This window comes from Pseudomonas salicis, assembly GCF_057128705.1.
On record NZ_JBSKHU010000002.1, the window covers coordinates 907,610 to 962,584 of the forward strand.

Annotated in this window: 60 protein-coding genes and 2 tRNA genes (2 of these 62 only partly in view); 40 read left to right on the forward strand and 22 right to left on the reverse strand. The window is 60.0% G+C overall.

Annotation, left to right across the window (positions count from 1 at the left end; all coding sequences use genetic code 11):
• Together ACWKWE_RS10345 and ACWKWE_RS10350 are read right to left on the reverse strand one after the other, a co-directional pair.
• Positions 1-216 carry the 5' portion of a putative signal transducing protein gene (locus ACWKWE_RS10345; protein WP_166597228.1) on the reverse strand. 45 nt of this gene lie to the left of the window's left edge, so 216 of the gene's 261 nt are visible here — the first part of the coding sequence; the start codon lies at positions 214-216; its stop codon lies beyond the left edge, outside the window.
• Positions 216-407, reverse strand: coding sequence for a CPXCG motif-containing cysteine-rich protein (locus ACWKWE_RS10350; protein WP_166597229.1), 192 nt, complete (start codon positions 405-407; stop codon positions 216-218). The genes ACWKWE_RS10345 and ACWKWE_RS10350 overlap by 1 nt, the downstream gene beginning before the upstream one ends.
• A 116-nt stretch (positions 408-523) precedes the next feature.
• Here ACWKWE_RS10350 and ACWKWE_RS10355 point away from each other — a divergent pair, with 116 nt between their 5' ends.
• Positions 524-1,687, forward strand: coding sequence for a 1-acyl-sn-glycerol-3-phosphate acyltransferase (locus ACWKWE_RS10355; RefSeq protein ID WP_483850427.1), 1,164 nt, complete (start codon positions 524-526; stop codon positions 1,685-1,687).
• Between the two features lie 142 nt (positions 1,688-1,829).
• Here ACWKWE_RS10355 and ACWKWE_RS10360 read toward each other — a convergent pair whose 3' ends face one another.
• Complete coding sequence (locus ACWKWE_RS10360) at positions 1,830-2,099, reverse strand: hypothetical protein (RefSeq protein ID WP_483850428.1); 270 nt, start codon at positions 2,097-2,099, stop codon at positions 1,830-1,832.
• A 142-nt stretch (positions 2,100-2,241) separates the two neighbouring features.
• Between ACWKWE_RS10360 and ACWKWE_RS10365 the strand changes: the two genes are divergently transcribed.
• Positions 2,242-2,445 carry a hypothetical protein gene (locus ACWKWE_RS10365; protein WP_341962076.1) on the forward strand — a complete coding sequence of 68 codons (204 nt, stop codon included), beginning with the start codon at positions 2,242-2,244 and terminating at the stop codon, positions 2,443-2,445.
• A gap of 212 nt (positions 2,446-2,657) precedes the next feature.
• Here ACWKWE_RS10365 and ACWKWE_RS10370 read toward each other — a convergent pair whose 3' ends face one another.
• Entirely contained in the window at positions 2,658-3,239 is a 582-nt protein-coding gene (locus tag ACWKWE_RS10370; RefSeq protein WP_166597233.1) for a YajG family lipoprotein, read from the reverse strand.
• A gap of 227 nt (positions 3,240-3,466) precedes the next feature.
• On the opposite strand from ACWKWE_RS10370, the gene ACWKWE_RS10375 reads away from it, so the two are divergent.
• The 3 genes from ACWKWE_RS10375 (at position 3,467) to mqo (ending at position 7,493) form a co-directional block, all read left to right on the forward strand.
• Complete coding sequence (locus ACWKWE_RS10375; RefSeq protein WP_166597234.1) at positions 3,467-3,700, forward strand: hypothetical protein; 234 nt, start codon at positions 3,467-3,469, stop codon at positions 3,698-3,700.
• Between the two features lie 224 nt (positions 3,701-3,924).
• Positions 3,925-5,169, forward strand: coding sequence for a DNA methyltransferase (locus ACWKWE_RS10380; protein ID WP_483850429.1), 1,245 nt, complete (start codon positions 3,925-3,927; stop codon positions 5,167-5,169).
• A gap of 815 nt (positions 5,170-5,984) precedes the next feature.
• On the forward strand, positions 5,985-7,493 hold the full coding sequence (gene mqo, locus ACWKWE_RS10385) for a malate dehydrogenase (quinone) (RefSeq protein WP_166597236.1): 1,509 nt from the start codon (positions 5,985-5,987) through the stop codon (positions 7,491-7,493).
• Positions 7,494-7,620: 127 nt separating this feature from the next.
• Here the strand turns inward: mqo and ACWKWE_RS10390 are convergent, their stop codons facing one another.
• The 3 genes from ACWKWE_RS10390 to ACWKWE_RS10400 form a co-directional block, all read right to left on the reverse strand.
• Positions 7,621-7,908: a PA4642 family protein gene (locus ACWKWE_RS10390; protein ID WP_166597237.1), complete on the reverse strand. Its 288-nt coding sequence runs from the start codon at positions 7,906-7,908 to the stop codon at positions 7,621-7,623.
• Positions 7,909-7,975: 67 nt separating this feature from the next.
• Positions 7,976-8,461 (reverse strand): hypothetical protein, encoded by a 486-nt coding sequence (locus ACWKWE_RS10395; protein WP_166597238.1) that lies wholly within the window; start codon positions 8,459-8,461, stop codon positions 7,976-7,978.
• Between the two features lie 254 nt (positions 8,462-8,715).
• The gene (locus tag ACWKWE_RS10400) at positions 8,716-9,273 is read right to left on the reverse strand and encodes a hypoxanthine-guanine phosphoribosyltransferase (protein WP_166597239.1); all 558 of its coding nucleotides are present in this window, start codon (positions 9,271-9,273) and stop codon (positions 8,716-8,718) included.
• Between the two features lie 198 nt (positions 9,274-9,471).
• On the opposite strand from ACWKWE_RS10400, the gene upp reads away from it, so the two are divergent.
• Both upp and ACWKWE_RS10410 read left to right on the forward strand, forming a co-directional pair.
• Entirely contained in the window at positions 9,472-10,110 is a 639-nt protein-coding gene (upp, locus tag ACWKWE_RS10405; RefSeq protein WP_166597240.1) for a uracil phosphoribosyltransferase, read from the forward strand.
• Complete coding sequence (locus tag ACWKWE_RS10410) at positions 10,110-11,390, forward strand: uracil-xanthine permease family protein (protein ID WP_401149882.1); 1,281 nt, start codon at positions 10,110-10,112, stop codon at positions 11,388-11,390. The genes upp and ACWKWE_RS10410 overlap by 1 nt, the downstream gene beginning before the upstream one ends.
• 166 nt (positions 11,391-11,556) lie before the next feature.
• On the opposite strand, the gene hemH is transcribed toward ACWKWE_RS10410, so the two are convergent.
• Entirely contained in the window at positions 11,557-12,582 is a 1,026-nt protein-coding gene (gene hemH / locus ACWKWE_RS10415; protein WP_483850430.1) for a ferrochelatase, read from the reverse strand.
• 14 nt (positions 12,583-12,596) lie between these two features.
• Positions 12,597-13,499 (reverse strand): TIGR01777 family oxidoreductase, encoded by a 903-nt coding sequence (locus tag ACWKWE_RS10420; RefSeq protein ID WP_483850431.1) that lies wholly within the window; start codon positions 13,497-13,499, stop codon positions 12,597-12,599.
• Between the two features lie 301 nt (positions 13,500-13,800).
• Here ACWKWE_RS10420 and ACWKWE_RS10425 point away from each other — a divergent pair, with 301 nt between their 5' ends.
• The 12 genes from ACWKWE_RS10425 (at position 13,801) to ACWKWE_RS10480 (ending at position 23,982) form a co-directional block, all read left to right on the forward strand.
• Positions 13,801-14,787: an NAD(P)/FAD-dependent oxidoreductase gene (locus ACWKWE_RS10425; protein WP_483850432.1), complete on the forward strand. Its 987-nt coding sequence runs from the start codon at positions 13,801-13,803 to the stop codon at positions 14,785-14,787.
• Positions 14,784-14,999 (forward strand): TIGR02450 family Trp-rich protein, encoded by a 216-nt coding sequence (locus ACWKWE_RS10430; protein WP_166597245.1) that lies wholly within the window; start codon positions 14,784-14,786, stop codon positions 14,997-14,999. The genes ACWKWE_RS10425 and ACWKWE_RS10430 overlap by 4 nt, the downstream gene beginning before the upstream one ends.
• 216 nt (positions 15,000-15,215) lie before the next feature.
• Positions 15,216-16,196: a YbgA family protein gene (locus ACWKWE_RS10435; RefSeq protein WP_166597246.1), complete on the forward strand. Its 981-nt coding sequence runs from the start codon at positions 15,216-15,218 to the stop codon at positions 16,194-16,196.
• Between the two features lie 3 nt (positions 16,197-16,199).
• On the forward strand, positions 16,200-17,129 hold the full coding sequence (locus ACWKWE_RS10440) for a MerR family transcriptional regulator (RefSeq protein WP_483850433.1): 930 nt from the start codon (positions 16,200-16,202) through the stop codon (positions 17,127-17,129).
• 12 nt (positions 17,130-17,141) lie between these two features.
• Complete coding sequence (gene phrB / locus ACWKWE_RS10445) at positions 17,142-18,587, forward strand: deoxyribodipyrimidine photo-lyase (RefSeq protein ID WP_483850434.1); 1,446 nt, start codon at positions 17,142-17,144, stop codon at positions 18,585-18,587.
• Positions 18,580-19,005 (forward strand): nuclear transport factor 2 family protein, encoded by a 426-nt coding sequence (locus tag ACWKWE_RS10450; RefSeq protein ID WP_166597249.1) that lies wholly within the window; start codon positions 18,580-18,582, stop codon positions 19,003-19,005. The genes phrB and ACWKWE_RS10450 overlap by 8 nt, the downstream gene beginning before the upstream one ends.
• Positions 19,002-19,790 (forward strand): SDR family NAD(P)-dependent oxidoreductase, encoded by a 789-nt coding sequence (locus tag ACWKWE_RS10455; RefSeq protein ID WP_483850435.1) that lies wholly within the window; start codon positions 19,002-19,004, stop codon positions 19,788-19,790. The genes ACWKWE_RS10450 and ACWKWE_RS10455 overlap by 4 nt, the downstream gene beginning before the upstream one ends.
• The gene (locus ACWKWE_RS10460; protein ID WP_483850436.1) at positions 19,787-21,034 is read left to right on the forward strand and encodes an NAD(P)/FAD-dependent oxidoreductase; all 1,248 of its coding nucleotides are present in this window, start codon (positions 19,787-19,789) and stop codon (positions 21,032-21,034) included. Before ACWKWE_RS10455 ends, ACWKWE_RS10460 begins: the two co-directional genes overlap by 4 nt.
• A gap of 11 nt (positions 21,035-21,045) precedes the next feature.
• Complete coding sequence (locus ACWKWE_RS10465) at positions 21,046-21,849, forward strand: DUF1365 domain-containing protein (protein WP_483850483.1); 804 nt, start codon at positions 21,046-21,048, stop codon at positions 21,847-21,849.
• Positions 21,836-23,098: a class I SAM-dependent methyltransferase gene (locus tag ACWKWE_RS10470; RefSeq protein ID WP_483850437.1), complete on the forward strand. Its 1,263-nt coding sequence runs from the start codon at positions 21,836-21,838 to the stop codon at positions 23,096-23,098. Before ACWKWE_RS10465 ends, ACWKWE_RS10470 begins: the two co-directional genes overlap by 14 nt.
• Positions 23,091-23,606, forward strand: coding sequence for a DUF2878 domain-containing protein (locus ACWKWE_RS10475; RefSeq protein ID WP_166597253.1), 516 nt, complete (start codon positions 23,091-23,093; stop codon positions 23,604-23,606). Before ACWKWE_RS10470 ends, ACWKWE_RS10475 begins: the two co-directional genes overlap by 8 nt.
• Positions 23,607-23,664: 58 nt before the next feature.
• Positions 23,665-23,982 carry a YkgJ family cysteine cluster protein gene (locus tag ACWKWE_RS10480; RefSeq protein WP_483850438.1) on the forward strand — a complete coding sequence of 106 codons (318 nt, stop codon included), beginning with the start codon at positions 23,665-23,667 and terminating at the stop codon, positions 23,980-23,982.
• A 184-nt stretch (positions 23,983-24,166) separates the two neighbouring features.
• On the opposite strand, the gene ACWKWE_RS10485 is transcribed toward ACWKWE_RS10480, so the two are convergent.
• The 6 genes from ACWKWE_RS10485 to hemA all read right to left on the reverse strand — a co-directional run bounded on the left by ACWKWE_RS10485 (position 24,167) and on the right by hemA (position 29,549).
• The gene (locus ACWKWE_RS10485) at positions 24,167-24,685 is read right to left on the reverse strand and encodes an acyloxyacyl hydrolase (RefSeq protein WP_166597255.1); all 519 of its coding nucleotides are present in this window, start codon (positions 24,683-24,685) and stop codon (positions 24,167-24,169) included.
• Positions 24,686-24,797: 112 nt separating this feature from the next.
• On the reverse strand, positions 24,798-25,598 hold the full coding sequence (gene murI / locus ACWKWE_RS10490) for a glutamate racemase (protein ID WP_483850439.1): 801 nt from the start codon (positions 25,596-25,598) through the stop codon (positions 24,798-24,800).
• An 11-nt stretch (positions 25,599-25,609) separates the two neighbouring features.
• Positions 25,610-26,365, reverse strand: coding sequence for a molybdopterin-synthase adenylyltransferase MoeB (locus ACWKWE_RS10495; protein WP_483850440.1), 756 nt, complete (start codon positions 26,363-26,365; stop codon positions 25,610-25,612).
• Positions 26,359-27,192 carry a peptide chain release factor N(5)-glutamine methyltransferase gene (gene prmC, locus ACWKWE_RS10500; RefSeq protein ID WP_483850441.1) on the reverse strand — a complete coding sequence of 278 codons (834 nt, stop codon included), beginning with the start codon at positions 27,190-27,192 and terminating at the stop codon, positions 26,359-26,361. Before prmC ends, ACWKWE_RS10495 begins: the two co-directional genes overlap by 7 nt.
• Positions 27,193-28,275: a peptide chain release factor 1 gene (prfA, locus tag ACWKWE_RS10505; protein WP_483850442.1), complete on the reverse strand. Its 1,083-nt coding sequence runs from the start codon at positions 28,273-28,275 to the stop codon at positions 27,193-27,195.
• On the reverse strand, positions 28,272-29,549 hold the full coding sequence (gene hemA, locus ACWKWE_RS10510; protein WP_166597260.1) for a glutamyl-tRNA reductase: 1,278 nt from the start codon (positions 29,547-29,549) through the stop codon (positions 28,272-28,274). The genes prfA and hemA overlap by 4 nt, the downstream gene beginning before the upstream one ends.
• Positions 29,550-29,806: 257 nt before the next feature.
• Between hemA and ACWKWE_RS10515 the strand changes: the two genes are divergently transcribed.
• The 9 genes from ACWKWE_RS10515 (at position 29,807) to ACWKWE_RS10555 (ending at position 37,762) form a co-directional block, all read left to right on the forward strand.
• Positions 29,807-31,534: a tetratricopeptide repeat protein gene (locus ACWKWE_RS10515; RefSeq protein WP_166597261.1), complete on the forward strand. Its 1,728-nt coding sequence runs from the start codon at positions 29,807-29,809 to the stop codon at positions 31,532-31,534.
• A 3-nt stretch (positions 31,535-31,537) separates the two neighbouring features.
• Positions 31,538-32,155 (forward strand): lipoprotein insertase outer membrane protein LolB, encoded by a 618-nt coding sequence (gene lolB / locus ACWKWE_RS10520; RefSeq protein ID WP_483850443.1) that lies wholly within the window; start codon positions 31,538-31,540, stop codon positions 32,153-32,155.
• 2 nt (positions 32,156-32,157) lie between these two features.
• Positions 32,158-33,009, forward strand: coding sequence for a 4-(cytidine 5'-diphospho)-2-C-methyl-D-erythritol kinase (ispE, locus tag ACWKWE_RS10525; protein WP_166597263.1), 852 nt, complete (start codon positions 32,158-32,160; stop codon positions 33,007-33,009).
• A gap of 35 nt (positions 33,010-33,044) precedes the next feature.
• A tRNA-Gln gene (locus ACWKWE_RS10530) sits at positions 33,045-33,119 on the forward strand.
• 47 nt (positions 33,120-33,166) lie between these two features.
• Positions 33,167-34,108: a ribose-phosphate pyrophosphokinase gene (locus ACWKWE_RS10535; RefSeq protein ID WP_037018241.1), complete on the forward strand. Its 942-nt coding sequence runs from the start codon at positions 33,167-33,169 to the stop codon at positions 34,106-34,108.
• Positions 34,109-34,247: 139 nt separating this feature from the next.
• On the forward strand, positions 34,248-34,853 hold the full coding sequence (locus ACWKWE_RS10540) for a 50S ribosomal protein L25/general stress protein Ctc (protein WP_166597264.1): 606 nt from the start codon (positions 34,248-34,250) through the stop codon (positions 34,851-34,853).
• A 75-nt stretch (positions 34,854-34,928) separates the two neighbouring features.
• A complete protein-coding gene (gene pth / locus ACWKWE_RS10545; protein WP_166597265.1) occupies positions 34,929-35,513 on the forward strand; it encodes an aminoacyl-tRNA hydrolase in 585 nt (194 codons plus the stop codon).
• Positions 35,514-35,533: 20 nt separating this feature from the next.
• Positions 35,534-36,634 (forward strand): redox-regulated ATPase YchF, encoded by a 1,101-nt coding sequence (gene ychF / locus ACWKWE_RS10550; protein ID WP_483850444.1) that lies wholly within the window; start codon positions 35,534-35,536, stop codon positions 36,632-36,634.
• Between the two features lie 207 nt (positions 36,635-36,841).
• Positions 36,842-37,762, forward strand: a complete 921-nt coding sequence (locus tag ACWKWE_RS10555; RefSeq protein WP_483850445.1) for an Abi family protein — start codon at positions 36,842-36,844, stop codon at positions 37,760-37,762.
• A gap of 44 nt (positions 37,763-37,806) precedes the next feature.
• Here ACWKWE_RS10555 and ACWKWE_RS10560 read toward each other — a convergent pair whose 3' ends face one another.
• Complete coding sequence (locus tag ACWKWE_RS10560; protein ID WP_166597267.1) at positions 37,807-38,508, reverse strand: glutathione S-transferase family protein; 702 nt, start codon at positions 38,506-38,508, stop codon at positions 37,807-37,809.
• A 125-nt stretch (positions 38,509-38,633) separates the two neighbouring features.
• Here ACWKWE_RS10560 and ACWKWE_RS10565 point away from each other — a divergent pair, with 125 nt between their 5' ends.
• A complete protein-coding gene (locus ACWKWE_RS10565) occupies positions 38,634-39,269 on the forward strand; it encodes a TetR/AcrR family transcriptional regulator (protein ID WP_483850446.1) in 636 nt (211 codons plus the stop codon).
• Between the two features lie 2 nt (positions 39,270-39,271).
• A complete protein-coding gene (locus ACWKWE_RS10570; protein ID WP_166597269.1) occupies positions 39,272-39,982 on the forward strand; it encodes a glutathione binding-like protein in 711 nt (236 codons plus the stop codon).
• 9 nt (positions 39,983-39,991) lie between these two features.
• Here the strand turns inward: ACWKWE_RS10570 and ACWKWE_RS10575 are convergent, their stop codons facing one another.
• From ACWKWE_RS10575 to ACWKWE_RS10585, 3 genes are all read right to left on the reverse strand, one after another.
• The gene (locus ACWKWE_RS10575) at positions 39,992-40,858 is read right to left on the reverse strand and encodes a methylenetetrahydrofolate reductase (protein WP_483850447.1); all 867 of its coding nucleotides are present in this window, start codon (positions 40,856-40,858) and stop codon (positions 39,992-39,994) included.
• A gap of 38 nt (positions 40,859-40,896) precedes the next feature.
• A complete protein-coding gene (locus ACWKWE_RS10580; RefSeq protein ID WP_483850448.1) occupies positions 40,897-41,553 on the reverse strand; it encodes a class I SAM-dependent methyltransferase in 657 nt (218 codons plus the stop codon).
• A 114-nt stretch (positions 41,554-41,667) separates the two neighbouring features.
• Entirely contained in the window at positions 41,668-43,725 is a 2,058-nt protein-coding gene (locus ACWKWE_RS10585) for a methyl-accepting chemotaxis protein (protein ID WP_166597272.1), read from the reverse strand.
• Between the two features lie 443 nt (positions 43,726-44,168).
• Here ACWKWE_RS10585 and ACWKWE_RS10590 point away from each other — a divergent pair.
• The 6 genes from ACWKWE_RS10590 to ACWKWE_RS10615 all read left to right on the forward strand — a co-directional run bounded on the left by ACWKWE_RS10590 (position 44,169) and on the right by ACWKWE_RS10615 (position 50,239).
• Positions 44,169-44,245 (forward strand) — tRNA-Met (locus tag ACWKWE_RS10590).
• Between the two features lie 134 nt (positions 44,246-44,379).
• The gene (locus ACWKWE_RS10595; protein ID WP_341962022.1) at positions 44,380-44,724 is read left to right on the forward strand and encodes a bacteriocin; all 345 of its coding nucleotides are present in this window, start codon (positions 44,380-44,382) and stop codon (positions 44,722-44,724) included.
• A gap of 71 nt (positions 44,725-44,795) precedes the next feature.
• A complete protein-coding gene (locus ACWKWE_RS10600) occupies positions 44,796-45,500 on the forward strand; it encodes a hypothetical protein (RefSeq protein ID WP_483850449.1) in 705 nt (234 codons plus the stop codon).
• A 254-nt stretch (positions 45,501-45,754) separates the two neighbouring features.
• A complete protein-coding gene (locus ACWKWE_RS10605) occupies positions 45,755-46,993 on the forward strand; it encodes an MFS transporter (RefSeq protein WP_483850450.1) in 1,239 nt (412 codons plus the stop codon).
• Positions 46,986-48,644 (forward strand): thiamine pyrophosphate-binding protein, encoded by a 1,659-nt coding sequence (locus tag ACWKWE_RS10610; protein ID WP_483850451.1) that lies wholly within the window; start codon positions 46,986-46,988, stop codon positions 48,642-48,644. The genes ACWKWE_RS10605 and ACWKWE_RS10610 overlap by 8 nt, the downstream gene beginning before the upstream one ends.
• A 14-nt stretch (positions 48,645-48,658) precedes the next feature.
• Entirely contained in the window at positions 48,659-50,239 is a 1,581-nt protein-coding gene (locus ACWKWE_RS10615; RefSeq protein ID WP_483850452.1) for an aldehyde dehydrogenase (NADP(+)), read from the forward strand.
• Here ACWKWE_RS10615 and ACWKWE_RS10620 read toward each other — a convergent pair.
• Positions 50,229-51,161, reverse strand: a complete 933-nt coding sequence (locus ACWKWE_RS10620; RefSeq protein WP_166597278.1) for a LysR family transcriptional regulator — start codon at positions 51,159-51,161, stop codon at positions 50,229-50,231. The two genes, ACWKWE_RS10615 and ACWKWE_RS10620, sit on opposite strands and share 11 nt — an antisense overlap.
• 129 nt (positions 51,162-51,290) lie before the next feature.
• Positions 51,291-51,890 carry a flavin reductase family protein gene (locus ACWKWE_RS10625; RefSeq protein WP_483850453.1) on the reverse strand — a complete coding sequence of 200 codons (600 nt, stop codon included), beginning with the start codon at positions 51,888-51,890 and terminating at the stop codon, positions 51,291-51,293.
• A gap of 184 nt (positions 51,891-52,074) precedes the next feature.
• Between ACWKWE_RS10625 and ACWKWE_RS10630 the strand changes: the two genes are divergently transcribed.
• Genes ACWKWE_RS10630 through ACWKWE_RS10645 form a run of 4 tightly spaced genes read left to right on the forward strand, consistent with a single transcriptional unit; the run spans position 52,075 to position 54,742 of the window.
• Positions 52,075-52,212, forward strand: coding sequence for a hypothetical protein (locus ACWKWE_RS10630; RefSeq protein ID WP_166597280.1), 138 nt, complete (start codon positions 52,075-52,077; stop codon positions 52,210-52,212).
• On the forward strand, positions 52,209-52,961 hold the full coding sequence (gene aztA, locus ACWKWE_RS10635) for a zinc ABC transporter ATP-binding protein AztA (RefSeq protein WP_166597281.1): 753 nt from the start codon (positions 52,209-52,211) through the stop codon (positions 52,959-52,961). Before ACWKWE_RS10630 ends, aztA begins: the two co-directional genes overlap by 4 nt.
• Positions 52,958-53,827 carry a metal ABC transporter permease gene (locus ACWKWE_RS10640; RefSeq protein ID WP_166597282.1) on the forward strand — a complete coding sequence of 290 codons (870 nt, stop codon included), beginning with the start codon at positions 52,958-52,960 and terminating at the stop codon, positions 53,825-53,827. The genes aztA and ACWKWE_RS10640 overlap by 4 nt, the downstream gene beginning before the upstream one ends.
• Before the next feature lie 27 nt (positions 53,828-53,854).
• On the forward strand, positions 53,855-54,742 hold the full coding sequence (locus tag ACWKWE_RS10645) for a metal ABC transporter substrate-binding protein (protein WP_483850454.1): 888 nt from the start codon (positions 53,855-53,857) through the stop codon (positions 54,740-54,742).
• Positions 54,743-54,849: 107 nt separating this feature from the next.
• Here the strand turns inward: ACWKWE_RS10645 and mdeB are convergent, their stop codons facing one another.
• Positions 54,850-54,975: the 3' portion of an alpha-ketoglutarate dehydrogenase gene (mdeB, locus tag ACWKWE_RS10650; protein ID WP_483850455.1), read on the reverse strand. 2,580 nt of this gene lie beyond the right edge of the window; the window shows 126 of its 2,706 coding nt (coding positions 2,581-2,706); the start codon falls outside the window, past its right edge — the gene reads right to left on this strand; its stop codon occupies positions 54,850-54,852.

A 54,975-nucleotide genomic window follows, 5' to 3' on the forward strand; every position in this document is an offset into this window, starting at 1 on the left:
CAACGGAAAAGCGCCATTGTACTCAGTGATCAACTGGCGCGCGCGTTCAGCCTGCTCATCGTCCACCGCGAGGCCCAACAGACCGAACACCGGCAATTCGCCGATCCCTCCCAATAGATGACGCCCGGTGATGTGGGACTCGATGCCTTCACTGGCGAGCATGGACTGCAACAACTCCCCTTCCATCATGTTTTCCGGCTCGTAGATTTTGCGCATTATTCGTTCTCGGCACGGACTTCCAGGTCCCATTGCTCGCCATCGGTTTCCAGATGAAATTCGATCGGGCGACAGCACACGTGACAATCTTCTATGAAATGATGATCCCCCTCGGAGAGATCAAGAAGGGTCTCTCCCGGCTCGCCGCAATAGGGGCACTCGTAAGGCGCTGCTGGTTGTATTTCGTGCATCACAGTCTCCGAGAGCAGTTTTGCGTATAATCGCCGACTCGTTTGCAGGCCGGGTTTCATTCTTCAGTATTCGCCCGACCTACCATTACCCTAGCCGTTTCCAACAAGAGAGCATGATGGGCGAATTTGATGCCATCCGACCGTACGACGACACCGAAGTAAAAGCCGTACTCAATCGGCTGCTGGGTGACAAGGCGTTCCTCGCGATTCTCACGCATTTCCGTTTTCCACGTCTGGCCGGCTCCCTCGGCTGGATCTTGCAGCCCGCCATCGCGCGCAAGCTGCGTCGCCAGTTCGCGGGCATCGACTCGGTCGCGGCTTTGCAGGACAAGGTCGAACATTACGTTGACCATACGATCGAGCGCGCCACCGATGGTGTGACCTATACCGGCGTTGAGCAGTTCAAGTCCGGGATCGCCTATCTGTTTCTCGCCAACCACCGCGATATCGTGATGGACCCGGCCTTCGTCAACTATGCCGTGTACCACGCAGGCTTGCCGACGCCGCGTATCGCCATTGGCGACAACCTGCTGCAGAAGCCCTTCGTCAGCGACCTGATGCGCTTGAACAAGAGCTTCATCGTGCACCGCTCCATCGCCGGGCGTCGCGAGAAAATGGCGGCATACCAGTTGCTGTCGGCGTACATCAACCACTCGATCCGCAACGATTGCGCATCGATCTGGATCGCCCAGGCCGAAGGCCGCGCAAAGGACGGCGACGACCGCACTGAATCGGCGATCCTCAAGATGTTCCACATGAGCCGCAAGGACGAGCCGTTTGGCGAAGTGATCCGGTCGTTGAACCTGACGCCAGTGTCCATCAGCTACGAATACGACCCGTGCGATCACGCCAAGGCCCGCGAGCTGTTCATCCGCGCCACCACCGGCAGCTACACGAAAGCGCCGGGCGAGGACGACGTCAGCATTGCTTTGGGCATCACGGGCTATAAAGGCCGCGTGCACGTCAACTTCGCGCCGCCGATCACCGAAGTGTTCGAAGACACTAAGCAATTGGCGATTGAGATGGACAAGCAGATCCTCGGCGGCTATCGCCTGTTCCCGGTGCATTACCTGGCGTATGCGCAGTGGGCCGATGCCGATCCGAGCCTGAACGTGCCGACGGCCGCCGAGGTGTTTCCGGCGGATGAACTGGAGCGTGCGAAGGAGGAATGGCAGCGTCGTCTGGACGGCTGCCCTGAAACGCACCGGCCTTATCTGGTGCTGCAATACGCGACCCCAGTGCGCAATCAGTATCGGGTCAAGGCGGGATTGCCGCTCTGATGACCGTCCCATGAAAAAACGGCGCCTGATCAGGCGCCGTTTTTATTCCCGGACATACGGCACCCCGGCGATGCAAAACCTGTAGAAGCTCATTTGCGCTGCGAAGCCTGAGTCAGGCGCCTACAGTGGCTACCCATAGCCGTCAGATTTTCGTGCTCACCCACGACAACACCAACGCAAACGCCAGGCACCCGGCGCCGATCCGGTAGCTCTGGCGAATCATGCGCAGCGTTGGCACGTCCATCAGGTGCATCGGCTCATCGATCGGCGCTTGTGCGGTCAGGTTGTTGAGGTGCGCGGTTTCTCGCTGTTCACGGCTGCGCGTGGTGTACAGCAGCCAGATGCCAGGGCCCGCCGCCAGCAGCGCGAACAGATTGATGACCATCCCGGGGGAGTGCTGGATGAGCGACATGGGGCCTCAATGGCACGCGATCGATGGCGCGCCGTGTCTTCGGTGGGATCTGCCGAATACGGTATCGCCTGTCACCTTAACGTCACCTGAACCGGTCACTGTGTAGCGCCTCGAACGCCCCCATTCAGACGCGGAGCCCGTCATGCTGCACGCCCACAACCAGGATCGCCTTTACCTCATTGCCCCCAGTGACGAGCAACAAGCCTTGATCGATGGCCTGGCGTTCAACGTGCAGGACCGTCATTGGCTGGTCTATTGCGCATTGGGCGGGCACCAGCACAACGACCTGCCTGAAGTGGACCTGGTGACCGGATTCAGCTTTCTTGATTTTTATCAGGCGGCGTGAGATTGCCTCACGCCTGAACCACACGTCTGGCGAACGATCCGAAACCTGTGGGAGCGAATTCATTCGCGAAAAGGGGTCAGGCACCAGAGATGTGTCGGATGTACTGCCCTTTTCGCGAATGAATTCGCTCCCACAGATGTAGTCATGCATTCCCCCACAAAAAAGCCCCGGCATCTCACGATACCGGGGCTTTTTCGTATCAACCGAAAGCGTTACTGACCCAGCTGGCGACCGATGGTCTGGTCCTGGAACACGCGGGTCAATGCGTCGCTGAGGACGTCGCCGATCAGCTTGGTGTTGGTCTCTTCATTCGGCGCCATGCCAAAACGCTGATCCAGCGAAGCGGCGTAACGGCCGTTGTAGCTGCGACCGTTGTTCTGCACATCCGCACGGAACGTCGCGCTGATGTTGGCTTCGGTCACGTACAGACCTTCCTTCGGCGACTGATACTTCAGTTCAGCCAAGGTCACGGTCAACTGAGGGCCATTGCCGCCCTGAACCGGCGTGAAGCCCAGCAAACGCACTGCTGCTTCGGCCTGGGCCTGCAGCTGCGGGACCAATTGCTGACCGTTGACGGTGATCGAACTGGTTTCAGGGTACAGGCCGCCACGGGTTCCGAGGGTCTGCGAAGGACGACCATCGACCACGCGAACCGTCACTTGCTGACCGTGACCGACTGGCGCCAGTTGGGCATTCAGTTTCGGTTGCGGGTTAAGTGATTGCGGGCTGTGGGCGCACCCCACCAGCGTCAGACTGCCGACTGCAAGCAAACCGAACAAAACACGACGCAACATGCTCATCTCTCCATGGGCCAAGGCACAAATTGTGCCGCAGTATAACGACCTCCGGAGGTCGCTCACTAGCGTAAAGATACGACAAAGTGCCATCGTCCCGGTTCCCACCCTCCTGTTCGCCGGTCTGCCTCATCGATGACAGACATCATCGAGCAACACCAGCGTCACAGCCGTGTCATCGGCGCACGACATACTTTTCACAACCACCCAAACAAGGAGTCCTCGCGATGGACTTTCTCTGGTCTCTGTTCTCGCTACGCCGCCGTTATCGCCACTACGCTCGCCTGGACCACCTTGGCATCTGCCTGTCGTTCAAGCACTGCGCCGTTGCGCCGGAAGGGCACGGCTGGGTGGAAGTCCATGAACCGAAGCTGTGCTGGCTGCACCATCCATTGCCCGCCAGCGCCCGCGTCAGCCCGCGAGTACGCGCGATGACAGCCCGGCATTTGCTCAGCATCTGAACACGAGTTTCAACACGACATCCATTATCCAAATGAACGTCCTTCGCCCCCGGGGCGCCAGCTTGAAAAAAGTGTTATCCCTTTTTGAAAGTCAGGCCTGACTGCCCTTCTCCCGCGCGAATCCCCACCTACCGCCCCTCGTTCCGCTGCCGCCAGAATGCAAGGCTGAACACGGCCTATGATAGGCTGCCGACATTAACTCGCTACCCCCAAAGACAATGACGATGGGCTATTCAAATCAATTTTTCGAAGCGCTTGGCCTCAGCGGAGAGTTCGCGCAAGAGATCAAGTCAGCTGCCGAAAAAACAGGCATTCCTATCGCACGACTCAACCATTACAACGAATCCAATACCCTGCCTTCCGGTGAGGACCTTAGAAAAATCGAAGAGCATTACGGCCTATCAGAGCTCCAGCTAAAACTGAAGACGGGCCGTATTGATAGAGAAGCGCTTGCCCTCATTCGGGCGCACTCGGAAGATATATTCAACATCATCGCCCCGGCCAAAGAACTTGCGCAACATCCCAATACTCCGGTTGAACCGGTGATGACCTCAGCGCTTGGCAAACTGTATCAACAAGACTGCCTGACGTTCTTACACAGCGTGGAGAGCGACTCTGTCGATCTCGTGTTCGCCGACCCGCCCTTCAATCTTGACAAACTCTACCCATCGAACATGGACGACAATATCAGGGAAGAGGAATACTTGAGCTGGACAGAACACTGGCTAAAGGAGTGCATCCGTGTGCTTGGACACGGCGGTGCGTTGTTCATCTGGAACCTTCCTCTGTGGAACAGCACGATCAGCACCTTCCTGCATGGCCGCCTCACGTTCAAGCACTGGATTTCGGTAGATATTAAATACAGCCTACCGATCAAAGGACGCCTGTACCCTTCTCATTATTCATTGCTCTATTTTGTCAAAGGTGAAAAACCTAACAAGCTGATCGCCGACAGGTTACCCACACAAACATGCCCAAGCTGTTTCGATAACCTCAAAGACTATGGAGGTTATAAACATAAGATGAACCCCCAAGGGATAAGCATGACCGATGTGTGGACCGATATCCCTCCCGTCAGGCACGCGAAGTACAAAAAGCGGGCAGGTGCGAACGAACTGCCGGTTAAACTGCTGGACAGAATTATTGAGATGTCGACAAACCCGGGCGATACCGTCCTCGATCCATTTGGAGGATCAGGCACCACGTTCGTCGTCGCGGAGCTGAAGGGGCGTCGGTGGATGGGATGCGAGATAGGCCCATGCGATGACATCATCAAACGATTTGAAAGCATCGAAGAAGATAAACACAACCTTGAGGGTATCCGCTCGAACCTCAATCACCTGTACACCCCTCTGGTTAAAAAAGAGCGAGAAGCCCGAGGACTCTGGACGGCCGAGTCAGCGGCAACAAAACATAAAGCGAAAACCGATGCCCTCCAGATACCGGACGGGGTCGGCCCGCTTCAGTAAGCCCTGTCGCAACCGTGCGCCTGCGGGCGTCCGCGCATGGCGCCGCTTCGGCCTGCCACACAGTTGAATCAACGGTGTGACAAAGTGCTGGACGTCGATCCGTGCATGGTTATGTGTTGCGGCATCTTGCCCCACCACTCATAATCTCCCCCCGATTATAAGGACGTCTCCTGATCGGGCCTCGCAGCACCGCTGATCCACAAAATCAGCACCTTCGTAACGCCCACAGAGAGCCTTCCACACAGACATGTGCTGCCCGGTATGTCGCCTTGCGAGCGTGAGATGGTCGATGCACTCGAACCTTTCTTGCCCACCATTGCCCACACTGGGTCCGAACCTGATCTGTCGGAGCTGCCATCGCGCAGCCCCTTTTTGAGGTTCGCGTCTCCAAAAGAGCGTGAAAAAAACGGGTTTTCACAACTTCACAAGAGTGTGGCGAGCAAATGAATAGTTACGCGTTTGTACATGCACCATTAGCGTCTGACCCAGCCCCCTTGCACAGGACCGACTGCCGCGCAGCCTCCACAACCGGAGCTTGAAGCCTGTCCGCTACGGATTTGGTTGCATGCCCCGGATGTCTTGACGATGGTCGAATGGCTGTCCAGGCCGAAAAATGAGTTCATGCTTTCCATAAAAGCATCAACCAGGCCCTCTCAAGGCGTGCGCTGACATGCAAAAAATTGCGAAGAATCGGACATGACGCTCCCGGTCGGGTGGTACGAGGCATTGCGCGATAACGCGCCGCCCGCCCCCGGCAACTGACCTCGGGATCTCATGCCGTCAATTTGGTGCAGCAGATTTTTGGAGACGCGTTAATGGCGCAGAACGAAGCAGTCGATGTGGTATTGGTCGGGGCAGGCATCATGAGTGCCACCCTCGCCGTACTGCTAAAGGAGCTCGACCCGAGCCTGAAAGTCGAGGTCGTCGAGCTGATGGATTCCGGTGCCGCCGAGAGTTCCAACCCCTGGAACAACGCCGGTACCGGCCACGCAGGCCTGTGCGAGCTGAACTACACGCCGGAAGCGGCGGACGGCTCCATCGACACCAAGAAAGCGATTCATATCAACACACAGTTTGAAGTCTCGAAGCAGTTCTGGGCCTACCTGGCTCGCAAGGGCACTTTCGGTTCTTCGCGCTCGTTCATCACGCCGGTTCCGCACCTGAGCTACGTCGAGGGCGAAAAAGGTGTGACCTACCTGAAAAAACGCTTCGAGGCGCTGAGCAAGCACCACGCGTTTTCTTCGATGGAATACACCGAAGACAAGGCCAAACTGGCCGAGTGGATGCCGCTGATGATGCCCGGCCGTCCTGCCGACCAGAAAATCGCCGCGACCCGTGTCATGCACGGCACCGACGTCAACTTCGGCAACCTGACCAATCAGTTGCTCAAGCACCTGTCGAGCGCGCCCGATGCGCAGGTCAAATACTGCAAGCGCGTGACCGGCCTGAGCCGTAAAGGCAACGGCTGGAGCGTGACCATCAAGGACGTCAACAGCGGCGGCACCCGCGAAATCGACGCCAAGTTCGTGTTCCTGGGCGCTGGTGGCGCGGCATTGCCGCTGCTGCAAATGTCCGGCATCGAAGAAGGCAAAGGCTTCGGCGGTTTCCCGGTGAGCGGCCAATGGCTGCGTTGTGACAACCCGGAAGTGGTCAAGCGCCACCAGGCCAAGGTGTACAGCCAGGCTGCAGTGGGTTCGCCACCGATGTCCGTGCCGCACCTGGACACCCGCGTTGTCGACGGCAAGACCTCCCTGCTGTTCGGCCCTTACGCCGGCTTCACCACCAAGTTCCTCAAGCACGGCTCGCTGATGGACCTGCCCTTGTCGATTCGCGCTGCCAACATCGCGCCGATGCTGGCCGTGGCCCGCGACAACATGGACCTGACCAAGTACCTGATCAGCGAAGTGCGGCAGTCGATGGAACAGCGTCTGGATGCCTTGCGTCGCTTCTACCCGGAAGCGAAAGCCGAAGACTGGCGCCTGGAAGTGGCCGGTCAGCGGGTGCAGATCATCAAGAAGGACCCGAAGAAAGGCGGCGTTCTGCAATTCGGCACCGAACTGGTCTCGGCCAAAGACGGTACCCTCGCGGCGTTGCTGGGTGCCTCGCCAGGTGCGTCGGTCACCGTTTCGATCATGCTCGACCTGATCGAACGCTGCTTCCCGGAAAAAACCAAAACCGAGTGGGCTGCCAAACTGAATGAAATCTTCCCGGCTCGGGAGAAAGCGCTGGAAACTGACGCGCAGCTGTATCAGCGTGTCAGCGCCGAAAGCGACGCGAGTCTGGATCTGGTTCCAAACAGTCCGGCAGCAACAAGCTTCGCGTGATTCAGAACCCTTTCTGAATCTGTGAACAACCTGAAGCCCCGCCCACGCAGCGGGGCTTTTGGTTTCTGCGTCAGGCCAACACGTCTTTAGAGCAAGTGTCTGTTGCCAGGCACGATAGAGCAGGAAATCAGGCGCGGGCTTTTTCGATCAGGTCAATGTAGTCCTGAGCGTTGCGTTGGTCCTTGATCAAGGCAATGAAGTCGTTGCCGTGCTCATCTTTGCCATCCAGGTCGTAGCCTGCTTCTTTGAAGAACACCAGAAAACGCTCAAAATCATCGACCCGCAGACCGCGGTAGCCTTTGATCAGCTTGTGCAGCGATGGCGACGTGGCATCGACCGGCTCAAAATCCAGGAACAGCTTGATCTGGGCGTCGCCGATTTCATCGCCAATCACCTGCTTCTTATCTTTACGCATTGCTGACTCCAACTGACTTGCGGGACATTTCACGGGCGGGCAGTTTACCCCTCGCCCGGCCACTGGCTCAACGCGCGCGTACGCTGCCGGTGTGCAAGTCAGCCCAGACGTGGCCGTTGGCGTAGCTGAGGAACTGGCAATAGACCTTTTCGTTGCGCAGCAGGTCCACCAGCACCCGGTATTGGCTGGCGGGGTAGAAAAGGGTCAGGGTGCGGCTCGGTTCGTCATAGGCCGGTTTTTTCAGGCTTTTGCTTTCGCCGTCGAAATGAATCACCACCTCCGAAATCGTTGCGCCCTTGTTCATGGGTTTGCCTTTGAGGCGCAAACTCAGGGGCGAAGTGACAGGAATGGGCTGCTGATTCGATTGACGCTGGCTGCCGACAACGATCGTGTAGTCGGTGATCTGCAGCAATTGCTGCTGCTCGGGCTCGCCTTCGCGCACGGACAGTTCGTCAGGCGGGAGGTATTGGGCGTGCATGGGTTCGGCGAGTGCGGGGAGCGGCAGGGTCAACAGCAACATCAACGCAGCTTGACTACGAAACGATAACGTCATGGGTGCCTCCCGGAAAAAGTGGGATGCACTCTAGCATGTGAGCATCGTTCTTCTGCCGAACACTGCATAACCTGTAGGAGCGAATTCGTTCGCGAAGGGCGTGTCAGCCAAAACATTTCTTCGCCTGAAATACCGCTTCGCGAATGAATTCGCTCCTACAGAAACTCATCTGTGCTGCGAAGTCTGAGCCAGGCGCAGGCTCACCTGTGGGAGCGAATTCATTCGCTCCCCACAGGGGTCAAGCGGGGCGTCTGTTACATCCCTTTTACCGCATAGATCCCGGCAGCGTTGCGCCAGTAGCCTTTGTAATCCATGCCATAACCGAAGATGTAGCGGTCGATGCACGGCAGGCCGACAAAATCGGCTTTCAAGTCAGGACGCGCCTTGCGGTTGTGGTCCTTGTCGATCAGCACAGCGGTGTGAACAGCGCTGGCGCCCGCGTGTTTGCAGAAATCGATGATCGCGCCCAGGGTGTGACCTTCGTCAAGGATGTCGTCGATGATCAGCACGTCACGGTCGATGAACGAGACTTCAGGCTTGGCCTTCCAGAACAACTCGCCGCCGCTGGTTTCATTGCGGTAGCGGGTGGCGTGCAGGTAAGACGCTTCCAGCGGGAAGTTCAGGTGGGTCAGCAGCTTGCCCGCGAAGATCAGACCGCCGTTCATCACGCAGAACACGACCGGGTTGCGGTCGGCCAACACGCTGTTGATTTGCTCGCCGACGCGGGCAATGGACGCCTCGACTTCGTCGTTCGTGTACAGGCAGTCAGCCTCGCGCATGACTTGACGGATATGATCGAGATCAGCGGACATGACGCTCTCCAAGGGGGGTGCTTAAGGAAAAGCGGGCAAAGGTACGCATCGGATCAGGTCAGGGCAAGTGTTTCTGGACTAACGTTGCACTGACGTCCCATTAATGTAAGAAACGCGAACCTAACCGGTAAGACAAGTTACAGCGTAATAGATTAATCTAAGCCGTTTTTTTTGCCCGCCCGCTGGAGCCTTCCCCTTATGTCCATTCGTGAGATCCGCCATCCGCTGATCCGTCACAAGCTCGGCCTCATGCGCCGTGCCGATATCAGCACCAAGAATTTTCGTGAACTGGCGCAGGAAGTCGGCTCGCTGCTGACCTATGAAGCGACCAAGGACCTGCCACTGGAAAGCTACGACATTGAAGGTTGGGCAGGCACCGTTCAGGTCGAGAAGATCGCGGGCAAGAAGATTACCGTAGTGCCGATCCTGCGCGCGGGCATTGGCATGCTCGAAGGCGTGCTCAGCCTGATTCCGGGCGCCAAGGTCAGTGCCGTGGGCGTAGCGCGCAACGAGGAAACCCTTGAAGCCCACACCTACCTGGAAAAACTCGCACCGGAAATCGACCAGCGTCTGGCGCTGATCATCGACCCGATGCTGGCCACCGGCGGCTCGATGGTCGCCACCATCGACCTGTTGAAAAAAGCCGGTTGCCGCGACATCCGCGCCATGGTCCTCGTGGCCGCGCCGGAAGGCATCGCCATCGTCGAGAAAGCGCACCCGGACGTGCAGATCTACACCGCGTCCATCGACCAGCGCCTGAACGAACACGGCTACATCATTCCGGGGCTGGGCGACGCCGGTGACAAGATTTTCGGCACCAAGCAAAAGGACGCCTGATGAAACAGGATGAGTTCAACGATCCACTGTGGCGCACCGTCCTCTCGGGCGCCCAGATGCTGTTCGTGGCGTTCGGTGCGCTGGTGCTGATGCCGCTGATTACCGGCCTCGATCCCAACGTCGCGCTGTTCACCGCAGGCTTGGGCACCTTGTGCTTCCAAGTGGTGACCGGGCGTCAGGTGCCGGTTTTCCTGGCCTCCAGCTTCGCGTTCATCACCCCGATCATTCTCGCCAAAGGCCAATTCGGCCTCGCTGCGACCATGGGCGGCGTGATGGCGGCGGGCTTCGTCTACACCTTCCTCGGCTTGGCCGTGAAGATCAAAGGCACGGGGTTCATCGACCGTTTACTGCCTCCGGTGGTGATTGGCCCGGTGATCATTTCCATCGGCCTGGCGATGGCGCCCATTGCCGCCAACATGGCCATGGGCCGTACGGGTGACGGCGCGGCGGAGCTGATTCCGTACCACACGGCCATCACGATTTCGATGGCGGCGCTGCTGACCACGTTGATCGTTGCCGTGTTCGGCAAAGGCATCTTCCGCCTGGTGCCAATCATCTCTGGCGTGCTGGTGGGCTTCGCACTGTCGTTCTACTTCGGCGTGGTCGATGTGGCAAAAATCGCCGCAGCGCCCTGGCTGGACATCCCGCACTTCACAGCGCCGGAATTCAACTGGCAGGCGATCCTGTTCATCGTCCCAGTGGCGCTGGCCCCGGCCATCGAACACATCGGCGGCGTGATCGCGGTCGGCAGCGTGACCGGTCGCGACTACCTGAAGAAGCCGGGCCTGCACCGCACGCTGCTTGGCGACGGCATCGCGACGACAGTCGCAGGCGCCTTTGGTGGCCCGCCCAACACCACCTACGCCGAAGTGACCGGCGCGGTGATGCTGACCAAGAACTACAACCCGAAAATCATGACGTGGGCGGCGATCTTCGCCATTGCCCTGGCGTTCATCGGCAAGTTCGGCGCGCTGTTGCAGAGCATTCCGGTGCCGGTCATGGGCGGGATTTTGTGCTTGCTGTTCGGCTCCATCGCAGCGGTGGGCATGAACACGCTGATTCGCCACAAGGTCGATCTGGCCGAAGCGCGCAACCTGGTGATCGTCTCGGTGACGTTGGTCTTCGGCATCGGCGGCGTGCTGATCGGCACCGGCAACGGGCCTGATGATTTCGGCATGAAAGGCATCGCGCTGTGCGCAGTGACCGCGATCCTGCTGAACCTGATCCTGCCGGGCAATGACAGCTGGAAGAACAAGCATCTGGATGATCAGTTGCCGTAGTTTTTTCCCATGTGATGACTGTAGGAGCGTGGCTTGTCCCGCGACCGGCGACGTAGTCGTCGTAAACCCGGCGTCTGCGGTATGACAGGCATAACGCGTTGGCAGGTTTTACGGCGGGTTCCCCACCGGTCGCGGGACAAGCCACGCTCCTACAGAACTGCCGAGCTCACACCATCGCAGGCGCACGCTCGCACAGCGTATTCAATGCCTTTGCCCAGTTCGGGTCGTCATTCAGGCACGGGATCAGCACCAACTCCTCTCCCCCCGCTTCTTTGAACTGCTCAGCCCCGCGATCGCCGATCTCTTCCAGCGTCTCGATGCAGTCCGCCACAAACGCCGGGCACATGACCAGCAACTTCTTCACGCCCTGCCCCGCCAGTTCGGCCAAGTGCGCTTCGGTGTAGGGTTCGATCCATTTGGCGCGTCCGAGCCGTGACTGAAAGGACACCGACCATTTGCCATCGGGGATGCCCATCAGCTTGGCGAACTCGGCCGATGAGCGCATGCACTGCGCCCGGTAACAGACCGCCAGCACTTCGGGAGACGCCGTTTCGCAGCAGTTGCCGTTCTTGAAGCAGTGATTCCCAGTGGGATCGAGCTTGTTGATGTGGCGCTCGGGTAAACCGTGAAAACTGAGCAGCAGGTGATCGTAATCTTGTTCCAGATGTGGCCTGACGCTCTGCACCAGCGCGTCGAGGTACTCGGGCTGGTTGAAGAACGGCGGCAGCAGCGCCAGCTCGAAACTCAGCTTTTTCTCGTGAATCACACGGCGGGCCTCTTCGACGACGGTGGTCACCGTGCTGTCGGCAAACTGCGGGTACAGCGGCACCAGCGTGACCTTCTTGGTGCCCTGCGCCGCCAGACGGGTCAATACCGTTTCAATCGACGGCTCGCCGTATCGCATCGCCAGCTCGACCGGGCCGTGTTTCCATTCCTTCGTCATCGCCTGTTGCAGACGCTTGCTCAACACAACGAGGGGCGAGCCTTCGTCCCACCAGATCGACGCATAGGCGTGGGCCGATTGCTCCGGGCGTTTGATCAGGATCAGCGACACCAGCAAGCGGCGCACCGGCCACGGCAAATCGATAACGTAAGGGTCCATCAGGAACTGATTGAGGTAGCGGCGAACATCCGCAACGTCGGTGGAGGCTGGCGAACCCAGGTTTACCAGCAGTAACGCGTGATCGGTCATGCAACACCTTGATGTCAGTGGCGGCCCAACAGGTCTTCCAGGGCCGCGTGCAGATCGGTGAATCGGAACGTGAATCCGGCTTCCAGCAATCGGTTCGGGCGAGCGCGCTGGCCGCCCAACAACAGAATCGACAGTTCGCCCATCAGGACCCGCAGCGCAATGGCCGGCATGGGCATGAACGCAGGACGGTGCAGAATCTCGGCGAGTGTCTTGGCGAAATCGCGGTTACGAACCGGTGATGGCGCGCAGGCATTATAGGGGCCCTGTGCGTCCTCTCGGTTCAACAGAAAATCAATCGCGGCGATTTGGTCATCGATATGGACCCACGGCATCCATTGGCGTCCGTTCCCGATCGGTCCGCCCATGCCCATTTTGAACGGCGGCAACAGGCGCTGCATCATGCCGCCGTCGCGGGCCAGCACCAGACCGGTTCGCAGCAACACCACGCGAATGCCAAAGGCCTCGGCGCGCTGGGCCGTTTCTTCCCAGGCGATGCACAGGCGGCTGGCGAAATCTTCGCTGACGGGTTGCGAAGTTTCGTCCAACTCCCGCTCACCACCGTCGCCGTACCACCCCACGGCTGATCCCGAGATCAATACGCCGGGCTTTTGCTCGCGACGTTCAAGCCAGGTGAGGAGTTGTTCGGTGAGGGTGATGCGGCTGTCCCACAGCAGCATTTTGCGCTTGCGGGTCCAGGGACGGTCGGCAATCGGGGCGCCGGCCAGGTTGATGACGGCATCGACCGGTTCGCTGCCAAGGTCATCGGGATGAGCGATGCCGCGCACGCTGGCACCGCACAGTCGCGGCACATCGTCGGGCTTGCGGCTCCAGACTGTCAGTCGATGGCCCTGATCGAGCCAGTGTCGGCACAGGCGACGGCCTATCAAGCCTGTACCGCCGGTCAGCAAGATGTGCATGCGTGTCTTCCTCGCGTGGCGTTCGTCGCAAATCGGTAGTCTATTTCTTCACAAACAACGCGCTTGTGAAGGGAGAGTAGGCCACGCTATAGAGAACGGCTTCTGAACCGTACGTTCGATTAATCCGTTCGCGCAGTTGAACGATTCCGAGCAGGCGTCACACTTAAGAACATCACACTCAAGATGGATCGCGAGGCGATCAACGTCCTGAACGTCGAGGGACGATAAGTTATACCGAAAAACAGCATTGTACAGGTTTTGACGTCGGCGTAGTCTGTGCAGACAAGGTAACGAGGCCCCTATGACTGTACCCATCGCAATCATCGGTACCGGTATCGCCGGACTCTCAGCCGCCCGCGCACTGCAAGCTGCCGGGCATGGCATCCACCTTTTCGACAAGAGCCGTGGCAGCGGCGGACGCATGTCCAGCAAGCGCAGCGATGCGGGTGCCCTGGACATGGGCGCGCAATATTTCACGGCCCGTGATCGTCGCTTCGCCGCTGCGGTTCAACAGTGGCAGGCCGAAGGTCACGTCGCTGAATGGAAACCCAAGCTCTACAACTTTCAGAATGGCGCGCTGAGCCTGTCCCCGGACGAGCAAGTGCGTTGGGTTGGCACGCCGCGCATGAGCGCGATCACCCGGGCGATGCTCAGTGATATGCCCGTCACGTTCTCCTGCCGCATCACCGAGGTCTTCCGGGGCGAAGAGCACTGGCATCTGATCGACGCTGACGGCCGCAATCATGGGCCCTTCAGTCAGGTGGTCATCGCCATTCCCGCCCCTCAGGCGACAACGCTGCTGGCTGCGGCACCGAAGCTGGCAAGCGTCGTGGCCGGAGTGAAAATGGAGCCGACCTGGGCCGTGGCACTGGCGTTCGACACACCGCTGGACACCCCATTGGAGGGCTGCTTCGTGCAGGACAGCCCCATCGACTGGCTCGCCCGCAACCGCAGCAAACCTGGACGCGACAGCACGATGGACACGTGGGTCTTGCATGCGACCAGCGCCTGGAGTCGTCAGCATCTGGACATGCCCCGCGAGCAGGTCATCGATCATCTGCACGGCGCGTTCGCCGAGCTGATCAACTGCGCGATGCCCGCCCCGGCGTTTACCCTCGCCCACCGCTGGCTGTACGCCAGACCGGCAGGCGGACGTGAAGTCGGCGCACTGTCCGATCCGGATCTGGGCCTTTATGTGTGTGGCGACTGGTGCCTGTCCGGGCGAGTCGAAGGGGCCTGGCTGAGCGGTCAAGAAGCTGCGCGCCGTTTGCTCGAACACCTCAAGTGAATCGCCTCAATCCACGCAAACTGCTGCTGTCGAAATGGACAGCAGCCCATCCTCGCCATCGCGAAAAACACTTTCTGGTGACCGAACTCTTCCGCGACGAAGAAGGCACGGTGCTGGAAATCGAACTGCAGGCGGTGCTGACCCAACGCAGCGAGCGTTTCCCCTGGCAAGCGTTGCAGGACGATGAACGCTGGTTGATGGGGTGGAAATAGCCTTGCAGCATTCCCTCTCTGTAGGAGTGAGCTCGCTCGCGAGGCGTCGACATAGTCAGCATCGCAGCGCCTGAAATAACGCATCGCGAGCAAGCTCACTCCTACAAGTCGCCAATAGCTGTACAAATCATTTGACTTGTACAACCTCAAACCTATGATGAACAGAAGTTGTACAGCGCTGTCAGTCTGTACAAGAAAGTTTATCGAGGTTTGTCTATGTCCGTACCCGCCGATCAATCGCCGGAACAGAAATCCAAGCCTAAATTGGGGGTGAGCGCCTGCCTGATGGGCGTTGAGGTTCGGTACAACGGCGGCCATAAAGAATCACACCTGCTGACCCGGGCGTTGCACGAATATTTCGATTTCGTCCCCGCGTGCCCTGAAGTCGCCATCGGCATGGGAATTCCGCGCGAGGCGATTCGGCTGGTGGGCGACCCGGAGCATCCGCAAGCCGTGGGCAGTGTCCACGAAGACATGAACGTGACCCAGCCGCTGGCCGATTATGGCGCGCACATGGCCGAAGAGATGAGCGACATCTGCGGCTACATCTTCATGCAGAAATCGCCGTCCTGCGGGCTGGAGCGGGTCAAGGTGTATCGCGACAACGGTGCGCCGTTCGATGCGGGCGGTCGCGGTATCTACGCCCAGGCATTCTGCGCCCGACACCCCAATCTGCCCGTGGAAGAAGACGGCCGCCTGAACGACCCGGTGCTGCGCGAGAACTTCATCACCCGCGTCTACGCCTACGCCGCCTGGCAACAGTTGCTGAAAGAAGGCGTTACCCGTCGCGCCCTCACCGAATTTCATTCCCGCTACAAATACCAACTGATGGCCAATGACCCGATTCAGTACAAGGCGTTGGGCAACCTGCTGGGCAACATGGGCCGCTGCGATCCCAACGACATCGCGCCGCGCTACTTCAGCGAACTGATGGCGGCCCTGAAAAAACCAGCCACGCGCCGTACCCACACCAACGTGTTGCAGCACATTTGCGGGTACCTGCGCGAAACCATCAGTGCCGCCGACAAGCAGGAAATCCAGACCGTCATCAACCAGTACCACCAGGGCATCGTGCCGCTGGTGGTGCCGCTGACGCTGCTCAAACACCACTTTCGCCAACACCCGGACCCATACATCGCGCTGCAGGTGTACCTGCAACCGCATCCGGAGAACCTCAGCCTGCGCAATGCGATTTAAACCATGAAAGAAACCGAACCGCTGAATGACACGCAGGACTATGCCCATGCTTTGGAAGAAGGCTGGCTGCCGATCCGCGAAGTGGCCCGGCTGACCGGGGTGAACGCCGTGACCCTGCGCGCCTGGGAGCGCCGCTACGGTCTGATCGTTCCCCATCGAACGCCCAAGGGCCACCGTCTCTACAGCACGGCCCATGTGGACCGGGTGCTGACCATCCTCACCTGGCTCAATCGCGGCGTGTCGGTCAGTCAGGTCAAGCAGTTGATCGACGATCAGCAGGCACCGCCGCCGAGCATCGAAAGTGATTGGGATCAGCTCCGGCAGACGCTCTTGCAAGCGATCACGACCCTGTCGGAACGGCGACTGGACGACACGCTTAATCAGGCCATGTCGCTCTACCCGCCGCGCACCCTCTGCGAGCAATTGTTGCTGCCGTTGCTGGCGACGCTGGAACAACGCTGGCAAGGCCAGTTCGGCGCGCAGTTGGAACGGGTGTTTTTCTATTCCTGGCTACGGAGCAAATTCGGGGCACGGCTTTACCACAACAATCGTCAAGTCAGCGGCGCCCCTGTGTTGCTGATCAATCAGTCCGATGTGCCACTCGAACCGCACCTGTGGCTGACGGCCTGGCTGGTGAGCAGCGCCGACTGCCCGGTGGAGGTCTTCGATTGGCCGGTGCCAGCCGCAGAATTGGGCCTGGCGTGCGAGCACCTCAAGCCGCGCGCGGTGCTGTTCTATTCCAGCAAGCCGCTGAACCTGAGCCAGCTCCCCCGCCTGTTGAACGCCATTGACTGCCCGAAATTGATTATTGGTCCGACCGTGCGCATCCATTCGGCCGAGTTATCCGTATCTGTCAGTGAGGTCGCCGGACTCACTCTGGCCGAAGACCCCTTGACCGCCCAGACCGCACTTCAACGTCTGGACATCATTTAAGGATTCAAGAGCATGCAATTGATCTGGCTGCGCACCGACCTGCGCGTACACGACAACACCGCCTTGAGCGCTGCGATGAAGCAGGGACCGACGCTGGCTGTGTACATGATCAGTCCCGCGCAGTGGCAGAGCCATGACGATTCGCCGAACAAAGTCGATTTCTGGCTGCGCAATCTTGAGGCGTTGAAGCACGAACTGAATGCCCTCAATGTGCCGCTGCTGATCGTGCACGCCAACACGTGGGACAAGGCGCCGAAAGCCCTGCTGGACCTGTGCACGGCCCACAACGTCGAGCATGTGCACGTCAACGAAGAATACGGTGTCAACGAAGATAACCGGGACAAGGCCGCCCAAGGGGCGCTTGATGAACACGGCATCGGCTTCACCCGTCACCTCGATCAGCTGTTCTTCCCGCCTGGAAGCGTGCTGACCAAGACCGGCGGTTACTTCAAGGTCTACACCCAATTCCGCAAAGTCTGTTACCAGCGTCTGCATCATTCGATGCCGTCGGTGATTCGCTTGCCAAGTAAACAGTCGAATGTGCATGTGAAAAGCGACGCCGTGCCTGATCACGTCAAAGGCTTCGCGACGCCCTCCGACGCGGTGCGCAAGCTCTGGCCTGCCGGTGAAGATGAAGCGCGCAAACGTCTTGAACACTTCACCGACGACCAGGTGCATTACTACAACGACGAGCGCGATTTCCCCGCCAAGCCTGGCACCAGCCAGCTCTCTGCGTACCTGGCGGCGGGCGTGGTCTCGCCCCGTCAGTGCCTGCATGCGGCCTTGCGCAGCAACAACGGCGAGTTCGAGACCGGCAACGTCGGCTCGGTGACCTGGATCAACGAGCTGCTGTGGCGCGAGTTCTACAAGCACGTGCTGGTCGGCTTCCCGCGTGTCTCCCGCCACCGCGCGTTCCGGCCTGAAACCGAAGCCTTGAAATGGCGTCACGCGCCCAAGGAGCTGGAAGCCTGGCAACAAGGCCGCACCGGGATTCCCATCGTCGATGCAGCGATGCGGCAATTGGTGCACACCGGCTGGATGCACAACCGCCTCCGCATGATCGTGGCGATGTTTCTGACCAAGAACCTGCTGCTCGACTGGCGCGAAGGCGAGCGGTTCTTCATGCAGCATCTGATCGACGGCGACCTGGCAGCGAACAACGGCGGCTGGCAATGGAGTTCGTCCACCGGCACGGATTCCTCGCCGTATTTCCGCATCTTCAACCCGCTGAACCAGTCCGAGCGATTCGACCCGGAAGGCCTGTTCATCAAGTATTGGGTGCCGGAGCTGAAAGACCTGAACAAGCGCGACATTCACGATCCGTCGTCCCTCGGCGGGCTGTTTGGCGTCGAAGGCTACCCCTCGCCTATCGTGAACCTGAAGGCCAGCCGCGAGCGCGCGCTCACGGCGTTCAAATCCCTGCCCCATCGACAAGCAGAGACTCAAGACCATGAGTGAATTCCTGCGCGATTACGCCCGGCGCTTCGCCGAACTCGACAAAGACAATCTGCATCTGCTGGACGAGTTGTACAGCGCGGACATTGACTTCGCCGACCCGTTGCACGAGGTCCACGGCCTGCCCGAGCTGCACCGGTATTTCGCCGAGCTGTACGCCAACGTTCGGGATTTGTCGTTCGAGTTTCACGCCTTCGACCAAGTGCGCGAAGGCAAGGGCTATTTGCGCTGGACCATGACCTACCGCCATCCGCGCCTCAATCAAGGCGAGCCGATTGCCGTGCAAGGTTGCTCGCACCTGCTATGGGCCGAGAACAAGGTGTTTCAACACCGCGACTATTTCGACGCAGGCGCGCTGCTCTATGAGCATCTGCCAGTGATGGGCCGCATGATCGGCTGGCTCAAAAGGAGGCTCGCATGACGCGCCGCATCTGGTTGACCGGCGCCAGCAGCGGGATTGGCCTGGCGCTCGCGGAAGAGCTGCTGAACGCCGGCCACGAGGTCGCGCTGACGGCCCGCAGCGTCGCGCCGCTGGAGGCACTGGAGCAGCGGTTCCCCGATCAGGTACTGCTCGCACCCGGCGACGTCACCGACCTGCAACAGGTGACGGCGATTGGCGAACGCATCGCTCAGGTCTGGGGTGCGCTGGACACCGCGATCCTCAACGCGGGCACCTGTGAATACGTCGACACCCACCACTTCGACGCGCGGCTGGTCGAGCGGGTGGTGAAAACCAACCTCATCGCCACCTCGTATTGCGTTCAGGAAGCGCTGATTCTACTGCGCCTGGGCAAACGCCCTCACCTCGTCGGTGTCGCCAGTTCGGTGGCGTTTCTGCCGCTGACCCGCTCGGAAGCCTATGGCGCGTCGAAAGCCGGTTTGCGCTACCTGTTTCAGTCGCTGCGCATCGACCTGGCCCACGAAAACATCGACGTCACGTTGATCAACCCCGGTTTCGTCGATACGCCGCTCACTGCGAAGAACGATTTCGCGATGCCGTTGCGCTGGTCTGCTCCAAAAGCCGCCCACTTCATTGCGCAGCGTCTGGAGATAACCCGGCGCCCTCTGGAAATTTCCTTCCCGTTCCTGCTGATCCTCACGCTCAAGGCTATGGCCATTCTGCCCGGTCGTCTGCAGCTGGCGCTGAGCAAACGCATGGTGCGCGCTTCTGGTTCGGCTCCCGGCCAACGCGAGGGCGCGCAATGAAGATCGCGATCATCGGCAGCGGCATTTCCGGCCTCACCAGCGCCTGGCTGCTCAACCGCGTGCATGACATTACCGTGTTTGAGGCTGACAGCTGGATCGGCGGGCACACGCACACGGTTAACGTGACGGTGAACGGCAAGACCCACGCGATCGATACCGGTTTCATCGTCTTCAACGACTGGACCTACCCCAACTTCATCAAGCTGCTCGGCAAGCTGGGCGTGGCGTTCAAACCCACCGAGATGAGCTTTTCGGTGTGCGATCCGCACAGCCAGACCGAGTACAACGGCAACAACCTCAACAGCCTCTTCGCCCAGCGCAGCAACCTGCTGTCGCCGACCTTCTGGGGCATGCTGCGGGACATTCTGCGCTTCAATAAACAGGCGTTCGCCGACCTGCAAAGCCAGCGCATCGCCGCCGACACCACCCTCGGCGCCTACTTGAAATCCGAAGGCTATGGCCAGCGCTTCACCGACCATTACATCGTGCCCATGGGCGCGGCGATCTGGTCGATGTCGTTGAAAGACATGCTGGGGTTTCCACTGCAATTCTTCGTGCGTTTCTTCAAGAATCACGGTTTGCTGTCCGTCAGCAACCGGCCGCAATGGTGTGTGATCGAAGGGGGCTCAAGCCGCTACATCGAGCCATTGACGGCCTCGTTCCGGGAACGCATTCGCCTGCAATGCCCGGTCAGCCGCGTCGAGCGCGACAGCGACGGGGTGACGGTGCACAGCGGCAGCGGCAGCGAGCGTTTTGACAAGGTGATTTTCGCCTGTCATAGCGATCAGGCCCTGGCGATGCTGGCCGAACCCAGCGCCAACGAGCGAGACATTCTCGGCGCCCTGCCCTACGCCGACAACGACGTGGTGCTGCACACCGACACCCGCCTGCTGCCCAAACGCCCGCTCGCCTGGGCCAGCTGGAATTACCGGCTAGGCGGCGCGGGCGATCAATCAGCCGCCGTCACCTACGCGATGAACATCCTGCAAGGCATCGACAGCGACACCACGTTTTGCGTCAGCCTCAACCAGACCCCGGCCATCGACCCGAGCAAGATTCTGGCGCGCTACCGCTACGCCCATCCGCAATACAGCCTCAACGGCATTGCCGCCCAAGCCCGCTGGCAAGAACTGTTTGGCGCGCAACACACCTATTACTGCGGCGCGTACTGGGCCAGCGGCTTTCATGAAGACGGCGTCGTCAGCGCGCTGCGCGTGGCGTCCGCCTTCGGAGAATCCCTGTGAGCAGCCTGCCGATGAACAGCGCCCTTTACAGCGGCCTGATCACCCATCGACGTTTCGCGCCGAGGGCCCACGCGTTCACCTACCGCATCGGCATGCTGTACCTCGACCTCGATGAACAGGACGCCGTGATGCGCCTGTCTCCGTTCGCCGGGGTGGGGCGTCTGGCGCCGTTTTCGTTTCGGCCCAATGATTACCTGCGCGAATACACCCGCCGGGGCATTTCACTGACCGGCGCCGTGCGCGAGATCATTCGCCAATCCTTGGGCCGCGCGCCGCTGGGCCGCATCTGCCTGCTGACCCAGGCGCGCAGTTGGGGTCTGTCGTTCAACCCGGTGAGCTTCTTCTATTGCTTCGAACTGGACGGCACGTTGGCCGCGATTGTCTGCGAAGTCACCAACACGCCGTGGCGCGAGCGCTATCACTACGTCCTGCCCGCCAGTACCGCCGAGGGCCATCAGCATTTCGCCGTGGCCAAGGCGTTTCACGTCTCGCCGTTTCTGCCGCGGGATCTGGAATACCGCATGAGCTTCAGCCAGCCCGACGAGCGCCTCGGCGTGCACATGGCCGACTGGCAGGGCAACGAAAAGATGTTCGACGCCACGCTCAATCTGCAACGCCAGCCCATGAGCCGCGCGACGTTGCACCGTCATCTGCTGAGCTTCCCGTGGATGACCGCCAAGACTTGCCTCGCCATTTATTGGCAGGCGCTGCGGCTGTTCGTCAAACGCATACCGATTTTTTCCCATCAGGCCGCCGAAGGCTCGTACCGCATTGCCGCCGCTCAACAGAAGGAACGACGTCATGAAAAGCAGTAGCGTATCTGCCGGGTTCGGCGCTAACAGCCTGACCTCCAACCTGCTGCGACGCGGCGTACTGCGGCAGCTTGAGCACCTGCGCTACGGCCAGTTGGTGGTCTACGAAAACAACAACCGCCACGTGTTCGGCGCGGCGGGCGCGGCGCTGCAAGGTGAAATCCACGTGCAGGACGCGGCCGCGTGGGGGCTGGTCGCCAGCAATGGCTCGATTGGCGCCGGCGAGGGGTTCATTCATGGCTACTGGACCACCCCGGACCTGACCGCCGTGGTCCGCGTGTTCGTCAGCAATCTGGACGTGCTCGATGCAATGGAAGGCGGGCTGGCGCGACTGAGTCGGCCATTTGTGCAAGGCCTGCACTGGCTCAACCGCAACACTCGTAAGGGGTCGCAGAAAAACATTGCCGCCCATTACGACTTGGGGAACGACCTGTTCGAGCAGTTTCTCGACCCGACGATGATGTATTCGGCCGCGCAGTTCCTCAGCCCCGACGACACGCTGGAACAGGCGCAGCTGAACAAGCTGGAGCGCATCTGTCAGAAACTGGCGCTCAAGCCTTCCGATCACCTGCTGGAAATCGGCACCGGCTGGGGCAGCATGGCGATCTACGCTGCGCAGCAGTACGGCTGCAAGGTCACCACCACGACCCTTTCGAAAGAGCAGTTCGCGTACACCGAAAAACGCATCGCCGAACTGGGCCTGGGCGAGCAGATCACGTTGATGCTCAGCGACTACCGCGACCTGACGGGCCAGTTCGACAAACTGGTGTCCATCGAGATGATCGAAGCAGTGGGCCATCGCTTTCTGCCCACATATTTCAAGCAATGCACGCGGTTGCTCAAGGACGACGGCCTGATGCTGCTGCAGGCGATCACCATCCGCGAACAGCGTTATGTGCAGGCCATGCGGAGTGTGGATTTCATCCAGCGCTACATTTTCCCCGGCGGCGCGCTGCCTTCAGTCACCCGGATGTTGGACATCGTCAGCAAGGACACCGACATGAACCTGCTGCACATGGAGGATTTCGGGCTGCATTACGCACGGACCTTGCGCATGTGGCACGACAACTTCCGCCACGCGGCCGGCTACCTGACCGAGCTTGGCTACGACGATTATTTCCTGCGTTTGTGGGAGTTTTACCTGTGCTACTGCGAGGGCGGTTTTCTGGAGCGCACCATTGGCACCGCGCAGTTGCTGCTGGCCAAACCCCGCGCGATCACGGCGCCGCTGTTGGGGCGGTTCGATGCTTAAAAAGCTGGCCAACGCGGCGCTGTTTCAGATCGGCTGGTTCACCTGTGTGTTGGGTGGAAACAGCGGGTGGCTGTTGCTCGTGCTTGCGATTTTGCTGGTCCATTTGTGGCTGATCGGCTCTTGGCAGGCCGAGGGCAAATTGCTGATGACAGTGTTCGCGCTAGGCTGCGTGATCGACAGTGCGTTGATCAAAGTCGGGGTGTTCGATTTTAGCGAAGCCGGTCGCGTCATTCCGTTGTGGCTCGCCTTGTTGTGGCCGTTGCTGGCGACAACGCTGGGGCATTGCCTGGCGTGGACCGCGCGGCCCTGGTGGCTCGGCAGCGCGCTTGGCGCTATTGGCGGCCCGGCGTCCTACATCGCGGGCTCTCACCTGACCTATGTTCATTTGCCATTGGGCGTGTGGCCGAGTGCATTCATCATCGGCGCAATCTGGGCGGTGGTTTTTCCGTTGCTGCATTGGCTCGCGGCGTGGTTCCGTCAAGCGCACCGCCACGAAGCGTCCGCTTGAAAGCCGCGTCCGTCAGACCAGCCCCCGATGCACCAGCCGCTGCTTTACACTGCGGCCCATGACTGCCATCCCCTTGCTTCAACTCCCCGTCACGCCCCCCGAGCCTGCCGTAACGTGCTCAACCTGCGCCGCTTGCTGCTGTCAGCTGGAAGTGATGCTGATCACCGACACGGGCGTGCCCGAACGCTTCATCGACACTGACGATTGGGGCGGTGAGGTGATGCTGCGCCTGGATGACGGCTGGTGCGCGGCACTGGATCGCGACACGATGCGGTGCACGATCTACGACCGAAGGCCGCTGATCTGCAGGGAATTCGAGATGGGTTCGCCGGAGTGCATCACCGAGCGGGAAGGGATTGCGACGGCGTATCTGTGATCGCCGCTCGTCAACTGCGCTTGTCAACTGTAGGAGCGTGGCTTGTCCCGCGATCGGCGGGGAACCCGTCGTGAAACCAAACGATACGGTGTGTCAGACACACTGCGTTAGCCGGTTTGCTGCCGCTTCGCAGCAGATCGCGGGACAAGCCGCGCTCCTACAGTCAGTGACTATCGAACGGTATTCAGAACGGCATCGTGTAATGGATGGCGTAGCTTTCGATCCCGTCGTTGTCGCTGGTCATGCCGCCATTGGAGTAGTGAGTGGCACGCAGGCCCACTTCATGTCCACCGGCGAAACGCAGGCCGAAACCGATACGGTCTTCGAACTGAAAGGCGCTGCCCATTTTGTTGCCTTCGACTTCGGTGCGCTGGAACACAGCACCACCGATACCGGCTTCGATATAGGGTTTGACGCTGTCGCCAGCGAACTCATAAACGAACACCGGAGAGAACGACAGGCTGTTGTTGCTCGCGCTCTTGTCACCTTCCCAATAGGTATAGGCGCCACTCCAGTAACCGGTCAGACGACCGACGCTGGTCTGCCACCAGCTTTTATCCCAATCAAACTGCGCGCCCAGACGATAGGTCATGGTCGACTCGCCAGTGTGCCCCACTGAGAACTCAACCCCATCAGCCTGTGCAATCGCACTTTGCCCCGACAACGCAGCCGCAATCGCAGCCAAACAAAACAGTCGCTTCATCTGAAACTTCCCATTTCCGAGTGCAGTTAGAAATTTTTATATCAACAGACCGGGTGTAGAAATCTGCCGGTGAACATAAGTTCAGCGCGGAACAGTGCTATTCACGTTTTTTTCACGAGACGAAGCTTCGCACACTGTCAGATTTTTTCCATAGTAACGGTAGGATGTTTCTGAAATTTTCTGGACTGCCGCTCGTCCAGAACTGCGTTGGCAGAGGCCTTCCGCTGGCGAGAAGGTCCCGCTGACTGAGTAGCCGCTGGAGTTGACGGGCAACTGCAGCGCCCGTATCGATCAGGGTGATCGACGCCGGAATCATCTCGCGCAGCAGCGGTTTGAGGAATGGATAGTGGGTGCAACCAAGGATGATGGTGTCGCAACCCGCTGCCAGCAGTGGGTCCACGTAACCCTGCAATAACTGCCGAATGACCGGGCTGACCAGGTCGCCGGTTTCGATCAGCTCGACAAGCCCCGGACACGGTTGGGTAATCACGTGAACGTCCGTTGCGAAACGGTCCAGCAAAGCCGCGAACTTCGCGCTTTGCAGGGTCCCGGTGGTTGCCAGCACGCCCACTACGCCGCTTTTAGTCGCTGCCGCAGCGGGTTTGACCGCAGGCTCCATGCCGACCAGGGGCCAATCCGGGTAACGCTGACGCAGATCGGCGACCCCTGCCACAGTGGCCGTATTACAGGCGATCACCAACGCCTTGGCGCCCTGTTCGCGAAAAAATTCTGCGATATCGACGCAACGCTGGCGAATGAACTCTGGGGTTTTTTCGCCGTAGGGGATATGCCCGCAGTCGGCAACGTACAGCAGGGATTCATTAGGCAGCAGTTGATGAATTTCACCCAGCACCGACAGCCCGCCGACGCCGGAATCGAACACACCTACCGGCGCGTCGTTGTCTCTAGCCATGTTCGACCGTTCTAGCCATGGGCTGCACCGCAGACACTGCAACCCGGATCACGTTTGACTTTCAGTTCGCGGAATCGCGTGCCCAAGGCGTCGATCAACAGCAACCGCCCCACCATCGGATCGCCAAAACCGGCCAGCAGTTTAAGCGCTTCAAGGGCTTGCAGGCTTCCCACCAGCCCGACCAGCGGACCGATGACACCGGCTTCGCTGCACGTCAGTTCGCTCTCACTTCCGTGCCCATACAAACAGTGGTAGCACGGGCTTTCGGCGCGTCGCGGGTCGAACACCGAGAGCTGCCCTTCCAGCCGAATCGCAGCGCCACTCACCAGCGGTTTAGCCGCAGCGACGCAGGCCGCGTTGACGGCTTCGCGGGTGGTGAAATTGTCGGAACAGTCGAGCACCAGATCCACGGCGTCGACCGCCGCAGCCAGCGAATCTTCATCCAGCGCCACACGATGGGGCACCAGCTTCACGTCAGGGTTGATCGCGGTCAGGCGGGCCATCGCGGAATCGACCTTGCCCTGCCCGACGCTCTGGGTGTCGTGAATGATCTGACGTTGCAGGTTGGTCAGATCGACCGTGTCGAAGTCCGCGAGGTGCAACTCCCCGACCCCGGCAGCGGCCAGGTACAGCGCCACCGGCGAACCCAGTCCGCCGACGCCGACGATCAGCGCACGGCTCTGCTTGAGGCGCATCTGGCCGTCGATATCAACCTGTTGCAGCAGAATCTGCCGACTGTAGCGCAGCAGTTCTTCGTCGTTCAGCACGGCACGCGCCCGAAAGTGATGCGTTCGTGATCCCCCAGATCGCGGCGGGTCTGGATCTGTTCGAAGCCATGGGTGTTGAGCAGATCGCGCACTGCGGCGCCCTGATCGTAGCCATGTTCCAGCAACAGCCAGCCACCCGCTGCCAAATGGGCTGGCGCCTGTGACACGATCAGACGCAGATCGTCGAGGCCATCGGTGCCCGAGACCAGCGCGCTACTCGGCTCGAAGCGCACGTCGCCTTCTACCAAGTGAGGATCGTTGGACGCTATATAAGGAGGGTTGCTGAGGATCAGGTCGAACCGCTGGCCCTCGACGGCGCCGAACCAGTGGCTGCGCAGGACATTGGCGTTATCCAGGTGCAGACGCTGTCGGTTGCGCTCGGCAAGCTCCACCGCTTCATCCACCCGATCCACCGCCGTGACGTTCCACTGCGGACGGTCCTTGGCCAGCGACAGCGCGATGGCCCCCGTGCCAGTTCCAAGGTCGAGCAAGCGATGGGGAATCGCCCCCGGCAGCAACTCCAATGCGGTTTCCACCAGCATCTCGGTTTCCGGCCGGGGAATCAGCGTGTGCGTCGCGACTTCAAGGTCGATGTTCCAGAAACCCTGTTGCCCCAAAATGTACGCCACCGGCTCCCCCGTGCGACGACGCTGCAGATAGCCGTCGAACGCCTGAGCGGCTTCGGTGCTGACAATACGCTCCGGCCAGGTGTGCAAAAAGCTGCGCGGCTTGCCCAAGGCAGCCGCCAACAGCAGTTCAGCATCCAGACGGGCTGTCGGAGAATCCGGCAGTTCAGCGTTTCTTAACAAGCTGGCGATGATGGTCATTTACTCACCCAGTGCCGCAAGTTGGTCTGCCTGATACTCGGCAAGCAACGGTTCTATCACTGCATCGACCCCGCCGGCCAAAACTTCATCCAGCGAATACAAGGTCAGGTTCACACGATGATCCGTCACCCGCCCCTGTGGAAAGTTGTACGTACGAATCCGCTCCGAACGGTCACCCGAACCCACCAGCAATTTACGCTCGCTGGCGATGGCGTTGGCGGCCGCTGCGGTTTGCTGATCGTTGAGTTTGGCCGCTAACCAGGACATGGCCCGGGCGCGGTTCTTGTGCTGGGAACGCTCTTCCTGGCACTCGACGACGGTGCCGGTTGGCAAATGCGTGATACGAATCGCCGAGTCGGTGGTGTTGACGTGCTGACCGCCGGCGCCCGATGAGCGGAACGTATCCACGCGCAAATCCGCCGGATTGATCTCGATCGCCTGCTTCTCGTCCGGCTCAGGCAACACCGCGACCGTGCAGGCCGACGTGTGAATGCGCCCCTGAGATTCAGTCTCGGGCACTCGTTGCACGCGGTGCGCACCCGATTCGAACTTCAGTTTGCCGTAGACATTGTCGCCTTCGACCCGGGCGATGACTTCTTTGAAGCCACCATGCTCGCCTTCGTTTTCGGAAAGGATTTCCACCCGCCAGCCTCGGCGCTCGGCGTAACGCGAATACATGCGGAACAGGTCGCCCGAGAAAATCGCTGCCTCGTCACCCCCGGTGCCCGCGCGGATCTCCAGAAACACGTTACGGCCATCGTTGGGGTCCTTGGGCAGCAGCATTTTCTGCAAATCGCCTTCCAGCACCAGCAACTGATCTTTGGCTTCGCGCACTTCTTCGACTGCCATTTCACGCATGTCCGGGTCGCTGTCCTTGAGCAGCGCCTGGGCGCCTTCGAGGTCACTCTGCACTTTTCGCAGCTGCGTATAGACCTGAATCACCGGCTCGACTTCCGCGTATTCACGGGAATAGGCACGGAATCTGGTCTGATCGGAAATGACTTCGGCGTCGCCCAGCAGCGCGGTCAATTCTTCGAATCGGTCGCTGAGCACATCCAGCTTATTGAGCAGTGAAGCTTTCATTGCGGGGGTTTATCCGTGGAGCCCTCATTGAGGGCAAAGAGTTCCTGGGCCATGGCCAGCGCATCGACGCGGCCTTCGGCGGACAGCTTCTTTAGTTGCACGCTTGGCGCATGCATCAGTTTGTTGGTCAGGCCACGTGCCAGCGCCATCAGTACCTCTTCCGCATTGCTGCCGTTGGCGAGCATGCGTTGCGCTTTCTGCAGTTCTTCGTCTCGCAGGCGTTCGCTTTGCTGACGATAGGCCCTCAGCACATCGACCGCCGCCAGTTCGCGCAGACGCGACATGAAATCTTCGACGCCGACGCTGACCAGTTCCTCTGCCGCCTGGGCTGCACCCTGGCGACTCTTGAGGTTTTCCGCGACGACTTCGTGCAAGTCATCCACGGTATACAGGTAAACGTCGTCCAGCTCGCCTACTTCCGGCTCGATATCGCGGGGAACGGCGATGTCGACCATGAAAATCGGCTTGTGCTTGCGCAGTTTCAGCGCGCTTTCCACCGCGCCCTTGCCCAGAATCGGCAACTGGCTGGCAGTGGAACTGATGACGATGTCGCTGTTGACCAGCTCGGCAGGGATATCAGCCAACAGGACCGCGTGAGCGCCGAACTCTTCCGCCAGAATGCTCGCGCGCTCCAGCGTCCGGTTGGCGACCACGATACGCTTGACCCCCAGATCGTGCAGGTGTCGGGCGACCAGCGTGATGGTCTCCCCCGCACCGATCAGCAAGGCCTGGCTGCGTTGCAGGTCGCTGAAAATCTGCTTGGCCAGGCTGACGGCCGCGAACGCGACGGACACCGGGTTTTCGCCAATGGCCGTGTCGGTGCGCACCTGTTTGGCCGCGCTGAAGGTCGCTTGAAACAGTCGCCCCAGTAATGGACCGATGGTTCCGGCCTCGCGAGCCACGGCGTAGGCGGATTTCATCTGCCCGAGAATCTGCGGCTCGCCCAGCACCAGCGAATCCAGCCCCGAAGCCACGCGCATCATGTGGCGCACGGCGGCGTCTTCCTCGTGCACGTAAGCGCTGGCGCGGAGTTCGTCGACATTGAGGTGGTGATAATCGGCCAGCCAGCGCAGCACGACGTCAGCGGTGAGCTGGTCCTGCTCTATATAAAGCTCGCTGCGATTACAGGTCGACAGGATGGCGGCTTCGCGGCTCTGGGTCAGACGACACAGTTGCTGCAATGCTTCAACCAACTGCTCAGGCGTAAATGCCACGCGCTCGCGGACATCCACTGATGCAGTCTTATGGTTGATACCCAGAGCAAGAAAGGCCATTCAAGGTCGCTGATGGTGACGTGAAGCCGGCAATTGTCCTACTTCAATAGATTCAGAACAACCACCGCAATACATTCAGAACGTCCGGGACAGTCTATTGTCCCTATAGAGATTCGCTTTACGGCGATGCCCCTGCGACAAATTGTCCAAGCGCGGGCTGTAAATAGCGGGTTCTGGTTTTCAAGTGGGCTGTGGGTTTGCTCCCTGCCTTGTGTCATGATGCTTTCAAACCGCAGGTAAGCCGCCCTCTCTCCTATATGAATAAATCCTCCGCGTTGTTCCTTGCCCTTGTCGTTCTTGGTGGCTGCCAGTCTACGGCCTCCGTTTCGCCACAGCCTGCTGCTGCGACGAAAGAAGCGACGCCCGCTCCTGAGGCCAAGCCTCAGGTCTACGGATCGTTTACCCAGGACACGGTCGTCAGCCTGCTGACCGCCGAACTGGCCGGACAACGCAATCGCTTCGACATTGCGCTGGATAACTACGTGACCCAGGCGATCCAGACCCAAGACCCCGGCATTTCGGAGCGGGCATTCCGCATTGCCGAATACCTGGGCGCTGATCAGGCGGCACTGGACACCTCGATGATCTGGGCCAGAAATGACCCGGACAACCTTGAAGCACAACGCGCCGCCGCCATTCAACTGGCCCGCGCCGGACGCTACGACGACTCCATGCGGTATATGGAGAAGGTGCTTCAAGGTCAGGGCGATACCCACTTCGACTTCCTCGCGCTGTCGGCAGCGGAAACCGACTCCAATACGCGCAAGGGCTTGCTCAACAGCTTTGATCGCCTGCTGGCCAAATACCCGAAAAATGGTCAGCTGATTTTCGGCAAAGCCCTGTTGCTGCAACAGGAAGGTGACAGCGCCGCCTCGCTCAAACTGCTCGAAGACAACCCGCCCGGCGAAGGCGAAGTCGCGCCGATCCTCCTCCGTGCCCGTCTGCTGCAAAGCATGAACCGTGGCAAGGAAGCGATGCCGCTGCTGGAAAAAAGCATCAAGAAATACCCGGACGACAAGCGCCTGCGCCTGACCTACGCCCGCATGCTGGTTGAACAGAACCGCATGGAAGACGCCAAGGTGCAGTTCTCCAGCCTCGTCCAGCAATACCCGGACGACGACGAGTTGCGTTACTCACTGGCGCTGGTGTGTCTGGAAAACAAGGCATGGGACGAAGCGCAGGGCTATCTGGAAGATCTGGTCGCCCGTGGCAGTCACGTCGATGCCGCGCATGTGAACCTTGGTCGTATTTATGAAGAGCGCAACGATCCCCAAAACGCCCTTGCCGAATACGCACAAGTGGGTCCGGGCAACGATTACCTGCCCGCCCAACTGCGCCAGGCGGACATTCTGATGAGCAACGGCAGTACCGCCGAAGCCTCGAAACGACTGGCCCAGGCCCGCGCCGACCAGCCCGACTACATCATTCAGCTGTACCTGATCGAAGCCGAAACCCTGACCAATAACAATCAGAGCGATCGTGGCTGGCAGGTGCTGACTCAGGCACTCAAACAGTACCCGGACGACCTGAACCTGCTTTATACCCGCGCCATGCTGGCCGAGAAACGTAACGATCTGAAGCAGATGGAAACCGATCTGCGGGCGATCCTCAAGCGTGAACCGGACAACGCCATGGCCCTCAACGCCTTGGGCTACACGCTGTCCGACCGCACCACCCGCTACGCCGAAGCGAAAGAATTGATCGAGCGTGCGCACCAGTTGAACCCGGATGATCCGGCTGTCCTCGACAGTCTGGGCTGGGTCAATTACCGCCTCGGCAACCTCGACGAAGCCGAGCGCCTGCTGCGTGAGGCGCTGGAGCGCTACCCCGATCACGAAGTCGCCGCGCACCTGGGCGAAGTGCTCTGGGCCAAAGGCCAACAGCGCGAAGCCCGTAAAGTCTGGGGCAAGGCCCTCGAACAACAACCTGACAGCCCGGTCCTGCGCAGCACCCTCAAACGCCTGACCGGCTCCGAGAACCTCTGATTTATGTCACTGCGCCACGTACTTGCATTCAGCCTCATCGTCCTGCTCGCCGGTTGCGCCGGCATCACCTCTCGTGAAGCCGTGCAGGGCACCGGCGACGCCAACAAATGGCAAGCCAACAAGCAACAGCTCGCGAGCCTCGACGGCTGGGAAATCAATGGCAAAGTGGGGATTCGCGCTCCGAAAGACTCTGGCAGCGGGACCCTCTACTGGCTGCAGCGTCAGGATTACTACGACATTCGCCTCTCCGGCCCTCTTGGTCGTGGTGCCGCTCGATTGACCGGTCGCCCTGGCGCCGTGTCGCTGGAAGTCGCCAATCAGGGCCGTTACGACGCGCCGGACCCCGAAACGCTGCTCAAAGACCAACTGGGCTGGAAGCTGCCCGTCTCGCATCTGGTCTGGTGGGTCCGCGGCCTTCCTGCACCCGACAGTAAAAGCAGCCTGACCCTGGACGGCGACAGTCGCCTGTCCAATCTGGATCAGGACGGCTGGAAAATCGAATACCTGAGCTACACCGAACAGAACGGCTACTGGCTGCCTGAGCGGATGAAACTGCACGGCCAGGATCTCGACGTCACGCTGGTCATCAAGGGCTGGCAACCGCGCAAGCTGGGGCAATGATCATGTCCCGGCAACCATTGACACTTCCCGCGCCTGCCAAGCTGAACCTGATGCTGCACATTCTTGGCCGTCGCCCGGACGGCTATCACGAACTGCAAACGCTGTTTCAGTTTCTGGATTACGGCGATGAGTTGAGTTTCGCACTGCGCGAAGACGGCGAAGTTCGCCTGCAAACGGAATTCCCTGACGTCCCCCACGACAGTAATCTGATTGTCAAAGCCGCCCGCGCACTGAAAGAGCAATCGGGCTCGCCACTTGGCGCTGATATCTGGATCAAGAAACTGTTGCCCATGGGCGGCGGTATCGGCGGTGGGAGTTCGGATGCGGCGACGACATTGCTCGGGCTCAATCACCTTTGGCATCTGGGTTGGGATGAAGATCGCCTGGCGACGCTGGGGCTCAAGCTCGGGGCTGACGTCCCGGTTTTCGTGCGCGGACACGCCGCGTTTGCCGAAGGCGTGGGCGAAATCCTGACCCCTGAAGACCCCGAAGAACCTTGGTATGTGGTGCTTGTGCCGCAAGTCTCTGTAAGTACAGCAGAAATTTTTTCAGATCCACTGTTGACACGTGACACGCCGCCCATTAAAGTGCGCCCCGTTCCCAAGGGAAACAGTCGAAATGACTGCTTACCGGTTGTAGCAAGGCGTTATCCAGAAGTACGTAACGCATTGAATTTGCTAGGTAAATTTACCGAAGCAAAGTTAACCGGAACTGGAAGTTGTGTGTTTGGGGCCTTCCCAAGCAAAGCTGAAGCTGATAAAGTCTCGGCCCTTCTTACAGAGACCCTTACAGGGTTTGTGGCAAAAGGCAGCAACATCTCGATGTTGCACCGAAAGTTACAGACACTGCTCTAAGAGAACCGAGTGCCAGGCACTCGTGCAACAGATACAGGGGCGTCGCCAAGCGGTAAGGCAGCAGGTTTTGATCCTGCCATGCGTTGGTTCGAATCCAGCCGCCCCTGCCATTTTCCTATAGTCATCCAGGCATACCCTAAGCCTCCAGGTACTGCGCGTGTCCAAGATGATGGTCTTTACGGGGAACGCCAACCCCGATCTGGCTCGGCGTGTCGTACGTCAGCTGCATATCCCTCTCGGTGACATCTCTGTCGGTAAGTTCTCCGACGGCGAGATTACCGCTGAGATCAATGAAAACGTTCGCGGTAAAGACGTCTTCATTATTCAGCCGACCTGCGCGCCGACCAACGATAACCTGATGGAACTCGTCGTGATGGCTGATGCCTTCCGCCGTTCCTCGGCTACTCGTATCACCGCTGTTATCCCTTACTTTGGTTATGCCCGTCAGGATCGCCGTCCGCGTTCCGCTCGCGTGGCCATCAGCGCCAAAGTGGTCGCGGACATGCTCACCGTCGTCGGTATCGACCGTGTGCTGACCGTTGACCTGCACGCTGACCAGATTCAGGGCTTCTTCGATATTCCTGTAGATAACATCTACGGCTCCCCTGTTCTGGTGGATGACATCGAAGACCAGCGTTTCGAAAACCTGATGATCGTTTCCCCGGACATCGGTGGCGTCGTGCGTGCACGTGCCGTAGCCAAGTCCCTGGGCGTTGATCTCGGGATCATCGACAAACGCCGCGAGAAAGCCAATCACTCTGAAGTGATGCACATCATCGGTGACGTCGAAGGTCGTACCTGTATTCTGGTCGACGACATGGTCGATACCGCCGGCACCTTGTGCCACGCGGCCAAGGCCCTCAAAGAACATGGCGCTGCCAAGGTCTTTGCCTACTGCACACACCCTGTGCTGTCGGGTCGCGCAATCGAAAACATCGAAAATTCCGTGCTGGACGAACTGGTGGTCACGAACACCATCCCGTTGTCCGCTGCAGCACAAGCCTGTGACCGTATCCGTCAACTGGATATCGCACCGGTAGTCGCTGAAGCGATGCGTCGCATCAGCAACGAAGAATCGATCAGCGCGATGTTCCGTTAAGGGCCCTGCCCTCTCGAAACCTCCGTTGACGAAAAGCGCCCCGCCCCAACAGTGACTGTTGAGGCGGGGCTTTTTTGCCCATATCGAGTTGACGCTGGTCGCAAACGCCGCTCGATGATGGCTATTTTGGAGATACAAAATGACTGACTTTACTCTGAACGCCCAAGCGCGTACTGACCTGGGGAAAGGTGCGAGCCGCCGCCTGCGTCACGCCGCCAGCATCCCTGCCGTTGTTTACGGTGGTAACAAAGCTGCTGAATCCGTGACCATCGTGGCCAAGGAAATCGCCAAACTGTTCGAAAACGAAGCGGCTTTCAGCCACGTTATCGAACTGAACGTTGATGGCGCCAAGCAGAACGTGATCGTTAAAGCGATGCAACGTCACCCTGCCAAGCAATTCATCATGCACGCCGACTTCATTCGTGTTGTTGCTGGCCAGAAACTGACCGCAACCGTACCGGTGCACTTCATCAACGAAGAAGCTCCGATCAAGAAAGGCGGCGAAATCTCGCACACTACCACTGAACTGGAAGTGTCCTGCCTGCCTAAAGATCTGCCTGAGTTCATCGAAGTTGACCTGGGCGCGCTGGAAATCGGCGACAACGTTCACCTGTCCGACGTTAAAGCACCTAAAGGTGTTGAATTCGTCGCTCTGGCACACGGCAAGGACCTGGACATCGCAAACGTCCACGCTCCACGCGTCGTCCAGGAAGAAGAAGGCACCGCAGAAGGCGAAGCAGAGTAATCATTACTCGCTAGCCGGTTGAACCCGTGATGGTGCCCGGCACCATCACACTCGACCCAAGGAAGAGCCCCTGACGTGACCGCCATCCAACTGATCGTCGGCCTGGGAAACCCCGGCCCCGAATACGAACAGACCCGGCATAACGCAGGGGCTCTTTTCGTTGAACGTATCGCCAGCGCACAGCGCGTCAATCTGACGGCTGACCGCAAGTATTTCGGTCTGACGGCTAAATTCAGCCATCAAGGCCAAGACGTTCGTCTGCTGATTCCCACCACGTACATGAACCGCAGCGGCCAGTCTGTCGCAGCGCTGGCGGGTTTCTTCCGGATTCCTCCGCAGGCCATACTGGTGGCCCACGACGAACTCGACCTGCCTCCGGGCGTCGCCAAACTCAAACTGGGCGGCGGACACGGCGGGCATAACGGCCTGCGCGACATCATCGCGCAGCTCGGCAATCAAAACGGCTTTTATCGCCTGCGGCTTGGCATCGGCCACCCCGGCGATGCCAGCCTGGTCTCCAACTTCGTACTGGGTCGTGCGCCACGCGCCGAACAGGAAAAACTGGACGCCAGTATCGACTTTGCCCTCGGCGCGTTGCCGGATGTCCTCGCAGGCGACTTCGCCAAAGCGATGCGTGTCCTGCACAGCCAGAAGGCCTGACATCACTGAGGGGAAACACCATGGGATTCAACTGCGGCATCGTCGGCCTGCCCAACGTCGGCAAGTCCACCCTGTTCAACGCCCTGACCAAATCCGGTATTGCGGCGGAGAACTTTCCCTTCTGCACCATCGAGCCGAACAGCGGCATCGTGCCCATGCCCGATCCACGTCTTCAGGCGCTGGCCGACATCGTCAACCCGAAGCGCATCCTGCCGACCACGATGGAGTTCGTTGACATCGCGGGCCTCGTCGCAGGCGCGTCAAAAGGTGAAGGCCTGGGCAACAAGTTCCTCGCCAACATTCGCGAAACCGACGCCATCGCCCACGTGGTCCGCTGCTTTGAAGACGAGAACGTGATTCACGTCTCCAACAGCGTCGACCCGAAACGCGACATCGAAATCATCGACCTTGAACTGATCTTCGCCGACCTCGACAGTTGCGAAAAACAGCTGCAGAAAGTCACCCGCAATGCCAAGGGCGGCGACAAAGACGCAGTCGTCCAAAAAGGCCTGCTGGAACAACTCATCGCCCACTTCACCGAGGGCAAGCCTGCGCGCAGCCTGATGAAGAACATGGGTGCCGATGAGAAAGCCGTGATCAAGGGCTTCCATCTGCTGACCACCAAACCGGTCATGTACATCGCCAACGTCGCGGAAGACGGTTTCGAAAACAACCCGCACCTGGACGTGGTTCGCGCCATCGCCGAAGAAGAAGGTGCGATGCTGGTGCCGGTCTGCAACAAGATCGAAGCTGAAATCGCCGAGCTGGACGACGGCGAAGAGAAGGACATGTTCCTTGAAGCTCTGGGCCTCGAAGAGCCTGGCCTGAACCGCGTGATCCGCGCGGGCTACGAGATGCTGCACTTGCAGACTTACTTCACCGCCGGTGTCGAAGAAGTCCGCGCCTGGACCGTCCGCGTCGGCGCCACCGCGCCACAGGCTGCAGGCGTGATCCACACCGACTTCGAAAAAGGCTTCATTCGCGCCGAGTGCGTCGCCTACAACGACTTCATCCAGCACAAGGGCGAAGCCGGTGCCAAGGAAGCAGGCAAATGGCGTCTGGAAGGCAAGGACTACATCGTCAAGGATGGCGACGTGCTGCACTTCCGGTTCAACGTTTGATAACGGCGAATAGCAAAAAATAGACGCTAGCGCACTGGGACACTGTGTGACCGGTCATTACCAAACCGGTCTTGGACGTTGACGATAGTCGTCTGCCTCCATAGACTTTGCGCCAAGAATAGCCCCCACGCCTCGGGCGGGATTTATCCCGTACTGCGCACCAGGGGGTTAGTTTTTTCTACCTCATGCCAGCAAGGACGCCCGGGCATGCCACGCACGTCTACCCGCTATTCCAAACCTGCAAAAACTGCTCAATCCCTTCTGCGACACCCTCGGTCCAAAGGCCTCGGCACCCGAGGGCATCGCGAAAAATCCTTACGCGCTCTCGAGTTTATTGGCTACTACCGCCTGCTGATTTACATGCGCCCGCTACAAGATGACCAAAAGCAATTTCACCCCAACGTCCAGTTCGACGACGTGCTTCAGCTCTACGATTTCGACAGGCGGCTGCGTCTTCTTTTTCTGGACGCGGTCGACCGAATCGAAGTGGGATTTCGTGCGGCAATTACCAACACCCTCGCAACGGAAAGATCATGCGGTCCGCATTTCTACCTTGATGCCACCCATTTCAGCGACAGCGCTTCACATCGCGACTTATTGCGCCAAGTCGTCAATCTGCGGGACAAGGACAATTCGGCGCTCAAACATTACTACGCGAACTACAACACTCCAGCCCTTCCCCCTGTCTGGACAGTGCTCGAAGCCATGACGATTGGCCAGATGTCTCGGCTTTTCTGCGATCTGCATCTGGATCATCGCAAATCAATAGCGAACAAGTTCGGGTACGACGAGACAGTGCTGGTGACTTGGCTAAAGAGCCTGACATTGCTACGTAACGTCTGCGCTCACCATGGCCGGCTATGGAACGCCTCAATCACAGCAAGCTCGCCAAAATACGCGAGTTCGATAGCTGCGGAGTTTCCCTCTCACTCTGATCGAGGACGGCTGTTCACCCGTGCGGTCGTCGCTCAGGCGCTACTGGTCAAGATTGACCCCTCATGTGACTGGAAGGACCGCTTCAAATGCCTGATGGGGACCCTGCCCGTCACAGCGCTCACCAAAGCAGGCCTGACAACCTCCTCACTCGGCCTGCTTCCGGATTGGGAAACTCGACCGTTCTGGAACTGATCGTAAGCAACAATCAGTTCCGGAATATCGTCCCGTTTCCCTCACTACACCTTCGGATAATTCGACGGAAACAGCGCGCGCTTCGCTTGTTCGTCCATGTCTTTCTTGAACGCCAACTCTTTCCCCACATTCCGCGCGCGCTGGGCAGCAGGGCGGGCTTCGATGCGCTGGAACCAGCGTTTGAGATGCGGGAAATCAGCGAGCGCATCTTCCGAGCCTTTCATCACACGAGGCGCCCTGATCAGCCAACCCCACGTGGAAATGTCGGCAAGGGTGTAATCGTTGCCGACGATGTATTCACGGTTGGCCAGGTGCGTATCAAGCACTTCGTAGTGACGCTCGATTTCGCGACGGTAGCGGTTGATGGCGTAGTCGTTGCCCTCGGGGGCTGCGTATTGAAAGTGCACCGCCTGCCCGGAAAACGGCCCCAAGCCCGACGCGATGAAGAACAGCCAGGACAGCAGTTCGGGCTTGTCTTCAGGAGCGCCCATGAACTGACCCGTCTTTTCGCCCAGGTACAGCAGAATCGCGCTGGAATCGAACACGCGCACTGCTTTGCCGCCAAGGCCGTCGGTGTCGATGATCGCCGGGACTTTGCCATTGGGGTTTACGGCGCGAAATTCGGGCAGATGCTGCTCGCCCTTGCTGGTGTCCACCGGCACCACCTCATAGGCCAGACCTGACTCCTCCAGGAACAACGCAACTTTGGCCGGATTGGGGGTTGGGTGAAAATAGAAACGAATCATGGCGGTCATCTCTGAAAGGTCGAGGTCGGGAAAAACAGGTTTTAGTTTTAGAACGACTGTTTTAGATTAGGCGAACTACGGAGCAAGACGCAACGCCTGCGTTTGCCCCTGAGAGGACATCAGCGATGGCAAGACCAAGAGAATTCGATGAACAGGCTGTGCTCGACGCCGCGATCCAGTGCTTTTGGGCAAAGGGTTTCGAAGCGACATCAATGCGTGACCTGATCGAATGCATGGGGATCACCGGCGCCAGCGTCTACAACGCATTCGGTGACAAACGCGGCCTTTACCGCAGGGCATTGGCGCACTACCTGGAAAGCAGCTTTGGTGAACGGGTGGTGCGGCTAGAAAGAACGCTTGCTCCGCGCCTGGCGATTGAAACCTTCTTCGTCGAAATCATCGACCGCTCGATGAGTGATGTTCATCACCGCGGCTGCATGATGGTGAACTCGGCCCTTGAAGCCGTACCAGACGCGCCTGATGCACAGGAAATCATCGATGACTTCCTGACGCGGGCCGAGGCGTTTTTCTACCGTTGCGTGGCAGCGGGCCAGGCTGACGGCAGTATTTCCCGGTCGCTTTCGGCTATGGATGTCAGCGGTCTGTTGCTCGGCGTATTGCTCGGCATCCGCGTCCTGGCCCGCGCCCGGCCACAGCGCCCCTTGCTGGAAAGCGTCGTAAGGCCCGTGCTTGCTTTGCTCGACGCAGACATATCCCACACACACGCAACTCCCCTTCACTCGTTTGCCACGGAATCTTAGCGATGATCGAGCTTTACTACTGGCCAACCCCCAACGGTCACAAAATCACTCTATTTCTCGAAGAGGTCGGGCTGGAATACCGCATTCATCCCGTCGATATCAGCGCCGGGGATCAGTTCAAACCCGACTTTCTGGCGTTCTCGCCGAACAACCGGATGCCCGCGATCATCGACACGGCCCCTGCCGACGGTGGCGAGCCGATTACGGTTTTCGAATCGGGTGCGATTCTGCTGTACCTGGCAGAAAAGACCGGACGATTCCTGCCAACCGATGTGCGCGGCAAGAAAACCGTCACCGAATGGCTAATGTGGCAGATGGGCGGGCTGGGACCCATGGCGGGTCAGAATCATCACTTTGGGGTGTATGCCCCGGAAAAGCTGCCCTATGCGATCACCCGTTACGTCAATGAGACCAACCGCTTGTATGGCGTTTTGAACCGCCGTCTCGAAGGCCGGGCGTTCATCGGCGGGGAAGCGTATTCCATCGCGGACATGGCGGCATACCCGTGGGTGGTGCCATGGCAGCGCCAGCAACAGAATCTGGATGATTTCCCGAACCTGAAACGCTGGTTCCAGACGATTCAGGCACGCCCCGCCACGGCTCGCGCTTACGCACAGGGGGAGGCCCTGTCGAAAAACCGCGCCTCCGTCACCGAAGAGGGCAAGAAGATTCTGTTCGGCCAGACCGCCACGAACGCGCCGAAACCTGACTGACAGCGTCGCTCAGCCCAAAGCCTGACGCTCAAAGGTTTGCAGCCATTCGACGGCCTTGGGCACATCGCCCAGTGGATACAAATGCAAGCGAACCTCTCCGAGATTTCGCTGCTCCAGCACTTGCATCAGTTCAGTCAGAAAGCGTTCAGGCCCTTCGGTGCCCAACAGCGATGTGACGTGCCAGCCATAGCGCTGGAGCAACTGGGCTGACGTTCCGACCCGGCATTGTTTGGCGAACCGCAAAATGCCAGTCAGCGACGATGGGCTGGGAATGCCGACGCGAATCGGAACATTCAGACCAGCCTGTCGGACTTTTTCGATCCACGTGACGACTGCTTGGCTGTCGAATGACAGCTGGGTGGTGATTTCGACGTCGAAGCCTCTCTCGCGCAGCGCAGCGATTTTCCGCGTCAGGTAATCCCACAAGACCTCATCCCGGATATGCGGGTGGCCTTCCGGATAGCCAGGCACGCCGACCATCGGCACGTCGAGCCCGTCCAGGAGCCCGCTGCCAATCAGCTCCAGCGAGTCGCTGAACGGCCCTTGCGGCACCTGCGGATCACCCCCCACCAGAAATATCCCCGTTAACGGCGCACTGGCCATCGCCTGCTCCAGAAATGACTGAAGCACGGAGTGCGAGGTAATTCGTCGAGAAGAAATGATCGGTCTTGGGCTGACACGGCCTGCGATCAACGCCTGAACAGCGGCCAGCCGTTGCTCGAAACTCTCGCTCCCCAAGAAAGCGATATTGACGGGTGTTCCAGGGGGTAGAGCCGCCATGGCCCGGCCCATCTGCACAGCGTCTTTGGCGGTCGTCTCCAGTGAAAAGCCCTGAAATAGGGTTGTCCGGATCGAAGGAATCGTCACAGCATTCATTTTTTTATTGTGCTCTTGAGGCATCACCATTGAATGGCTCAGACAATCGGTTGCGCTGCGCGAAACAGCAATACACATCCTTCACGCTTGAGGGTCACGTCACGGAAGTGTTCGCGCAGACGGCCCTCGAACCCAGCTTCGGTGTCGTGCCGGTTACCAAAAATGCCCTTTTTGTTGTACACGGCCATGAGCTTGCGGCCAAAGGCATTGTGCCCGGCCTCATCCCCCAGAATCGTCGCGCCGAACAGCACGCCGTCCGGCTGCAAATTGTGCTTGAGGTGGCCGAAGATCGCCGCCTTGGCATCCAGCGGCCCCGGCAGACAATGCAGCAAGTAGAAAAGGGAAATCGAATCGAAACGCTGGTCGCCCGGGATGGGCTTGAAGACGTCGTGCTGGATCGTGCGAGTCCCCGGTCGAGCGATGCGCCGTTTGGCGGCTTCAAGGCTGCTGGGGTTAAGGTCGAGCAGGGTGATCTGGGTTTGCGAGGAGAGTTGCGTCTTTGCCAGGTAGTAGCCCGTGCCCACACCGATGTCCAAATGACGCGGGCGCACGTTGGCGCGAAAGAACGGCAGCAACACAGTTTGGGTCGGACAACGCCATGCATAGCGATTGGAGATTCCGAGCACCCATGCGTCATACAGAGCCAACGTCAGCGGCGAATACACCGCGGCGCCGGCGGCACTACTGTCAGTCATGAGGGGAGCCTTGAATGAATGAGTCAGCGGCGATAAAACCGATGACCCACCCCCATCGTCAAGACTTTTTGTATTTCAACCTCGCCGTGTCGCGTCGGCCGGACACTGGACGGGTCATCCCAACTGAAACCTGGACGTGTTATCGCTCAACGCCCGACTGCCTTTGCTCAGGGTGTCAGCGGCGTGATTCACCGCCCTCGCGCCATCGAGCAGACGCCCGGCGGCCTGGTCCACCTGCTGGATATTGCCGCTGACTTCATCGGCCGTCGCAGCTTGCTCCTCCACGGCGGTGGCGATCTGCGCCAGCGTGTCGGTGACGATCTGCACCGCACTGGCAATCTCGCCCAGACGCTCGCCAAGACCGGTGACCGATTGCGCGTCGGTAATCGCCTGGCCACAGGCGGCTTCCATCAGACTCACCGCCTGGCTCACCGTGGCGCGCAGACTGTCGACCGTCCCGGCGATCTGCGCGGTGGAGGCCTGCGTGCGTTGCGACAGGCTGCGCACTTCATCTGCCACGACCGCAAACCCTCGGCCCTGCTCTCCCGCCCGGGCGGCCTCGATCGCTGCGTTGAGCGCCAGCAGGTTGGTCTGTTCGGCGATGCCGCGAATGGTGTCGACCACTGACTGAATCTGCTGCCCTTGCTCACTGACTTTGCCCAGCGCGTTGGCGGTATCGGTCAGGCGTTGATTGAGTTGCTGGATGCTGGCGGTGGTGCGCACGCTGTCACGGCTGCTGTCTTCGGCAATGCGGCGGGTCTGCTGAGCACTGCCAGACGCTTCCTCACAGCTCTTGGCGACACCGAGAGAAGTCGCCGCGAGTTGAGTGGCGGCAGCAGCGATCTGGCTGATCTGCTGTTGTTGATCTTCGACTTCGTTCAACGTGCTGCCCGCCTGCGAGTTGAGCGTGACCACCGCCGAACCCAACTGCTGCGTTTCATGGTTGACGCCCAGCAGGCTGGAGCGCAGCTGCACCACCGCCACGTTCAACGCCGTGCTAATGGCCGCCAGCTCGTCACGGCCCTCAACAGCGACTTCGACACACAGGTTGCCGTCACGCAGAGACTCCGCCAAGGTGGTGATGCCTTTGGCGCTGCGACGAATCGACGCCTGCAAACACATGAACAGATACAACGCGGCCAGCGCCAGGACGCTGAAAATTGCAGCGACCGGGATGAACTGCTTGATCGCCCGGTCGTGGTAGTAATCCAGACGACTGTCGAGGGCGTTCAACGACTGATTGCGCAACGTCGACAGGGCTTCGAGGACGCTATCGACACTGCGCTCGAACCCGGCGGTGTCGAGCTTGATGCTCCCGCCGAAGACGCCGTCATCCAGCACTTTCAGCTCGGTGTCGAGGCGCTGGAGGCTGTCGTTGTAGGCCCGGGTCCACGGCTCCATGCCGGGGTAAGCTTTCGCCTGGAGCGACGCAGCGGCCTTGACCAGTTGGTCGCGAGCATCGGTGATGCGCCCGCGTAGATCGCGCATCTGCAAACGGCTTTGCAGGGTGAACTGGCCCGACGCGATGGAGGACTGACCGATACTGGCCATGCGACCGATACGCTCGATCAAATCAGGCGCCTGTTGCGTGGAGACTTGCATCAGCAGGTAGGTTTCGAGCCATGGATCAAGAATCAGGCCGTTGTCCATGGCGATCTGCTCACGCAGGCTCTGCAACCCTGTCAACGCGGAAGTGAAGCGGTCGTAACCGTCCGGCCACCAGCCGATCGTCCGCAGAGATTCGGAATCCATCCCCTTCACCAGCGCCTGCAACGCCTGAAAGCGCGCCAGCGTGTCCGGGCCAGCCTTACGTGCATTGAGCTCATCGCCCACTTTGGCAAGCGTTTGCATCAGGACCGGATTGCCCGCATCCAGCGCCGCCATGGCGGCTTTGGCTGCCGGGGTTGGATCGTGGAGGATATCGGCCGCCTTCCAGCGGGCGGCGAGATTGCGCTGAGACGTCAGTTGCGCATCCAGTGCATCCAGCGCCAGCAATTGGCGCACCCCGGATTGCTCGCCGGAAATGACCGCCAGTTTGCTGCGGTAATCCTGTCCAATCATCCATAAGCTGCCGGCCAGCGGCAGCATGAACAGGAAGAAAAGCACCTGAAACTTGCGTGCAAACCCGAAACGTCCGAGCAGGCGGATTCCTGGCGACAAAAGACTTTGCATGTCCGACGACTCCTCACGGACAACCCGCTGTCGCGGCTTGTGACCACTACAGCTGCTGCCTCACATTCTTACCGGCAAAATGCCATGTCTCTGTTTCAAAAACGACAACCACCCGTCCCCTATGCCGGGGATCGATCGGCGGTGTCAAATCAATGCGCCAACGCCCCGCACCGGGGCTAACCATAGGGCAGGCATAAGCAAGAAACGGACCGATAGCAAGACGCCATCTAAATGGGCGCACGAACAAAGACAGTGCACTTCACATGCACAAAAGTGGGGCAAAAACACACAAGCCGCGCTGTAAAGATGTCACCCGGTGACGGCCGCTCAGCGTTATGCGCAAAGGATTCGGACTGAAAACCCTAACCGCTTGATCACACGCATAAATTTTTTGGAGAGACGCTTGACACATCTTCAATCTGAGCGAATAATGCGCGCCACTTGGCTACATAGCTCAGTTGGTTAGAGCATAGCATTCATAATGCTGGGGTCCGGGGTTCAAGTCCCTGTGTAGCCACCAAGTACCTCAACAAAGCCCGCCTCGTGCGGGCTTTGTTGTTTCTGGGTGTCCGACACGTGCTGCTCATGGCCCTGTCAGTCCAGACATCTCTGGTCCAATCAGCCCATCACCCTGTCTCTTCCGAGGTCGAATTCATGCGCTTCACACTTCCTGCACTGGTTCTAGGTCTTCTGATTTCCCAAGCCGCGATGGCAGGCAGCACCAACACCGCGATTGGTGGCGGTCTGGGCGGTGCGCTGGGGAACGTCGTCGGTCAAAAGATGGGCGGCAGCAATGGCGCGGTCGTCGGTGCGGGCCTGGCAGGCGCGGCGGGCAGTGCCGTCGGCGCGAAAAAAGGCCACAAGACTCGCGCAGCCATCGGCGGCGGCCTGGGCGGCGCGGCGGGTTCAGTCATTGGCAACAAGTTGGGCGGCAGTACGGGCGGGACCATCGGCGCAGGTTTGGGTGGCGCAGCGGGTGGTGCTCTGGGCGGTAAATAATTTACCCTCCTTCGCGAAACGCCGGATGCGCGTTTCGCGATCAACCCCGTTAATGAAGCAATGGATGTTCAATGTCTGATTCCCACACCGACGTAGCAGCGCCTGCACTCTCCTCCAAGCAGGCTTACGAAGACGCCATCAATCTTTCACAGCATGTGCCGCAGGCGAAAACCATCAGCGAAATGGTCCTCGACGCCTTTCATAGCGCCAAGGAAAGCGATCAGATTCGTGAATTGCGCGCCGCCATCCGTCAGGCCCACGACCGTTTCGATGACGATCAGGCCTACGAATTGATGGGTCAGCTGAAACAGTTGAAAGACGCTGAAGCCGCCGACATGGCCGCTCTGGAAGACCTGAGCACGAAATTCCCGATCAGCCGGATTCTGTCCAGTTACAAGGATGACCCGAGCTTTCAAGAGTTGGTCTACAGCCTGGCGCTGAAAGTCCTGAACCAGACGCATCAGGCCGTCAGCAACCCGAGCGGCGGCAAGAGCAAGGCCGCGCGGGTCAAAAAAGAAGCCGAAGTGTTCATCATCAGCAAGGACGGCGCCAGCGTCACCCTGCCCCTGCGCACCCTACGCTCCAAGGCTAACGCCGACCGCGAAGCGTTCGAGTTCCTGGGCTTCACCTTCGTCGGTGAAGGCGACGAAGCCGAATTGCAGAACGAAATGTTCGTCGACAAAGACGGCAACGAGCAGCCTGCCACGCGCAAGAACATCGTCACTGCGATTCAGCAGCAGACGGCGTTCGAAGGGTTTAGCGCGGTTCAGCAGTAAGCTTGAATACAGTGACATGACCTCTGTAGCAGCACGGCTTGCCGGCGGTGGCGGTGTCAAGGAAGCCACCGTCGGCAAGCCGTGCTGCTACAGCTAGCCTCCCACACCTCTCCCCATCCCCCCGCATACCAGCTATGCACCCCACGCTATTCGCCCCACCCCGCCGCTCTCACATACTCGCTGCATGATGTCGCCGCCTGTGCGCATCTATCCAGATTCCAATAACAACAGCGCAGCAGCGCGATGGAGTATCTATGTCGTGGTACGGCAGTATGGCGCCCAGCCAGAAACGAACGTTTTGGGCGTGTTTCATGGGGTGGGCGCTGGATGCGATGGATGTCCAGCTGTTTGCCTTCGTGATCCCCACCTTGCTCGCGGTCTGGGGCATGACCAAGGCCGAAGCGGGTGTGATCGGCACGTCGGCGTTGATCGCTTCGGCCATCGGCGGGGTGCTGGCGGGGTTGCTCGCGGATCGCATCGGTCGAGTCAAAGTTCTGAAGCTGGCGATCCTTTGGTTTTCCTTGTTCACCGGGCTATCGGCCTTCACCGACTCCTTTCATCAACTGTTGCTGACCCGCAGCCTGCAAGGCCTGGGCTTTGGTGGCGAATGGGCGGCGGGCGCGGTGCTGATTGGCGAGGTGGTCGACAAACGCATTCGCGGTCGCGCAGTGGGATCGGTCCAGGCGGGCTGGCCTGTGGGTTATGCGCTGGCCGCCTTGGCGTACTGGGTGACGTTCAACCTGTTGCCTGAGCACGACGCCTGGCGCGTGCTGTTTCTGATCGGGCTGCTGCCGGGCTTTCTGGTGCTGTGGATGCGCCGCAACATCGCCGAATCCGAGGCTTTCGAGGCCGCTGCGCAATACCGGGCGACGACGTCCCTGTGGACCAACTTCGCGCTGATCTTTTCGCCCGGGGTCTTCCCGCTGACAGCGATGGCCTCGCTGATGGCCGCGGGCGCACTGGGTGGCAACTACACGATTCTCACCTGGCTGGTCACTTACCTGCGAGAGACCCAGGGCCTGACCGTAAGCATGACCACGCTGTACCTGGCCGTGAACATCTTTGGCTCGTTCTGCGGTTACGTCGGCATGGCGTACCTGAGCGATTACCTGGGGCGGCGCAAGACCTTCGCCCTGTCCGCCGCCGGTGCAACCGTCACCGTTCTGGTCTACACCCAATTGCACCTGCCGATGTGGAGCCTGCTGTTGCTGGGCTTCCCGCTGGGGTTGTTTCAGTCCGGCATCGTGTCGGGAATGGGCGCCTGTTTCACCGAGCTGTTCCCGGCGCAGATTCGCGGTACTGCCGGTGGCTTTTCCTACAATTTTGGTCGCGGAATCGGCGCGTTGGTGCCGGCCGGTGTCGGCCTGACCAGCGCCTCATTCGGGCTCGCGGCGTCGATTGGCGTATGGGCTGCGTGCTCGTATGTGCTGGTCTTCCTCGTCGCTCTCGTTCTGCCGGAAACCCGTAACAAGGAACTCGAAATCCATGTCTGATTCCAAAGCACCGCGTAATGGCGGCCAGATTCTCGTCGAAGCGCTGATCCGAAACGCCGTCGACACCCTTTATTGCGTTCCAGGCGAAAGCTACCTGCCAGTGCTCGACGCGCTGCACGACGCCACGTCCATCCGCACCATCGTCACCCGTCACGAAGGCGCCGCCTCGAACATGGCCGACGCCTACGGCAAGCTCACCGGGCGCCCCGGCATCTGCTTCGTGACACGCGGCCCTGGCGCTACTCACGCCAGCAATGGCGTGCACACCGCCAAACAGGACTCGACGCCGATGATTCTTTTCGTCGGCCAGATCGAGAGCCGCTTCAAGGGACGCGAAGCATTTCAGGAAGTCGATTACGTGCAGATGTTCGGTGGCCTGGCGAAGTGGGCCACCGAAATCGACAGCATCGAGCGCATCCCGGAGATCGTCAGCAAAGCCTTCAGCATCGCCCTGTCCGGCCGACCGGGGCCGGTGGTCATCGCCCTCCCTGAAGAAGTGTTGTTCGGCTCGGCCGATGTCGCTGACGCGCAGCCAGTGCGTGTCACCCATGCTGCGCCCGACGCCGCTGCGCTCGCTGAATTGCGCGATCTGCTCGCAGCGGCGAAACAGCCGTTGGTGATCGTCGGCGGCACCGGATGGGACGCCGAGTCGACGCAAGCCCTGCAGCGCTTCGTTCACGCCAATCACTTACCGGTGGCCGCATCGTTTCGTCGGCAGGACCTGTTCGATAACCGCGATCCCCACTACGTCGGCCAACTGGGTCTGGGCACCTCGCCAAAGCTGCTGGAGCGGGTCAAGACCAGCGATCTGTTGCTGGTGATCGGCTCGCGGCTGAGCGAAACGGTGTCCCAAGGCTACACGCTGATCGACAGCCCGACGCCGAAACAGCCGATGGTGCATGTGCATCCCGACCCGCAGGAGTTGAACCGGGTTTACCGTGCACAGCTGCCGATTCTGTCCTCACTGGGCACCTTCGCCCACGCGGCTGCGGCCCTCGAACCTGTTGCCAGCGGCGCCTGGAAAAGCTGGACCGACGCCGCCCGCGCCGATTATCTGGAGCACTCCACCCCGCCGCTGCCGCACCCGCAATTGGCGGGCGTGGACATGGGCTCGGTGGTCGCTCACCTGAACGAGGTGCTGCCGGACGACGCCGTCATGACCAACGGCGCCGGGAACTACACGGTCTGGGTGCATCGCTTCTACCGCTATCGCCGGCCCGCCACCGAACTGGCCCCCACTAACGGCGCCATGGGCTACGGTTTACCCGCCTCCATCGCCGCGAAACTGCACGCCCCCCAGCGCACAGTGGTCTGCTTCGCTGGCGACGGCTGTTTCATGATGTACCCTCAAGAGCTGGCCACAGCGCTGCAATACAACGCGCCGATAGTGGTCATTGTGGTAAACAACGGCATGCTTGCGACCATTCGCATGCACCAGGAGCGCGAATACCCGGGGCGCGTATCAGCCACCGAGCTGGCCAACCCGGACTTTATCGCCCTGGCCCAATCCTTCGGGGCACATGCCGAGCGGGTCGAACGCAGCGAAGATTTTCCTGCTGCCTTCCAGCGTGCGCAGAAAGCACGCGTTGCGGCGCTGATCGAGTTGCGCGTCGACCCTCGGCAGATCACCCCCCAGGCTCGTCTTGATTAAGAGGTGTTGCGCACATGCAGATTCTTGGTGAAACGATCATCGGTCAACGGGCCGTACGCGGTCAGGCAGGCGAGGTGTTCGCCCTCGCCGCGACAACGGGCGAGCAACTGACCCCGTCCTTCGGCGCCAGCACAGCGCAAGATGTCGATGCCGCATGCGAGCTGGCCGAGGCCTCGTTCGACCGCTACCGGCAATTGGGCGATGAACAACGCGCCGTCTTTCTCGACGCGATCGCTCAGGGTCTGCTGGAGTTGGGCGACACGCTGATCGAGCGCGTTCATCTGGAAAGCGGCCTGCCAAAGCCCCGCCTGGAAGGCGAGCGGATGCGCACTGTCAATCAGCTTAAGCTCTTCGCCAGCCTGCTTCGCGACGGGCGTTGGCACGGTGCCGTGATCGATACAGCCCTGCCAGATCGCCAACCGCTGCCCCGAGCTGACTTGCGCCAGCGGCGTATTGCCGTAGGCCCGGTGGCTGTGTTCGGCGCCAGCAACTTTCCGCTGGCGTTTTCGGTGGCCGGGGGCGACACCGCATCGGCCTTGGCCGCGGGTTGCCCGGTGATCGTCAAGGCGCACCCGGCGCATCTCGGCACCAGTGAACTGGTCGCCCGAGTCATCCAGAAAGCCGCCAAGGACACCGGCATGCCGGAAGGCGTGTTCTCGATGCTGATCGACAAGGACATCGCCGTGGGTCAGGGGCTCGTCAGCCACCCGCTCATCCAGGCGGTGGGTTTTACCGGATCGCGTCGCGGCGGCCTGGCCCTTGTCGCCGCTGCGCAAGCGAGGCCTGTGCCGATCCCGGTCTACGCCGAGATGAGCAGCATCAACCCTGTGTTTTTGCTGCCAGCGGCGTTGTCTGCGCGGACCGAAAACATTGCCAGGGGATTCGTCGACTCGCTGGTGCTAGGCGCAGGCCAGTTCTGCACCAACCCCGGCATTCTGCTCGCCCTGGAAAGCGATGCGCTGGAACGCTTTGTATCTGCGGCTGCCACGGCGCTGTCTGACAAAACGCCTAGCACCATGCTGACGCCCAACATTCACGGCGCCTACTGCAACGGCCTGAACACTCTGCACAAGGCTGCTGGCGTGACCTTGGTCGCCGAGGGCAGAGAAGCCGAAGGCGCGTTCCAGGCGAAGCCGGCGTTTTTTCGCACCGACTCGGCGACCTTCCTCGCCAATCCGGGGCTGGAAGACGAAAACTTCGGCCCCAGCGCACTGTTGGTTGTTTGCAAGGACGCCGCTGACCTGCAAAAAGTCGCCGCGAAATTCGACGGCCAACTGACCGTCACCCTGCACTACGACGAGGGCGACAACGCTATCGCGCAGGCACTGCTGCCGACACTGGAGCGCAAGGCTGGGCGCATCCTGTTCAATGACTGGCCGACCGGCGTTGAGGTGAGCTATTCGATGGTGCATGGCGGGCCGTTCCCCGCGACATCGGACAGCCGCAGCACGTCCGTCGGCGCGACGGCCATCGACCGCTTCCTGCGCCCCGTTTGCTATCAGAACGTGCCCGACGCCCTGCTGCCACCGGCGTTGCAGCAAGGCAACCCGCTGCACACCTGGCGTCTGGTCAACGGCCAACTGATCAAGGATTGATCAGCGTCGCTCCCGGCCACGCGCCCTGCTCGACCATGTCAGCGGCACGTTGCCGGATGATCTGCGTCACCGCCCACAGACCGTCGGCGGTGACGCGATTCTTCGGCCAGACAATCGCCACGGTGCGATGGATTTCCGGGTCCTCCAGACGATAGCTTTTCAGCCGCCCCGCCTTCACTTCTTCAACCACCGCCGCCTCCGGCAACACGGTGCACCCGCAATTCTCCAGCACCAGGCGCTTTGTGATGGAGATCGAGCCATCGCATTCCAGCGCGATATTCGCCGAAAAGCCGTAACGGTTCGCCAGCGACTCGACCATCATTCGCAAGCCGTGATGGGTGCTGGGCAAAATCAGCGGAATATCGCCCAGATCACGCACGGAAATCGCGTCACCCTTGAGCGGATAATTGGCAGGGGTGATCAGTTGCACGCCTTCGCTGAGCAACGGATCGAACTGCAACGCGCCGGGATGCTCCGGCAGGTACAGGATCGCGATGTCCACCGCGCCATCGCTCAACCGATTGAGAATGTCCGCCGCCAGCCCTTCGACAAAATGCACCTGCGTCAGCGGATACCGCGCCTTCAACGCATGCCCCAGGCTGCCAAACAGAATCCGCGCGATGGTCGGCTGCGCGGCGATGCACAACTTGGCCGGGCCTTGCTCGGCACTGTCGCGCATGGCCCGCTCGGCCTCGGCCAGGGTGTCGTTCAACGTGGTGGCGTAACCTAGCAACTGCTGACCCCGCGCGGTCAACGTCACCCCACGCCCGCTGCGATGAAACAGCCGCACCCCCAGCTCCGCCTCCAGCAACCCCACCCGCCGACTGACCGTTGACTGGTCCGCCCCCAGCTCCATCGCAGCCCGTGAGATGCTGCCGTTTTTGGCGACTTGAGCGAAGAGGGCGAGATCGTCTGAGTTCATGGGGGCTCCTGCGGAGGGGTTGGCATCGGGGCGACAGGGAATTTATCCGATGCCATTCAACGTTGCTTCATGTGATTTCAGCGGTTTCCTACAAAACTATGGGCCGCGATTGACAGACGCCTCTGAACCTCAGCGCTCCAGCACCTTCCCCACGACCTCATTCCCAATCACCAGAAAATGCCCGCCCGCGACGTGGTGCAGAGTGCGCAGAGCGTCATGACCCTCAAAGTGCCAGTGGCCGTCGGAGAACACGCGCTCGTCCGCCCACGCGGCGACGACTTCGCCGATGAACAGGTCGTATTGATTCTGGTTGTGCGGTTCGGGCATCAGGCGACATTCGAGCCATGCGGCGCAGCCTTCCAGCAACGGCGCCTGAACGATGTCGCCGTCGAAGGTTTCAAGACCGTACGCTTTGAACTTGTCCTGCTCATCTTCCCGGGAAATTTCCAGTCCCGAGGTCGAGCCAACCGTTTCGACGATATCGAGCTGGCTGACCGTGGGCATATTGATGACAAAGGTGCCGGAGCCTTCCAGCAGTTGCCGCGTCCATACCGATTTATCCAGCACGACAGTGACCTTCGGTGGCTGGAAATCCAGCGGCATGGCCCACGCGGCGGCCATGATATTGCGTTGTCCGTTGTAGGAAGCGCTGACGAGCACGGTAGGGCCGTGGTTGAGCAAGCGATAGCATTTGGCGAGAGGAACGGAGCGGCGATGGGTGGCGGACATGAATCTGATCCTGAAATACAAACGATGTCCTGAAGCTACAGGGTTTTGTTCTCGCCGCAAAACGCAGGCATTCCCCTCCTGTCGCCAAACTGTCGCAATCCTGAACCGTCCCCAAAAAGCCCTTCCCTGCGGCCTGAAAATAGTGATGTAATACTATAACAAAACATTTCAGGCACTTTCTTCCGTGAAATCCGCACCTCGACTTTCTCCGAATATCGCGTCGTCCGCCCTCGCTCAGTCCGCAGGCAAGCGGGTGCTGGTTTCATTGACGCTGCTCGCGCTGCTGTGGATTGGCATCGCGTGGGCGGTGGCGATTCCATGAGCGCAGCGATTGATCTGCATGACCTGACCGTGACGTACGAGCGCCGCCCTGCGGTCCATCATGTCAGTGGCCGTTTCGCAGCGGGCAGCCTGACGGCGATCGTCGGGCCAAACGGCGCGGGAAAATCCACGCTGATCAAGGCCATCGCGGGCACGTTGAAGCCTGCCGTCGGACGTGTGGATCGCGGCAGCCTGGCAACCCGGCACATCGGCTATCTGCCCCAGGCGGCGGAGATCGATCGCAGCTTTCCGTTGAGCGTTGCCGACACCGTAATGATGGGCGCCTGGCGCAGCATCGGTGCGTTTCGTGGCGCCACCCGCCAGCACGCCGAACAGGCGCGGCAGGCCTTGCTGGCCGTGGGCCTGGAAGGTTTCGAGCAACGCAGCATCAGCTCGTTGTCGTCCGGACAATTCCAGCGAGTGCTGTTCGCCCGCCTGTTGTTGCAGGACGCTTCAGTCATTCTGTTGGACGAACCTTTCACCGCCATCGACGCCCGCACCACCCGCGACCTGCTCAAGCTGATCAGCGGCTGGCACGGTCAGGGCCGCACCGTGATCGCCGTGCTGCATGACATCGAGCAGGTGCGCCAGCATTTCCCCAGCACGTTGCTGCTGGCGCGGGAAACCATCGCCTGGGGCAACACCGCCGACATCCTTCACGCCGACAACCTGCGCCGCGCCAAAAACATGGCCGAGCACTGGAATCCCGACGCGCAGCCCTGCGAAGTCGACGAGGAGGAGACGCTGTGACGCTCTATAGCTTGCTGATTCAGCCCTTTGTCGATTTCGGCTTTATGCGTCGTGCGCTCGTCGCCTGCCTCGCGCTAGGCATCGGTTCCGGCCCGGTAGGCGTGCTGCTGATGCTGCGCCGCATGAGCCTGGTGGGTGACGCGATGAGCCACGCCGTGTTGCCGGGCGCCGCAGTGGGCTTTCTGTTCGCAGGCCTGTCGCTGCCCGCCATGGGATTCGGTGGGTTGATCGCCGGGCTGGCCGTAGCGTTGCTGTCGGGTCTCGTGAGCCGCTTCACCACCTTGAAAGAGGACGCCAGCTTCGCGAGCTTCTACCTGACGTCGCTGGCGGCGGGTGTACTGATCGTCTCGCTGCACGGTTCTAACGTCGACCTGCTGCACGTGCTGTTCGGGACGATTCTGGCCATCGACGATCAGGCGATCTTCATGGTCGGCGCCATCGCATCGTTCACCTTGATCCTCTTGGCGCTGATCTACCGGCCCTTGATTCTGGAGTGCTTCGACCCCGGTTTTCTGCGCGCCATCGGCGGGCGTGGCTCGCTGTATCACGTGTTGTTTCTGCTGATGGTGGTGCTCAATCTGGTGGCCGGGTTCCAAGCCCTCGGCACCCTGATGGCGGTGGGCATGATGATGCTGCCCGCCACCGTCGCACGCTTCTGGTCGAACTCTCTGACCGGGATGATCGTGATTTCCACCGTGGTTGCCACGCTTTCGGGCTTCATCGGCCTGATCGTTTCCTACCACGCCAGCGTCGCGTCGGGCCCGGCCATCGTCCTGACGGCCAGCGCCTTCTACCTGTTCTCACTGTTCTTTGGACGCAGCGGTTTCCTACGCCGACTGTTCCCGAGGGTTCACCTGTCCGGCTGATCGTTCGCTCATCTCAAGGAAAACACCATGAAACGTTTGACGCTTCTGACCGCCGCTCTGGCGTTGTCGGGCCTGGCCAACTTCGCCCAGGCAAAAACCCTGGAAACCGTTGCATCGTTCACCGTTATCGCCGACATGGTGCATAACGTCGGCGGCAATCACGTGCACGTGACCTCGCTGATCGGCCCCAATGGCGACCCACACGTCTACGAACCCACCCCCAACGACGCCCAGTCGCTGAAAAAGGCCGACGTGGTCTTCGTCAGCGGCCTGCACCTGGAAGGCTGGCTGGATCGGTTGATCACAGCATCGGGCTACAAGGGCGAACCCGTGGTGCTGTCCAACGGCATCATGACCCGCAGCATGGAAGAGGACGGCGAGAAAATCACCGACCCGCATGCCTGGAACAGCGCGGTGAACGGCGTCGTCTACGTCAGAAACATCATCAAGGCGCTGCAGAAAGCCGACCCGGACAACGCAGCCGATTACAAAGCCAACGGTGAGAAATACATCGCTCAGTTGCAGGACATGGACGCCTATGCCCGCGCGCAGATCAACGCCATCCCCGTCGCACAGCGCAAAGTGCTGACATCCCACGACGCCTTCGGTTATTTCGGCGATGCGTATGGCGTGACCTTCCTGTCGCCCCTGGGCTTTTCCACCGAGACCGAAGCCTCGGCCGCGGACGTGGGCAAGCTGATCAACCAGATCAAACAGGAACATGTCAGCGCTTACTTCTTCGAAAACTCTGGCGATCCACGCTTGGTACAGCAAATTGCCAAAGCCAGCGGCGCGCACCCTGGAGGCGAGTTGTACGTGGAATCGTTATCCCCGGCGAACGGGCCTGCCACGACGTACGTGAAGATGTTTCGCTACAACGTCGACAAGCTGACAGCGGCGATGAAAGGGAAGTGATTTAAGCCCTTGGAACCGCCATCGCGAGCAAGCTCACTCCTACAGCGGAGCACGTTCACCCTGTAGGAGTGAGCACGCTCGCGAAGTGATCGTCGAAACGCCGCCACTCAGCAGCTCCACGACGCGTCGTTTTCAACCTCAATGCCATACCGGTCGATCACCTGCGCCGCGACTTCCGCTCCCAGTTTCCCCTCCCCCACCAACGCCGTCACCGCCGCCAGCACAATATGGTA

Excerpts from the sequence above, each read along its gene's own strand:
- ACWKWE_RS10580 (WP_483850448.1), bottom strand. The coding sequence starts at position 41,553 with ATGACTGACAGTAGTGCCGCCGGCGCCGCGGTGTATTCGCCGCTGACG.
- ACWKWE_RS10435 (WP_166597246.1), top strand. The coding sequence starts at position 15,216 with ATGTCCGTACCCGCCGATCAATCGCCGGAACAGAAATCCAAGCCTAAA.
- ACWKWE_RS10575 (WP_483850447.1), bottom strand. The coding sequence starts at position 40,858 with ATGAATGCTGTGACGATTCCTTCGATCCGGACAACCCTATTTCAGGGC.
- ACWKWE_RS10645 (WP_483850454.1), top strand. The coding sequence starts at position 53,855 with ATGAAACGTTTGACGCTTCTGACCGCCGCTCTGGCGTTGTCGGGCCTG.
- ACWKWE_RS10600 (WP_483850449.1), top strand. The coding sequence starts at position 44,796 with ATGTCTGATTCCCACACCGACGTAGCAGCGCCTGCACTCTCCTCCAAG.
- ACWKWE_RS10560 (WP_166597267.1), bottom strand. The coding sequence starts at position 38,508 with ATGATTCGTTTCTATTTTCACCCAACCCCCAATCCGGCCAAAGTTGCG.
- ACWKWE_RS10540 (WP_166597264.1), top strand. The coding sequence starts at position 34,248 with ATGACTGACTTTACTCTGAACGCCCAAGCGCGTACTGACCTGGGGAAA.
- ACWKWE_RS10615 (WP_483850452.1), top strand. The coding sequence starts at position 48,659 with ATGCAGATTCTTGGTGAAACGATCATCGGTCAACGGGCCGTACGCGGT.
- ACWKWE_RS10380 (WP_483850429.1), top strand. The coding sequence starts at position 3,925 with ATGGGCTATTCAAATCAATTTTTCGAAGCGCTTGGCCTCAGCGGAGAG.
- ACWKWE_RS10420 (WP_483850431.1), bottom strand. The coding sequence starts at position 13,499 with ATGCACATCTTGCTGACCGGCGGTACAGGCTTGATAGGCCGTCGCCTG.
- hemA (WP_166597260.1), bottom strand. The coding sequence starts at position 29,549 with ATGGCCTTTCTTGCTCTGGGTATCAACCATAAGACTGCATCAGTGGAT.
- ACWKWE_RS10515 (WP_166597261.1), top strand. The coding sequence starts at position 29,807 with ATGAATAAATCCTCCGCGTTGTTCCTTGCCCTTGTCGTTCTTGGTGGC.
- ACWKWE_RS10390 (WP_166597237.1), bottom strand. The coding sequence starts at position 7,908 with ATGCGTAAAGATAAGAAGCAGGTGATTGGCGATGAAATCGGCGACGCC.
- ACWKWE_RS10470 (WP_483850437.1), top strand. The coding sequence starts at position 21,836 with ATGAAAAGCAGTAGCGTATCTGCCGGGTTCGGCGCTAACAGCCTGACC.
- ACWKWE_RS10375 (WP_166597234.1), top strand. The coding sequence starts at position 3,467 with ATGGACTTTCTCTGGTCTCTGTTCTCGCTACGCCGCCGTTATCGCCAC.
- ACWKWE_RS10410 (WP_401149882.1), top strand. The coding sequence starts at position 10,110 with ATGAAACAGGATGAGTTCAACGATCCACTGTGGCGCACCGTCCTCTCG.
- ACWKWE_RS10450 (WP_166597249.1), top strand. The coding sequence starts at position 18,580 with ATGAGTGAATTCCTGCGCGATTACGCCCGGCGCTTCGCCGAACTCGAC.
- hemH (WP_483850430.1), bottom strand. The coding sequence starts at position 12,582 with ATGACCGATCACGCGTTACTGCTGGTAAACCTGGGTTCGCCAGCCTCC.
- mqo (WP_166597236.1), top strand. The coding sequence starts at position 5,985 with ATGGCGCAGAACGAAGCAGTCGATGTGGTATTGGTCGGGGCAGGCATC.
- ACWKWE_RS10460 (WP_483850436.1), top strand. The coding sequence starts at position 19,787 with ATGAAGATCGCGATCATCGGCAGCGGCATTTCCGGCCTCACCAGCGCC.
- ACWKWE_RS10625 (WP_483850453.1), bottom strand. The coding sequence starts at position 51,890 with ATGTCCGCCACCCATCGCCGCTCCGTTCCTCTCGCCAAATGCTATCGC.
- ACWKWE_RS10400 (WP_166597239.1), bottom strand. The coding sequence starts at position 9,273 with ATGTCCGCTGATCTCGATCATATCCGTCAAGTCATGCGCGAGGCTGAC.
- ACWKWE_RS10555 (WP_483850445.1), top strand. The coding sequence starts at position 36,842 with ATGCCACGCACGTCTACCCGCTATTCCAAACCTGCAAAAACTGCTCAA.
- ACWKWE_RS10485 (WP_166597255.1), bottom strand. The coding sequence starts at position 24,685 with ATGAAGCGACTGTTTTGTTTGGCTGCGATTGCGGCTGCGTTGTCGGGG.
- ACWKWE_RS10620 (WP_166597278.1), bottom strand. The coding sequence starts at position 51,161 with ATGAACTCAGACGATCTCGCCCTCTTCGCTCAAGTCGCCAAAAACGGC.
- ACWKWE_RS10355 (WP_483850427.1), top strand. The coding sequence starts at position 524 with ATGGGCGAATTTGATGCCATCCGACCGTACGACGACACCGAAGTAAAA.
- ACWKWE_RS10395 (WP_166597238.1), bottom strand. The coding sequence starts at position 8,461 with ATGACGTTATCGTTTCGTAGTCAAGCTGCGTTGATGTTGCTGTTGACC.
- murI (WP_483850439.1), bottom strand. The coding sequence starts at position 25,598 with ATGGCTAGAGACAACGACGCGCCGGTAGGTGTGTTCGATTCCGGCGTC.
- ispE (WP_166597263.1), top strand. The coding sequence starts at position 32,158 with ATGTCCCGGCAACCATTGACACTTCCCGCGCCTGCCAAGCTGAACCTG.
- ACWKWE_RS10565 (WP_483850446.1), top strand. The coding sequence starts at position 38,634 with ATGGCAAGACCAAGAGAATTCGATGAACAGGCTGTGCTCGACGCCGCG.
- lolB (WP_483850443.1), top strand. The coding sequence starts at position 31,538 with ATGTCACTGCGCCACGTACTTGCATTCAGCCTCATCGTCCTGCTCGCC.
- ACWKWE_RS10475 (WP_166597253.1), top strand. The coding sequence starts at position 23,091 with ATGCTTAAAAAGCTGGCCAACGCGGCGCTGTTTCAGATCGGCTGGTTC.
- phrB (WP_483850434.1), top strand. The coding sequence starts at position 17,142 with ATGCAATTGATCTGGCTGCGCACCGACCTGCGCGTACACGACAACACC.
- ACWKWE_RS10440 (WP_483850433.1), top strand. The coding sequence starts at position 16,200 with ATGAAAGAAACCGAACCGCTGAATGACACGCAGGACTATGCCCATGCT.
- ACWKWE_RS10480 (WP_483850438.1), top strand. The coding sequence starts at position 23,665 with ATGACTGCCATCCCCTTGCTTCAACTCCCCGTCACGCCCCCCGAGCCT.
- ychF (WP_483850444.1), top strand. The coding sequence starts at position 35,534 with ATGGGATTCAACTGCGGCATCGTCGGCCTGCCCAACGTCGGCAAGTCC.
- prmC (WP_483850441.1), bottom strand. The coding sequence starts at position 27,192 with ATGACCATCATCGCCAGCTTGTTAAGAAACGCTGAACTGCCGGATTCT.
- ACWKWE_RS10365 (WP_341962076.1), top strand. The coding sequence starts at position 2,242 with ATGCTGCACGCCCACAACCAGGATCGCCTTTACCTCATTGCCCCCAGT.
- ACWKWE_RS10350 (WP_166597229.1), bottom strand. The coding sequence starts at position 407 with ATGCACGAAATACAACCAGCAGCGCCTTACGAGTGCCCCTATTGCGGC.
- ACWKWE_RS10370 (WP_166597233.1), bottom strand. The coding sequence starts at position 3,239 with ATGTTGCGTCGTGTTTTGTTCGGTTTGCTTGCAGTCGGCAGTCTGACG.
- ACWKWE_RS10455 (WP_483850435.1), top strand. The coding sequence starts at position 19,002 with ATGACGCGCCGCATCTGGTTGACCGGCGCCAGCAGCGGGATTGGCCTG.
- ACWKWE_RS10605 (WP_483850450.1), top strand. The coding sequence starts at position 45,755 with ATGTCGTGGTACGGCAGTATGGCGCCCAGCCAGAAACGAACGTTTTGG.
- upp (WP_166597240.1), top strand. The coding sequence starts at position 9,472 with ATGTCCATTCGTGAGATCCGCCATCCGCTGATCCGTCACAAGCTCGGC.
- ACWKWE_RS10595 (WP_341962022.1), top strand. The coding sequence starts at position 44,380 with ATGCGCTTCACACTTCCTGCACTGGTTCTAGGTCTTCTGATTTCCCAA.
- ACWKWE_RS10360 (WP_483850428.1), bottom strand. The coding sequence starts at position 2,099 with ATGTCGCTCATCCAGCACTCCCCCGGGATGGTCATCAATCTGTTCGCG.
- aztA (WP_166597281.1), top strand. The coding sequence starts at position 52,209 with ATGAGCGCAGCGATTGATCTGCATGACCTGACCGTGACGTACGAGCGC.
- ACWKWE_RS10465 (WP_483850483.1), top strand. The coding sequence starts at position 21,046 with ATGAACAGCGCCCTTTACAGCGGCCTGATCACCCATCGACGTTTCGCG.
- ACWKWE_RS10610 (WP_483850451.1), top strand. The coding sequence starts at position 46,986 with ATGTCTGATTCCAAAGCACCGCGTAATGGCGGCCAGATTCTCGTCGAA.
- ACWKWE_RS10570 (WP_166597269.1), top strand. The coding sequence starts at position 39,272 with ATGATCGAGCTTTACTACTGGCCAACCCCCAACGGTCACAAAATCACT.
- ACWKWE_RS10585 (WP_166597272.1), bottom strand. The coding sequence starts at position 43,725 with ATGCAAAGTCTTTTGTCGCCAGGAATCCGCCTGCTCGGACGTTTCGGG.
- ACWKWE_RS10425 (WP_483850432.1), top strand. The coding sequence starts at position 13,801 with ATGACTGTACCCATCGCAATCATCGGTACCGGTATCGCCGGACTCTCA.
- prfA (WP_483850442.1), bottom strand. The coding sequence starts at position 28,275 with ATGAAAGCTTCACTGCTCAATAAGCTGGATGTGCTCAGCGACCGATTC.